48 protein-coding genes and 7 tRNA genes (1 of these 55 running past the window's edge) are annotated in these 56906 nt (G+C 66.7%); 36 read left to right on the top strand and 19 right to left on the bottom strand.

Annotation, left to right across the window (positions count from 1 at the left end; translation table 11 throughout):
• A protein-coding gene (locus NYP07_RS14155; protein ID WP_277583801.1) for a GNAT family N-acetyltransferase crosses the window boundary here: on the bottom strand, positions 1–462 show its start. The gene continues 744 nt to the left of window position 1, outside the view; 462 of the gene's 1206 nt are visible here — the first part of the coding sequence; it begins with the start codon at positions 460–462; its stop codon lies beyond the left edge, outside the window.
• Between NYP07_RS14155 and NYP07_RS14150 the strand changes: the two genes are divergently transcribed.
• A complete protein-coding gene (locus tag NYP07_RS14150; protein WP_268151516.1) occupies positions 461–2125 on the top strand; it encodes an NAD+ synthase in 1665 nt (554 codons plus the stop codon). The genes NYP07_RS14155 and NYP07_RS14150 overlap by 2 nt on opposite strands.
• A 28-nt stretch (positions 2126–2153) precedes the next feature.
• Positions 2154–2492: a P-II family nitrogen regulator gene (locus NYP07_RS14145; protein ID WP_268151514.1), complete on the top strand. Its 339-nt coding sequence runs from the start codon at positions 2154–2156 to the stop codon at positions 2490–2492.
• 151 nt (positions 2493–2643) lie between these two features.
• Here NYP07_RS14145 and NYP07_RS14140 read toward each other — a convergent pair whose 3' ends face one another.
• From NYP07_RS14140 to NYP07_RS14110, 7 genes are all read right to left on the bottom strand, one after another.
• Positions 2644–3255 (bottom strand): LysE family translocator, encoded by a 612-nt coding sequence (locus NYP07_RS14140; protein ID WP_268151512.1) that lies wholly within the window; start codon positions 3253–3255, stop codon positions 2644–2646.
• A gap of 83 nt (positions 3256–3338) precedes the next feature.
• Positions 3339–4124 (bottom strand): AraC family transcriptional regulator, encoded by a 786-nt coding sequence (locus NYP07_RS14135; protein WP_268151510.1) that lies wholly within the window; start codon positions 4122–4124, stop codon positions 3339–3341.
• A 17-nt stretch (positions 4125–4141) separates the two neighbouring features.
• Positions 4142–4531 (bottom strand): diacylglycerol kinase, encoded by a 390-nt coding sequence (locus NYP07_RS14130; protein WP_268151508.1) that lies wholly within the window; start codon positions 4529–4531, stop codon positions 4142–4144.
• The gene (locus NYP07_RS14125) at positions 4528–5040 is read right to left on the bottom strand and encodes an RDD family protein (protein WP_268151506.1); all 513 of its coding nucleotides are present in this window, start codon (positions 5038–5040) and stop codon (positions 4528–4530) included. Before NYP07_RS14125 ends, NYP07_RS14130 begins: the two co-directional genes overlap by 4 nt.
• Positions 5037–5846 carry a DUF3106 domain-containing protein gene (locus tag NYP07_RS14120; RefSeq protein WP_268151504.1) on the bottom strand — a complete coding sequence of 270 codons (810 nt, stop codon included), beginning with the start codon at positions 5844–5846 and terminating at the stop codon, positions 5037–5039. The genes NYP07_RS14125 and NYP07_RS14120 overlap by 4 nt, the downstream gene beginning before the upstream one ends.
• Before the next feature lie 4 nt (positions 5847–5850).
• Positions 5851–6333: a DUF3619 family protein gene (locus NYP07_RS14115; RefSeq protein WP_268151502.1), complete on the bottom strand. Its 483-nt coding sequence runs from the start codon at positions 6331–6333 to the stop codon at positions 5851–5853.
• Positions 6330–6896 carry an RNA polymerase sigma factor gene (locus tag NYP07_RS14110; protein ID WP_268151500.1) on the bottom strand — a complete coding sequence of 189 codons (567 nt, stop codon included), beginning with the start codon at positions 6894–6896 and terminating at the stop codon, positions 6330–6332. Before NYP07_RS14110 ends, NYP07_RS14115 begins: the two co-directional genes overlap by 4 nt.
• 231 nt (positions 6897–7127) lie before the next feature.
• Between NYP07_RS14110 and NYP07_RS14105 the strand changes: the two genes are divergently transcribed.
• From NYP07_RS14105 to pbpG, 7 genes are all read left to right on the top strand, one after another.
• Positions 7128–8912: an acetolactate synthase 3 catalytic subunit gene (locus NYP07_RS14105; protein ID WP_268151498.1), complete on the top strand. Its 1785-nt coding sequence runs from the start codon at positions 7128–7130 to the stop codon at positions 8910–8912.
• 167 nt (positions 8913–9079) lie between these two features.
• Positions 9080–9571 (top strand): acetolactate synthase small subunit, encoded by a 492-nt coding sequence (ilvN, locus tag NYP07_RS14100; protein ID WP_268151496.1) that lies wholly within the window; start codon positions 9080–9082, stop codon positions 9569–9571.
• Positions 9572–9598: 27 nt separating this feature from the next.
• On the top strand, positions 9599–10615 hold the full coding sequence (gene ilvC / locus NYP07_RS14095) for a ketol-acid reductoisomerase (protein ID WP_268151494.1): 1017 nt from the start codon (positions 9599–9601) through the stop codon (positions 10613–10615).
• Between the two features lie 80 nt (positions 10616–10695).
• Positions 10696–11520: a CDP-diacylglycerol--serine O-phosphatidyltransferase gene (gene pssA / locus NYP07_RS14090; RefSeq protein WP_268151492.1), complete on the top strand. Its 825-nt coding sequence runs from the start codon at positions 10696–10698 to the stop codon at positions 11518–11520.
• A gap of 197 nt (positions 11521–11717) precedes the next feature.
• Positions 11718–13406: a 2-isopropylmalate synthase gene (leuA, locus tag NYP07_RS14085; protein ID WP_268151490.1), complete on the top strand. Its 1689-nt coding sequence runs from the start codon at positions 11718–11720 to the stop codon at positions 13404–13406.
• A complete protein-coding gene (locus NYP07_RS14080; protein ID WP_268151488.1) occupies positions 13403–14944 on the top strand; it encodes a 2-isopropylmalate synthase in 1542 nt (513 codons plus the stop codon). Before leuA ends, NYP07_RS14080 begins: the two co-directional genes overlap by 4 nt.
• A gap of 320 nt (positions 14945–15264) precedes the next feature.
• On the top strand, positions 15265–16242 hold the full coding sequence (gene pbpG, locus NYP07_RS14075) for a D-alanyl-D-alanine endopeptidase (protein ID WP_268151486.1): 978 nt from the start codon (positions 15265–15267) through the stop codon (positions 16240–16242).
• Between the two features lie 47 nt (positions 16243–16289).
• Here the strand turns inward: pbpG and NYP07_RS14070 are convergent, their stop codons facing one another.
• Positions 16290–17060, bottom strand: a complete 771-nt coding sequence (locus NYP07_RS14070; protein WP_268151484.1) for an IclR family transcriptional regulator — start codon at positions 17058–17060, stop codon at positions 16290–16292.
• Positions 17061–17094: 34 nt separating this feature from the next.
• On the opposite strand from NYP07_RS14070, the gene NYP07_RS14065 reads away from it, so the two are divergent.
• On the top strand, positions 17095–18207 hold the full coding sequence (locus NYP07_RS14065) for a TIGR03790 family protein (protein WP_268151482.1): 1113 nt from the start codon (positions 17095–17097) through the stop codon (positions 18205–18207).
• Here NYP07_RS14065 and hpnE read toward each other — a convergent pair.
• Genes hpnE through hpnC form a run of 3 tightly spaced genes read right to left on the bottom strand, consistent with a single transcriptional unit; the run spans position 18135 to position 21087 of the window.
• Positions 18135–19421 carry a hydroxysqualene dehydroxylase HpnE gene (hpnE, locus tag NYP07_RS14060; RefSeq protein ID WP_268151480.1) on the bottom strand — a complete coding sequence of 429 codons (1287 nt, stop codon included), beginning with the start codon at positions 19419–19421 and terminating at the stop codon, positions 18135–18137. The genes NYP07_RS14065 and hpnE overlap by 73 nt on opposite strands.
• On the bottom strand, positions 19418–20266 hold the full coding sequence (hpnD, locus tag NYP07_RS14055) for a presqualene diphosphate synthase HpnD (RefSeq protein ID WP_268151478.1): 849 nt from the start codon (positions 20264–20266) through the stop codon (positions 19418–19420). The genes hpnE and hpnD overlap by 4 nt, the downstream gene beginning before the upstream one ends.
• Complete coding sequence (gene hpnC / locus NYP07_RS14050; RefSeq protein ID WP_268151476.1) at positions 20263–21087, bottom strand: squalene synthase HpnC; 825 nt, start codon at positions 21085–21087, stop codon at positions 20263–20265. Before hpnC ends, hpnD begins: the two co-directional genes overlap by 4 nt.
• Before the next feature lie 144 nt (positions 21088–21231).
• Here hpnC and NYP07_RS14045 point away from each other — a divergent pair, with 144 nt between their 5' ends.
• The 17 genes from NYP07_RS14045 (at position 21232) to NYP07_RS13965 (ending at position 38053) form a co-directional block, all read left to right on the top strand.
• Complete coding sequence (locus NYP07_RS14045) at positions 21232–22356, top strand: efflux RND transporter periplasmic adaptor subunit (protein WP_268151474.1); 1125 nt, start codon at positions 21232–21234, stop codon at positions 22354–22356.
• A 13-nt stretch (positions 22357–22369) separates the two neighbouring features.
• On the top strand, positions 22370–25552 hold the full coding sequence (locus NYP07_RS14040) for an efflux RND transporter permease subunit (RefSeq protein ID WP_268151472.1): 3183 nt from the start codon (positions 22370–22372) through the stop codon (positions 25550–25552).
• Positions 25553–25690: 138 nt separating this feature from the next.
• Positions 25691–25777, top strand: a tRNA-Leu gene (locus tag NYP07_RS14035).
• Positions 25778–25808: 31 nt separating this feature from the next.
• Positions 25809–27122, top strand: coding sequence for a trigger factor (tig, locus tag NYP07_RS14030; RefSeq protein ID WP_268151470.1), 1314 nt, complete (start codon positions 25809–25811; stop codon positions 27120–27122).
• 111 nt (positions 27123–27233) lie between these two features.
• Entirely contained in the window at positions 27234–27842 is a 609-nt protein-coding gene (gene clpP / locus NYP07_RS14025; RefSeq protein ID WP_268151468.1) for an ATP-dependent Clp endopeptidase proteolytic subunit ClpP, read from the top strand.
• A gap of 122 nt (positions 27843–27964) precedes the next feature.
• A complete protein-coding gene (gene clpX / locus NYP07_RS14020; protein WP_268151467.1) occupies positions 27965–29236 on the top strand; it encodes an ATP-dependent Clp protease ATP-binding subunit ClpX in 1272 nt (423 codons plus the stop codon).
• A 68-nt stretch (positions 29237–29304) separates the two neighbouring features.
• Positions 29305–31719 (top strand): endopeptidase La, encoded by a 2415-nt coding sequence (lon, locus tag NYP07_RS14015; protein ID WP_268151465.1) that lies wholly within the window; start codon positions 29305–29307, stop codon positions 31717–31719.
• Between the two features lie 122 nt (positions 31720–31841).
• A tRNA-Gly gene (locus tag NYP07_RS14010) sits at positions 31842–31917 on the top strand.
• Positions 31918–32001: 84 nt separating this feature from the next.
• Positions 32002–32075: transfer RNA gene (locus NYP07_RS14005), tRNA-Cys, on the top strand.
• Positions 32076–32088: 13 nt separating this feature from the next.
• Positions 32089–32164 (top strand) — tRNA-Gly (locus NYP07_RS14000).
• Between the two features lie 48 nt (positions 32165–32212).
• A tRNA-Gly gene (locus tag NYP07_RS13995) sits at positions 32213–32288 on the top strand.
• A 75-nt stretch (positions 32289–32363) separates the two neighbouring features.
• Positions 32364–32442, top strand: a tRNA-Leu gene (locus NYP07_RS13990).
• Positions 32443–32521: 79 nt separating this feature from the next.
• Positions 32522–32607, top strand: a tRNA-Leu gene (locus NYP07_RS13985).
• A 32-nt stretch (positions 32608–32639) separates the two neighbouring features.
• Positions 32640–34070 (top strand): site-specific integrase, encoded by a 1431-nt coding sequence (locus tag NYP07_RS13980; RefSeq protein WP_268151464.1) that lies wholly within the window; start codon positions 32640–32642, stop codon positions 34068–34070.
• Positions 34067–35752 carry a hypothetical protein gene (locus tag NYP07_RS13975; protein ID WP_268151463.1) on the top strand — a complete coding sequence of 562 codons (1686 nt, stop codon included), beginning with the start codon at positions 34067–34069 and terminating at the stop codon, positions 35750–35752. The genes NYP07_RS13980 and NYP07_RS13975 overlap by 4 nt, the downstream gene beginning before the upstream one ends.
• Positions 35749–37683, top strand: a complete 1935-nt coding sequence (locus NYP07_RS13970) for a hypothetical protein (protein ID WP_268151462.1) — start codon at positions 35749–35751, stop codon at positions 37681–37683. The genes NYP07_RS13975 and NYP07_RS13970 overlap by 4 nt, the downstream gene beginning before the upstream one ends.
• Entirely contained in the window at positions 37676–38053 is a 378-nt protein-coding gene (locus tag NYP07_RS13965; protein WP_268151461.1) for a hypothetical protein, read from the top strand. Before NYP07_RS13970 ends, NYP07_RS13965 begins: the two co-directional genes overlap by 8 nt.
• Before the next feature lie 274 nt (positions 38054–38327).
• Here the strand turns inward: NYP07_RS13965 and NYP07_RS13960 are convergent, their stop codons facing one another.
• Positions 38328–38543 (bottom strand): putative motility protein, encoded by a 216-nt coding sequence (locus NYP07_RS13960; protein WP_268151459.1) that lies wholly within the window; start codon positions 38541–38543, stop codon positions 38328–38330.
• A 43-nt stretch (positions 38544–38586) separates the two neighbouring features.
• The gene (gene murI / locus NYP07_RS13955; protein ID WP_268151457.1) at positions 38587–39387 is read right to left on the bottom strand and encodes a glutamate racemase; all 801 of its coding nucleotides are present in this window, start codon (positions 39385–39387) and stop codon (positions 38587–38589) included.
• A gap of 173 nt (positions 39388–39560) precedes the next feature.
• Between murI and NYP07_RS13950 the strand changes: the two genes are divergently transcribed.
• The 4 genes from NYP07_RS13950 to NYP07_RS13935 all read left to right on the top strand — a co-directional run bounded on the left by NYP07_RS13950 (position 39561) and on the right by NYP07_RS13935 (position 44163).
• Complete coding sequence (locus NYP07_RS13950) at positions 39561–40325, top strand: electron transfer flavoprotein subunit beta/FixA family protein (RefSeq protein WP_268151455.1); 765 nt, start codon at positions 39561–39563, stop codon at positions 40323–40325.
• 75 nt (positions 40326–40400) lie between these two features.
• On the top strand, positions 40401–41333 hold the full coding sequence (locus NYP07_RS13945) for an electron transfer flavoprotein subunit alpha/FixB family protein (protein ID WP_268151453.1): 933 nt from the start codon (positions 40401–40403) through the stop codon (positions 41331–41333).
• A 78-nt stretch (positions 41334–41411) separates the two neighbouring features.
• Positions 41412–43199: an acyl-CoA dehydrogenase gene (locus tag NYP07_RS13940; RefSeq protein ID WP_268151451.1), complete on the top strand. Its 1788-nt coding sequence runs from the start codon at positions 41412–41414 to the stop codon at positions 43197–43199.
• A 10-nt stretch (positions 43200–43209) separates the two neighbouring features.
• Positions 43210–44163, top strand: a complete 954-nt coding sequence (locus NYP07_RS13935) for an NAD(P)H-dependent flavin oxidoreductase (RefSeq protein WP_268151450.1) — start codon at positions 43210–43212, stop codon at positions 44161–44163.
• A gap of 45 nt (positions 44164–44208) precedes the next feature.
• Here NYP07_RS13935 and NYP07_RS13930 read toward each other — a convergent pair whose 3' ends face one another.
• Positions 44209–46449 carry a heavy metal translocating P-type ATPase gene (locus NYP07_RS13930; protein ID WP_268151449.1) on the bottom strand — a complete coding sequence of 747 codons (2241 nt, stop codon included), beginning with the start codon at positions 46447–46449 and terminating at the stop codon, positions 44209–44211.
• 95 nt (positions 46450–46544) lie between these two features.
• On the opposite strand from NYP07_RS13930, the gene cadR reads away from it, so the two are divergent.
• Positions 46545–47000: a Cd(II)/Pb(II)-responsive transcriptional regulator gene (cadR, locus tag NYP07_RS13925; protein WP_268151447.1), complete on the top strand. Its 456-nt coding sequence runs from the start codon at positions 46545–46547 to the stop codon at positions 46998–47000.
• Positions 47001–47012: 12 nt separating this feature from the next.
• Here the strand turns inward: cadR and NYP07_RS13920 are convergent, their stop codons facing one another.
• The 4 genes from NYP07_RS13920 to NYP07_RS13905 are packed head-to-tail and all read right to left on the bottom strand — an operon-like array spanning position 47013 to position 50442.
• The gene (locus NYP07_RS13920) at positions 47013–47660 is read right to left on the bottom strand and encodes a trimeric intracellular cation channel family protein (RefSeq protein ID WP_268151445.1); all 648 of its coding nucleotides are present in this window, start codon (positions 47658–47660) and stop codon (positions 47013–47015) included.
• 31 nt (positions 47661–47691) lie between these two features.
• Positions 47692–49260, bottom strand: coding sequence for an ABC transporter substrate-binding protein (locus NYP07_RS13915; RefSeq protein WP_268151443.1), 1569 nt, complete (start codon positions 49258–49260; stop codon positions 47692–47694).
• A gap of 58 nt (positions 49261–49318) precedes the next feature.
• Positions 49319–49603, bottom strand: a complete 285-nt coding sequence (locus tag NYP07_RS13910; RefSeq protein ID WP_268151749.1) for a hypothetical protein — start codon at positions 49601–49603, stop codon at positions 49319–49321.
• The gene (locus NYP07_RS13905; protein ID WP_268151441.1) at positions 49600–50442 is read right to left on the bottom strand and encodes a 2OG-Fe(II) oxygenase family protein; all 843 of its coding nucleotides are present in this window, start codon (positions 50440–50442) and stop codon (positions 49600–49602) included. The genes NYP07_RS13910 and NYP07_RS13905 overlap by 4 nt, the downstream gene beginning before the upstream one ends.
• A 347-nt stretch (positions 50443–50789) precedes the next feature.
• On the opposite strand from NYP07_RS13905, the gene NYP07_RS13900 reads away from it, so the two are divergent.
• From NYP07_RS13900 to lpdA, 4 genes are all read left to right on the top strand, one after another.
• The gene (locus NYP07_RS13900) at positions 50790–53645 is read left to right on the top strand and encodes a 2-oxoglutarate dehydrogenase E1 component (protein ID WP_268151440.1); all 2856 of its coding nucleotides are present in this window, start codon (positions 50790–50792) and stop codon (positions 53643–53645) included.
• A gap of 88 nt (positions 53646–53733) precedes the next feature.
• Entirely contained in the window at positions 53734–54975 is a 1242-nt protein-coding gene (gene odhB / locus NYP07_RS13895; protein ID WP_268151438.1) for a 2-oxoglutarate dehydrogenase complex dihydrolipoyllysine-residue succinyltransferase, read from the top strand.
• A gap of 13 nt (positions 54976–54988) precedes the next feature.
• On the top strand, positions 54989–55312 hold the full coding sequence (locus NYP07_RS13890) for a hypothetical protein (RefSeq protein WP_268151436.1): 324 nt from the start codon (positions 54989–54991) through the stop codon (positions 55310–55312).
• A 1-nt stretch (position 55313) separates the two neighbouring features.
• Positions 55314–56744: a dihydrolipoyl dehydrogenase gene (gene lpdA, locus NYP07_RS13885; protein ID WP_268151434.1), complete on the top strand. Its 1431-nt coding sequence runs from the start codon at positions 55314–55316 to the stop codon at positions 56742–56744.
• The last annotated feature ends 162 nt before the right edge of the window (positions 56745–56906 follow it).

Here is a 56906-nt window from a genome sequence, read left to right as displayed (position 1 = left end):
CAGCGACGAGGCCCCGGTCTCGCGGGCCAGCGCGCGCAGAGCCTGCGCCAGCAACAGGCGGGCCGCGTCGTCCACGGCCAGCAGGCGGCTGCCCGGCACCGGCGTGAAGGGCACGGCCACCAGCAGCTTGGGGTAGTAGCTCAGGCCGTGCCGCTGGTAGGCGTCGGCCCAGGCCCAGTCGAACACGTATTCGCCATAGCTGTGGGCCTTCAGCCAGGCCGGGCAGGCCGCCAGCAGTTCGGCGCCGCGCCACAGCGACACGAACTGCGGCTGCCAGCCGGTCCCGGCCACGGCGCTGCCGCTGGCATGCAGCGCGCGAAGATAGGCCAGGCGCATGAAGGGCGTGGGCCGGGCCTGGCGGGAAAGCAGCTCGTCCCAGAGGCCTTGCGGCAGCGCCTCCGGGCTGTCGTCGACCCGAATGACAATGCTGGCCTCGTCCTTTGCTGAATTGCTGTCGCCCATGTCCTCGCCCTTGAAGATTGCCCTGGCCCAGATCAACGTCGTCGTCGGCGATCTGGCGGGCAATGCGGACCGCATCATTGCCCAAGCGCGCGTCGCGCATGCGGCTGGGGTTGATCTGCTGGTCACGCCGGAGCTGGCGCTGTGCGGCTATCCGCCGGAGGACCTGCTGCTGCGCCCGGCCTTCCTGGCCGCCTGCGAGGCGCAGCTGCAGCGCATCGCGGCCGCGCTGGCGGACTGCGACGGCCTGCATGCCGTCGTGGGCCACCCGATGGAGCGGGCCGGCGGCGTGGCGCGCGAGCGCAGCTGGTCGCTGCCGCCCTGCCTGAACGCCGCCTCGGTGCTGGCCGGCGGGCGGGTCGTGGCCAGCTATGCGAAGCGCGAGCTGCCCAACTACCAGGTCTTCGACGAGCGCCGCTACTTCCATTCGGGCCGCGACGCCGGCCTGGGCGCCGTCGTCGTCGACGTGAAGGGCAGGAAGGTCGGCCTGCTGATCTGCGAGGACGCCTGGTTCGACGAGCCCGCCGCCGCCGCCAGGGCGGCCGGGGCCGAGCTGCTCTGCGTCATCAACGCCTCGCCCTTCCACACGGCCAAGGTCGCGGAGCGCGAGCAGCGCATGGCCGAGCGCGCCCGGGCCGTCGGGCTGCCGCTGCTCTATGCCCACCTCGTCGGCGGGCAGGACGAGATGGTCTTCGATGGCGCCTCCTTCGCCGTGCAGGCCGACGGCACGCTGGCGGCGCGGGCGGCGATGTTCGAGGAGGCGCTGGCCATCGTCGAGTTCGACGCCGGCCGGCTCAGCGGCAGCGTCGTGGCCGTTCCCGAGTTCGAGGCCCAGGTCTGGCAGGCGCTGGTGGTGGGCGTGCGCGACTACCTCGGCAAGAACGGCTTCCCCGGCGCGCTGATCGGCCTGTCCGGCGGCATCGACTCGGCCCTGGTGCTGGCCATCGCCGTCGACGCGCTGGGCGCCGACAAGGTGAGGGCGGTGATGATGCCCTCGCCCTACACGGCCGACATCTCCTGGATCGACGCGCGCGACATGGCCGAGCGCCTCGGCGTGCGCTACGACGAGATGAGCATCGTGCCGATGTTCGACGCCTTCAACGCGACGCTGGCGGGCGAGTTCAAGGGCCTGCCGCTGGACGCGACCGAGGAGAACATCCAGGCCCGCATCCGCGGCACGCTGCTGATGGCCCTGTCCAACAAGTTCGGCAGCATCGTGCTGACGACCGGCAACAAGAGCGAGATGGCCACCGGCTACTGCACGCTCTACGGCGACATGGCCGGCGGCTTCGCCGTCATCAAGGACGTGGCCAAGACCCTGGTCTTCCGCCTCGCGCGCTGGCGCAATGCGCAGGGCGCCGAGATCATCCCGGACCGCATCATCACGCGCCCGCCCTCGGCCGAGCTGCGCCCCGACCAGAAGGACGAGGACAGCCTGCCGCCCTATGCGGTGCTGGACGCCATACTCGCCCGCTACATGGAGCAGGACCAGTCCATCGCCGAGATCGTGGCCGCCGGCTTCAGGCCCGAGGACGTCGAGCGCGTCACGCGGCTCATCAAGATCAACGAATACAAGCGCCGCCAGGCACCGGTGGGCATCCGCATCACCCACCGCGGTTTCGGCCGCGACTGGCGCTATCCCATCACCTCGCGCTTCCGTGCGTAAACTTGGGTCAAGCAACCGGAGCCCCGTCATGAAGCAGATCACCGCCATCATCAAACCCTTCAAGCTCGACGAGGTCCGCGAGGCGCTGGCCGAGGTGGGCGCCTCGGGCCTGACGGTCACCGAAGTCAAGGGCTTCGGCCGCCAGAAGGGCCACACCGAGCTCTACCGCGGCGCCGAATACGTCGTCGACTTCCTGCCCAAGGTCAAGGTCGAGGTCGTCGTGAAGGACGACGAGGTCGATCGCTGCATCGACGCCATCCTGAAGGCCGCCAAGACCGGCAAGATCGGCGACGGCAAGATTTTCGTCGTGCCGGTGGAGCAGGTCATCCGCATCCGCACCGGCGAGACGGACGAAGCGGCGGTGTGACGTGCCCCTCGCCCAGCCGCGCGAGCTGAACGCCGCGCGTCTGGTCGGTCCCCCGAGGGGACGGCGATGCTCGCGGCATCGAGCCGCTCGCACATCGCCCAACGGGCCGGCTTGGGGCGGCCCGGCGCTCGGCCCGAAATACTTCCGGTCCTCAGCGTGGCGTCAGCGCCAGCTTCGCACCTAGCGCCACGAACGTGGCTGCAAAGCTGCGCCGCAGCCAGGCCATCGCTGCCGGGCTGCCCAGCACCCGGTCGCGCATCCGCGCCGCGAAGGCGCCGTAGACCGCGAACACGGCGAAGGTCATCGCCATGAAGATGGCTGAGAGTTCCAGCATCGCGAGCGTCGGCGCCGGCTCGTTGCGCGCGACGAACTGTGGCAGGAAGGCCAGGAAGAACACCGACAGCTTGGGGTTGAGCAGGTTCACCAGCACCGCGTGCCGGATGACTTGCCAGTCCGTGCGCTCGGCGCTGTCGGCCTTCACCTCCAGCACGCCCTTCTCGCGCCAGGTCATCCACGCGATGTAGAGCAGATAGGCCACGCCGGCGACCTTGACGGCCTCGAAGGCCAGCGCACTGGCGTGCAGCAGCGTGGCCAGGCCGGTCACGGCCGCTAGCATGTGCGGCACGATGCCCAGCGTGCAGCCGAAGGCCGCCACCAGCGCCGTGCGCGTGCCGCGTGCAAGGCCGGTCGCGATGGTGACCGCGGCGCCCGTGCCGGGCGAGGCGACCACCAGCAGCGAGAGGGTCAGGAATTCGAGGTTCATGCAGGGGCTCCTTGTTTGGAGCGCCATGCTGCGGTGCACCGGCTGCCGGGTCTTGAACGAAATTTCAACTGCCGTTTCTAGGTTCAACCGCGGGCGAAGGCGCCGGGCGTCAGGCCGAAGCTGCGCACGAAGCTGCGCGTCATGTGGCTCTGGTCCGCAAAGCCGCTCGCGGCGGCCGCGTCGGCCAGCGCCATGCCGCTGCCGACCAGCCGGCGCGCGTGCTGGGCGCGCCGCTGCAGCAGATAGGCATGGGGCGGCAGGCCGGTCAGGCGCGTGAAGGCGCGCAGGAACTGGTAGCGGCTCAGGCCCGCCTGCGCGGCGAGTGCGGCCAGCGTGGGTGTGGCGCTAGGGTCGTCGTCCATGCGTTCGCGCGCGGCCATGACGCCCGCCGTGAGGGCAGGGCGCCCGCGCGGCACGGGTTGCAGCAGCCGGGCGATCAAGCCCAGCAGCGCGGCCTCGGATTGCAGCGGCTCGCCGGCCGTCGCGGCATCGAACAGCGCGGCGAAGCGCGCCACCAGCACGCGGTCGCGGATGACCGGTGCCGAGAACTCGAAACCGGTGCCCGGCCTCACGCCGTCGGCCGCATCCAGCAGGCGTGCCGGCTCGACATAGAGCATGCGCCAGCGCCGGCCCGTCGAGTCCAGCGGCTTGCCGTCGTGCACCTCGCCGGGATTCACCGCGATCATGTCGCCCGCGCCGGCCTCCACGACGCCGCGCCCGCTGGCGGACTTCTGCGCGCCGCGTTCGACGAGGCCGATGCCGAACTGGTCGTGGGTGTGCCGGCCGAAGCTGTGGGCCGAGTCGGCCGCGACGAGTTCCACGCCGGCCATGCCGGAGCGCAACAGCTGGAAACCCCGGGCGGATGCCATGGCCCGATGCCGCCCTGTCAGTGCAGGTGCTGCCAGACGGCCGCGCCCCAGACGCCGGCGGCCAGCAGCAGGGCCATCAGCACGGCGGCGCTGGCGATGTCCTTGGCGCGCTTGGACAGATCGTGCCGCTCGAAGGACACGCGGTCGACGACGGCCTCGATGGCTGAGTTCAGCAGTTCGACGATGATGACGACGAACAGCGAGCCCAGCAGCAGCGCCGCCTGCTCCCAGGTGTTGGCCAGCCAGAAGGCCAGCGGCGCCGCGAGAATGCAGAGCCAGGTCTCCTGGCGGAAGGCGCTCTCGCCCGTGTAGGCGGCCTTCAGCCCGGCCCAGGAGTAGCCGGCGGCGTGGATGATGCGGTCCAGGCCGGTGCGGCCTTTGTGGGGGTTGTCTTGCGGGCTGCTCATCGGCGCTGCGGGAGCTGGGTGATGACGCGGGTGCCGCAAATCGTATCGTGCAGCAGCTGGCGCTGCGGATGCAGGCGGGCGATCAGCAGATAGGCCAGCACGCCGGCGGCGAGGCTGCCGAAGATGGCGCCGCCGCCGTGCAGGCCCAGCGCCCAGACGCTGAGCAGCGCGGGCAGGAACCACAGCCAGCTGAGCAGATAGCGCAGCAGCGCGCGCTGCCAGCCCAGCGGGCCGCCCGCGGCATCGACGACCCGCAGATGCCAGGTCTTCATCGCCAGCGTCTGGCCCGAGCGGGTCCAGAAGCCGACGAAATACAGGCCCAGCACGACGAAGATGAAGGCGCCGAGGCCCGCGCGGCCCTGCATCGCATGCTGCTGGCGCGTCAGCACCGAATACAGGAAGCCGGCGAAGAAGGTCACGCCGAACAGCAGCACGCCTTCGTAGAGGAAGGCCGCGAAGCGGCGCGCCAGGCCTGGAGGCGCGGCGCCCAGGCCGGCAGGCGCCGTCATGGGTGGGAGGCGGGCGCGGGCGGCGCCTTCAGTGACTTGGGCAGCAGGGTCTTGGGGTCGACCAGGGCCGGGTCGGCGACGACCTTGGCCTCGCCCGCGGCGTGGTGGCTGGGCATCACGCGGGCCTGGGTGATCAGCACCGTCGTCGCACCCGGCTTGGCCTGGACCAGGCTGCCGGTGACCGGCGTGGGCGTCACCAGCTTGGGCGCGGCCGGCACGATGTTGGACTTGGGCGCCGCGGCCAGCGGCTTGGCCGTGTGGCCGGGCGCGATGGCCTGGGCCTTGCGGCGTGCGGCGGCCTTTTCGGCCAGCTCCTGCCGCTTCTCGGGCGGCAGGGCCTGGTAGGCCTCCCACTTGGCCTGACGCTCCTCGGCATCGATCTGCTTGGCGACCTGGAAGCCGACCCGCGCATCCCGGCGTTCGGCCGGCGTCAGGTGAGCCCAGTCGCGCATGCGCTCGTGCAGGCGGGCCAGCTCGGGCGCGGGCAGCGAGGCCAGCATCGGCGTCGCATTCAGCCACTTGCTGCGCTGGATGGCGCCGAGCCTGGCCCAGTCATGCTCCAGCGGCGCCAGCAGGGCCTGCTGGGCGGGTGTCAGCGATTGCCAGGTCGGCGCGGGCGCGAGGGCGGACACGGCGGGGCGCGCGACCGGCGCCGGTGCCGCGGGCAGCACGGCGCTCGCCGCTTCGGGGGCGGAGGCGGCCTCGGGCGGCTGCGCAAAAGCAGAAAGCCCCGCTGCGCCGAGCAGCAGGGCCATCAGCAGGCGCAGGGGCTGGGGCGGCGTCGTCGCGGCTCGGGTCATGCGCATCCGGTCATTCTTGACCATCTCTCAGGAATTCGGCGAAGCCTGGGTCGCTGAAGGCGGAAGGCGGCAGGTTGTCGCTGAGCAACGCGGTATCGACCTCGGCCGCGGCGACGATCTGTTCGTGGACCTGGCCGCGCTGCATCAGCAGCAGGCCGGCCACCAGCGCCAGCAGCGGCAGAGCCGAAACGAGCTTGGGCCACAGGCCGTTGTCTTTGCCTGCACCGCGCGGGCCGCCGCCCAGCGCCAGCGTGGCGCCCATCTGCACCGTGGCGGGGCGGGCCGTGCTCACGCTCGTGCGGGCCGCACGCGCCCGGGCGGCGCGGGCCAGGGCCTGCTCGCGAGCGAAGCGCAGCCGCTCCGACACGTCGTGCGGCAGCTCGGCATTGCGCTCGGTCAGGCCGGCGGCAACGCGCTGCCCGAAGCGCTTCATGGCGGCATCCAGGCGGGCGTCCAGGTCGGCAGGGCGGGCGGAAAGATTTGGCGACTTCATAGCGTGATCCCCTTGGCTTTGAGGGACTTGGCCAGCGCGTGGACGGCGCGTGAGCAGTGCGTCTTGACACTGCCTTCCGAGCAACCCATCACAGAGGCGGTCTCTGCAACATCCAGTTCCTCCCAGTAACGCAGTAGGAAGGCTTCGCGTTGACGCGCCGGCAGCTGTTCCACTTCCGCCTCGATGGATTGCAAGATTTGCGCCCGGCTGACCTCGTCCGCCGCGCTCCGGGCGCCCATCGCGCCGTCCTGGGTTTCGAGGATCTCCAGCAGGTCGAAGTCGCCGTCGCCATCGCCGCCTTCGAAGTCGGACATATTCGTCAGAACCGCGTTGCGCACCTTCTGGCGACGGAAGTGGTCCATCGTCGCGTTCGACAGGATGCGCTGGAACAGCAGCGGCAGTTCGGCCGCGGGGCGGTCGAAATAGTTTTCCGCCAGCTTGATCATGGCGTCCTGCACGATGTCCAGTGCGGCATCGTCGTCGCGGACGAGGTAGGCCGTGCGCTTGAACGCGCGGCGGTCCACGGTGCGCAGGAATTCGTTGAGTTCTTTGTCTGTGGCCAAGGCTTGGGCGGCTCCGAGCAGCAGCGCGGATTATGGCATTCGTCTGATACGAAGGCTCAGCGGTTTTTGCTCGGCATAATGCTGCTTCGCACAAAGAGTTATGGTCTCTCAGTGGCCGCCCGACTGGGGCACCATCTGTTGTTGACGCGCAGGTTCCGAATCCGTCTCACGAGGACGAGAAGAGGAGCACCAATGGTTTTTCGTTAGAGAAATTCACAGAGGTTCTAAAAAATGGACATGTCTGCCGCGGATATCAAGCGCGCCGCCCTGGCGCAGCCGCATTCCTCCCCCAATTCCTCCACCGCTGAGCTCAACGGCTCCGAGATCCTCGTTCGCTGCCTGCAGGCCGAAGGGGTGCGCCATCTCTGGGGTTACCCCGGCGGCGCGGTGCTCTACATCTACGACGCCCTCTACAAGCAGGACAGCATCCAGCACGTGCTGGTGCGCCACGAGCAGGCCGCCGTCCATGCCGCCGACGGTTTCGCCCGCGCGACCGGCGAGGTCGGCGTGGCCCTGGTGACCTCGGGTCCGGGCGTGACGAATGCCGTCACCGGCATCGCCACGGCCTATATGGACTCGATCCCGATGGTCATCATCACGGGCCAGGTGCCGACGCCGGCGATCGGCCTGGATGCCTTCCAGGAGTGCGACACGGTCGGCATCACGCGCCCCATCGTCAAGCACAACTTCCTCGTGAAGGACGTGCGCGACCTGGCGCTGACGCTGAAGAAGGCCTTCCACATCGCCCGCACCGGCCGGCCCGGCCCGGTGGTGGTGGACATCCCCAAGGATGTGTCGCTGGCCAAGACCAGCTTCCACTACCCGGAGCGCATCGAGATGCGCTCCTACAACCCGGTCAAGAAGGGCCACAGCGGCCAGATCCGCAAGGCGGTGCAGCTGCTGCTGCAGGCCAAGCGGCCCTATATCTACACGGGTGGCGGCGTCATCCTCGGCGAGGCAACGGCCGAACTGCGCCAGCTGGTCGACATGCTGGGCTTCCCCTGCACGAACACGCTGATGGGCCTGGGCGCGATGCCCGGCACCGACCCGCGCTTCCTGGGCATGCTGGGCATGCACGGCACCTACGAAGCCAACATGACCATGCAGCACTGCGACGTGCTGCTGGCCGTGGGCGCGCGCTTCGACGACCGCGTCATCGGCAACCCCAAGCACTTCGGCTCGGTCGAGCGCAAGATCATCCATGTGGACATCGACCCTTCGTCGATCTCCAAGCGCGTGCGCGTCGACATCCCCATCGTGGGCGACGTGAAGGACGTGCTGCAGGAGCTGATCGCGCAGCTGAAGGAGGCGCAGGCCAAGCCGGACGCCAACGCCGTCAATGCCTGGTGGAACCAGATCAACGACTGGCGCCGCCGCGACTGCCTGGCTTACAAGGGCTCGGACGAGGTCATCAAGCCGCAGATGGTCGTCGACACGCTGTGGCAGCTGACCCGCGACCGCGACACCTACATCACGAGCGACGTCGGCCAGCACCAGATGTGGGCCGCGCAGTTCTACAAGTTCGACGCGCCGCGCCGCTGGATCAATTCCGGTGGCCTGGGCACGATGGGCGTGGGCCTGCCCTATGCGATGGGCATCAAGCTCGCCAGGCCCGAGTCGGATGTGTTCTGCATCACCGGCGAGGGCAGCATCCAGATGTGCATCCAGGAGCTGTCGACCTGCCTGCAGTACCAGACGCCGGTCAAGATCGTGTCGCTGAACAACCGCTACCTCGGCATGGTGCGCCAGTGGCAGCAGCTCGACTACGAGGGCCGCTACTCGCACAGCTATATGGATGCGCTGCCCGACTTCGTGAAGCTGGCCGAGGCCTATGGCCACGTCGGTATCCTGGTCGAGAAGCCGAGCGACGTGGAAGGCGCGCTGAAGGAAGCCATGCGGCTCAAGGACCGCACCGTCTTCCTCGACATCCGCACCGATCCGACCGAGAACGTCTGGCCCATGGTCAAGGCGGGCAAGGGCATTTCGGAAATGCTGCTGGGCTCGGAAGACCTGTGACCGGCTGAAGCCGCGGGTCTTGGCGAGGGTTACCGCCCTCACCGAGGCCGGCGGCGGATGGCGAGAACAGCCGACAAAGGCAGTCCCTTTCTATAACGATTCGAACCCGCGGCCAAGGTCCGGCGGTTACCGCCGCCGGCACCGAAGAGCGCGAAGGACGACATCCCATGAAACACATCATTGCTTTGCTCATCGAGAACGAGCCGGGCGCGCTGTCGCGCGTCGTGGCGCTGTTCTCGGCCCGCGGCTACAACATCGAGAGCCTCACGGTCGCGCCGACGGAAGACGCGTCGCTGTCGCGCATGACCATCGTGACCACCGGCAGCGACGAGATCATCGAGCAGATCACCAAGCACCTGAATCGCCTCATCGAGGTCGTCAAGGTCGTCGACCTGACCGAGGGCAACTACACCGAGCGCGAGCTGATGCTCATCAAGGTGCGCGCCGTCGGCAAGGAGCGCGAGGAGATCAAGCGCACCGCCGACATCTTCCGCGGCCGCATCATCGACGTGACCGAGAAGACCTACACCATCGAGCTGACCGGCGACGCGAGCAAGCTCGACGCCTTCATCGACGCGATCGACCGCGCGTCCATCCTCGAAACGGTCCGCACCGGTGCCTCGGGCATCGGCCGCGGCGAACGCATTCTTCGGGTCTGACCGGACCTTCTTCCCCTGGAGCGAACCATGAACGTTTACTACGACAAAGACGCCGATCTGAGCCTCATCAAGGGCAAGAACGTCACCATCATCGGCTACGGCTCACAAGGCCATGCGCACGCGCAGAACCTGAACGACAGCGGCTGCAAGGTCACCGTCGCGCTGCGCCGCGGTGGCGCGTCCTGGGCCAAGGCCGAGGGCGCCGGGCTCAAGGTCGCCGAGATCGCCGAGGCCGTGAAGTCGGCCGACGTCGTCATGATCCTGCTGCCCGACGAGCAGATCGCCGACGTCTACAAGAAGGAAGTCGAGCCCAACATCAAGCAGGGCGCGTCCCTCGCCTTCGCCCACGGCTTCAACGTGCACTACGGCCAGGTGCAGCCGCGCGAAGACCTCGACGTCTGGATGGTCGCCCCCAAGGCCCCCGGCCACACGGTGCGCAACACCTACCGCCAAGGCGGCGGCGTGCCCCACCTGATCGCCGTCTACGCCGACAAGACCGGCAAGGCGCGTGACCTGGCGCTGAGCTATGCCGCGGCCAATGGTGGCGGCAAGGCCGGCATCATCCAGACCTCCTTCCGCGAAGAGACCGAGACCGACCTGTTCGGCGAGCAGGCCGTGCTGTGCGGCGGCGCCGTCGAGCTGATCAAGGCCGGCTTCGAGACGCTGACGGAAGCGGGCTATGCCCCTGAGATGGCCTACTTCGAGTGCCTGCACGAGCTCAAGCTCATCGTGGACCTGATCTACGAAGGCGGCATCGCCAACATGAACTACTCGATCTCGAACAACGCCGAGTACGGCGAGTACGTGACCGGCCCGCGCGTCGTCACCGAGGCCACCAAGAACGCGATGCGCCAGTGCCTGAAGGACATCCAGACCGGCGAGTACGCCAAGTCCTTCATCCTCGAGAACAAGGCCGGCGCCCCGACGCTGATCAGCCGCCGCCGCCTAACCGCCGAGCACCCGATCGAGCAGGTCGGCGAGAAGCTGCGCGAGATGATGCCCTGGATCAAGGCCAACAAGCTGGTCGACAAGGCCAAGAACTGAATCGTCGCTCCGCACGATGAAAGGCCGGTGCCGCGGGGCGCCGGCCTTTTGCTTTGTAAGCGCTGCGCTATCCTGCTGCCATGACCCCTGATCCCATCGAGGACGACGAGCCCGGCGCCGCCGTCCGCCCCCGCCGCAAGGGCATCTATGCCCTGCCCAACGCGATCACGCTCGGCGCGCTGTTCAGCGCCTTCTACGCCATCGTCATGGCCATGAACGGCCGCTTCGAGGTGGCCTGCGTGGCGATCTTCGCCGCCGCCATCCTCGACAGCCTGGACGGCCGCGTCGCGCGCATGACCAACACCCAGTCCGCCTTCGGCGAGCAGATGGACAGCCTGTCCGACATGGTCGCCTTCGGTGCCGCGCCGGCGCTGATCGTCTACATGTGGGCGCTGAAGGACATGGGCAAGCCGGGCTGGATCCCGGCCTTCGTCTACATCGCCGGCGCGGCTCTGCGCTTGGCACGCTTCAACGTGAACATCGGCGTCGTCGACAAACGCTACTTCCAGGGCCTGCCCAGCCCGGCCGCGGCCGCCATCGTCATCGGCCTGATCTGGGCCGTGGTGGACAGCTCCGACTACACCGGCGTGCAACGCGGCAGCTGGGTGCCCTGGGCGGCCTATGGCCTGACGCTGTTCGCCGGGCTTTCGATGGTGACGAATGCGCCCTTCTACAGCTTCAAAGTCTTTGATCGCCGGCGCTCCGTGCCCTTCATCGTGCTGGTCATCATCATGCTCGGCATCGGCTTTGCGGCTCTCGACCCGGCGCGCGTTCTCTTCGGTGCCTTCTGCGTTTACGGCCTGTCGGGCTACGTCATCTACGGCTGGCGCAAGGCCAAGGGCCGGCCCGTCAGCGTCATCTCGACGAGCACCGACGAGCCCGATGAGCGCGGCTTGCACGAGTAGGCTTTCGTGCTAGATTCCCGACCCATGAGCCGCGCCACGCGAATTAGCCTGCTACCAGTCCTCAAGGAACCACGGGTTCGCTAGTCAGTCACGCCTATTCGCTCACGCTGACCCCAACGGCCCGTATGCAACCGCAGCGGGCCGTTCGTGTTTTCAAAGGCTGCCGGTTGCACCACCCAATCCCCCGGATGGAAACCATGTTGAAGCACCCGCAGCAAAAGTACCGCCCCTTCGCCCCCGTCGCATTGCCGGACCGCACCTGGCCCGACGCCGTGCTGACCCGCGCCCCGATCTGGCTGAGCACCGACCTGCGCGACGGCAACCAGGCGCTGATCGAGCCGATGGACATCGCGCGCAAGCTGCGCATGTTCCAGCAGCTGGTGAAGATCGGCTTCAAGGAGATCGAGGTCGGCTTCCCGTCGGCATCGCAGACCGAATTCGATTTCGTGCGCCTGCTGATCGAGGGCGGCCACATCCCCGACGACGTCAGCATCCAGGTGCTGACCCAGGCGCGTTCCCATCTGATCGAGCGCACCTTCGAGTCGCTCGGCGGCGCCAAGCGCGTCATCGTCCACGCCTACAACGCGGTGGCGCCCATCATGCGCCGCGTCGTGCTGGGCCAGGACGAGGATGGCATCGTCGAACTCGCCAGCTCGCATGCCCGCCAGATCAAGGCACTGGCCGCCGCGCGGCCGGGCACGGACTGGCGCTTCGAGTATTCGCCCGAGATGTTCTCGGGCACCGAGCTGGCGTTCAGCAAGCGCGTCGTCGACGCGGTGACCGCGGTGTGGGAGCCGACGCCCGAGCGCAAGTGCATCGTCAACCTGCCGTCCACCGTCGAGCACAGCACGCCCAACATCTTCGCGGACATGATCGAGTGGATGCACCGCCACCTCGAACGCCGCGACAGCATCGTGCTGTCGGTCCACCCGCACAACGACCGCGGCACCGGCACGGCGGCCGGCGAGTTCGCGCTGATGGCCGGCGCCGACCGCGTCGAGGGCTGCCTGTTCGGCAACGGCGAGCGCACCGGCAATGTCGACCTCGTCAACATCGCGCTCAACCTCTACACCCAGGGCGTCGACCCGCAGCTCGATTTCTCCGACATCGACGAGGTGCGCCGCTGCGTCGAGCACTGCACGCAGATCCCGGTGCATCCGCGCCACCCCTATGTCGGCGACCTCGTCTACACCTCCTTCTCGGGCTCGCACCAGGACGCGATCAGGAAGGCCTTCGCGGCCCGCCAGGAGGGGGAGATTTGGGACATGCCCTACCTCCCCATCGACCCCAAGGATCTGGGCCGCAGCTATGACGCCGTCATCCGCGTGAACAGCCAGTCCGGCAAGGGCGGCATCGCCTACCTGCTCGAGAACGAGTACGGCCTGGAACTGCCGCGCCGGCTGCAGATCGAGTTCAGCCAGGTCGTGCAGCGGGTGATGGACGACATGGGCAAGGAGCTCAGCGCGGCCGACATCCATGCCATCTTCGAGCGCGAGTACGCGATCGGCGATGCCGGCACCTCGGTGCTGCAGCCGCAGATGAACGAGGTGGGCGGCGGCGCGATGCGCATTTCCGCCGAAGTCGTGCTGGGCGGCTGGATGGGCCGCGTGCAGGGCGAGGGCAATGGCCCCATCGACGCCTTCGTCAACGCGCTGGGCGCCCGTGCAGGCCTGCCCATCCGCGTGCTGGACTACCACGAGCACGCCATCGGCAGCGGCGCGGATGCGCGCGCGGTGGCCTATCTGGAATTGCGTGTCGGCGACGAGACGCGGCATGGCGTGGGCATCGATGGCAGCATCGTGCGCGCGTCCATGCAGGCCATCCTGTCGGGCCTGCGCCGCACGCCCGCCTTTGCGATGCCGACATCCCAGGAGCAAGCGACATGACCGACCGACTCATCATCTTCGACACGACGCTGCGCGACGGCGAGCAGTCGCCCGGCGCCTCGATGACCCGCGAGGAAAAGCTGCGCATCGCGCGCCAGCTGGAGCGCATGAAGGTCGACGTCATCGAGGCCGGTTTCGCAGCGTCGAGCAACGGCGACTTCGAGGCCGTGAAGGCCATCGCCGCGGTGGTGAAGGACAGCACGGTCTGCTCGCTGGCCCGCGCCAACGACCGCGACATCTCCCGCGCCGCCGAGGCGCTGGCCGGCGCCGGCCGGGCGCGCATCCATACCTTCATCGCGACCAGCGAACTCCACATGGAGAAGAAGCTGCGCATGACGCGCGAGCAGGTGCTGGAGCAGGCGCTGCTCTCCGTGCGCTTCGCGCGCAATCTGTGCGGCGACATCGAGTTCTCGCCCGAGGATGGCTACCGCTCCGACATCGACTTCCTGGCCCGCGTCTGCGAGGCCGTCATCAGGGAAGGCGCCGGCACCATCAACATCCCCGACACGGTCGGCTATGCCATCCCCGAGCTCTACGGCGACTTCATCCGCCGGCTGCGCGAGAAGGTGCCCAATTCTGACAATGCCATCTGGAGCGTGCACTGCCACAACGACCTCGGCATGGCGGTCGCCAACTCGCTGGCGGGTGTGAAGATCGGCGGCGCGCGCCAGATCGAGTGCACCATCAACGGCCTGGGCGAGCGCGCCGGCAACTGCTCGCTCGAAGAAGTCGTCATGGCCGTCAGGACGCGGCGCGACTATTTCGGGCTGGACGTGGGCATCGAGACCTCGCAGATCGTGCCGGCCTCCAAGCTCGTGTCGCAGACGACCGGCTTCGTCGTGCAGCCCAACAAGGCCGTCGTCGGCGCCAACGCGTTCGCGCACGCCAGCGGCATTCACCAGGACGGCGTGCTGAAGGCGCGCGACACCTACGAGATCATGCGCGCCGAGGACGTGGGCTGGGCCGCCAACAAGATCGTGCTGGGCAAGCTGTCGGGCCGCAACGCCTTCAAGCAGCGCCTGCAGGAACTGGGCATCGAGCTGGAGAGCGAGGCCGAGATCAACGCGGCCTTCGTGCGCTTCAAGGACCTGGCCGACCGCAAGAACGAGATCTTCGACGAGGACATCGTCGCCCTCGTCATGGACGAGTCCGTCGTCAACGACGCCGAGCACTACCGCCTGCTGTCGCTGGCCCAGCGCAGCGAGACCGGCGAGCGCCCGCATGCGGCCATCGTGTTCGCCGTCGGCCACCAGGAGCATCGCGCCGAGAGCGACGGCAACGGGCCGGTGGACGCCACGCTGCAGGCCATCGAATCGGTCGTGCAGTCCGGCGCCGAGATGCTGCTGTACTCGGTCAACGCGATCACCGGCGGCAGCACCGAGTCGCAGGGCGAGGTGACGGTGCGGCTGCAGCATGCTGGCCGCGTCGTCAACGGCGTGGGCGCCGACCCCGACATCATCGTCGCGTCGGCCAAGGCCTACCTGAGCGCGCTGAACAAGCTGCAGAGCAAGGCTGAGCGGGTGGCGGCCCAGGGCTGACGCGGAGGCGGGCCGCAGCCTTTGCCGCCGGCCGTGCAATCTGGCGCGGAAAGCACGGGCTGCTCCGGTTTCGGAGCGGAACCCGCGCGCCGGCAATCCTTGGCATTCGGGGCAGATCCCGATGGCGGAACCCTGTCAGCCCTGGCTTACTTGCCGGCGTTTGAAGCCGGCGGCACCGCAAAGGAGCCAGCAGTGGTTGGTCTGTGGTGCCTGTTGCCCGGAAGTGGGGCGAGAGTTCACTTGAGGTATTTCGCTTAAGTTCTTATCTTGTCAATGTTTTTGCCGTCACTTACACTGCCGTCCAGCTGTTGGGGATCCTGTTGAAGACTTTTGCCGCCGCCTTTTTGAGCTTCAGCCTGCTGACCGCGCTGCCCGGCGTGGCCACGGCTGGCACCGCCGACGTCAAGTCAAAGGCCAGGACCTCGTCGACCCGCCAGGTCAAGTCCGTCGTGCTGCGCAAGCAGGCCGTCGTCGTGCCCGCGGTGCCGACCTTCGGGCAGACCGCCGGCCTGCACGAGGTGGACGACCCCCTGGCGCTGAAGTCCAGCGTGGCCTATGTGATGGACCAGAACACCAACGAGGTGCTGTTCTCCAAGAATCCCCAGGCCGTGCTGCCCATCGCGTCCATCACCAAGCTGATGACGGCCCTGGTCGTCGTCGAGGTCGGCCAGTCGCTGGATGAGAAGCTGACGGTGACGGCCGACGACATCGACACCGAGAAGAACACCCGCTCGCGCCTGGCCGTCGGCACGACGCTGACGCGCGGCGACATGCTGCACCTGGCGCTGATGTCCAGCGAGAATCGCGCCGCGCATGCGCTGGGCCGCAACTATCCCGGTGGCCTGGATGCCTTCGTCGCGGCGATGAACGCCAAGGCGCAGAGCCTGGGCATGGCCGACACGCACTACGTCGAGCCCACCGGCCTGTCCAGCCACAACCAGAGCAGCGCGTCCGACCTGGCCAAGCTCGTCAACGTGACCAGCCAGGTGCCGCTGCTGCGCGACCTGTCCACATCGCGCGAGGCCCGTGTGGCCCTGGGCAAGCGCCTGGTGCAGTTCCGCTCCACCAACGGCCTGCTGTCCAACCCGCTGTGGGACATCGGCCTGCAGAAGACCGGCTTCATCAACGAGGCCGGCAAATGCCTGGTCATGCAGGCCCGCATGGCCGGCCGCCAGCTCATCATGGTGTTCCTGGACTCCAGCGGCAAGGCCTCGCGGATTGCCGACGCCGAGCGCATGCGCAAATGGCTGGCCTCGACGCTGCCCGGCGAGGCAGACACGCCGTCGGCCAAGCTCTGAACGGCTGAACCTCGCAGAACGCGGCGCCTCGGCGCCGCGTTTGCGTTTCAGGTGCGATGCCCCAGCGAGGCCGAGATCTGCGCGGCCGTTTCCTTCAGGCGCACGACCCAGCTTTCCTCCAGCCGGTCCGACGGCGCCGAGATGGACAGGCCGGCCACCAGCTTGGCCTGGTCGTCGTAGATGCCGGCGGCCATGCAGCGCACGCCCAGTTCCAGCTCCTCGTCGTCGCGGGCGATGCCGCGCTGGCGCACCATGGCCAGCTCGCGCTCCAGTGCACCCACGTCGGTGAGGCTGTTGCGGGTGTGGCCGGACAGGCCGGTGCGCGTCGCATAGGCGCGCACGCGCGAGCTGTCGTCGCAGGCCAGGAAGAGCTTGCCGACCGAGGTCAGGTGCAGCGGCGCGCGGCCGCCGACGGCGCGGACGACCTGCATGCCCGAGCGCTCGGAGTAGGTGCGTTCGATGTAGACGATCTCGTCGCCCTGGCGCACCGACAGGTTGACCGGCTGGTGGGTGAACTTGTGCAGCTCGCGCATGGCGGGCAGGGCCGCGTCGCGCACATCCAGCCGCGCCTTCACGAGATTGCCCAGCTCCAGCATGCGCATGCCGAGCCGATAACTGCCAGCCTCGGGGCGGTCGACGAAGCGGCCCAGCGTCAGGTCATTGAGAATGCGGTGGGCCGTGGAGGGGTGCAGGCCGGTCGCCTCGGACAGGGCCTTCAGCGACACCGGATCCTGATGGCTGGCGAGCACATCCAGCAGCGCGAACATGCGCTCCAGCACCTGGATGGCCGGGGTCTGCTGCGCCTCTTTGGATTTCATGCCGTCATTGTGGGGGAGATTGCGGGTGTTTTGTATGGCGAAAGCGGGCTTCATTAAGTGGCAGGCTCTAGCCGCCCTCTGCCTGGCCTGGGCCGCGGCCTGCCAGGCCGCCGAGCCGGCGTCCGAGGCGCGCTGGGGCCGCATGCCGCGCCTGTACGGCCGCATCACGGCCCATGAACTGGGCCTCGTCATCAACACGGCCGATCCCTATTCGGTCGCCGTGGGCGAGCACTACGCCAGGCGCCGCGGCATCCCGCCGGCCCAGGTTGTGCGCGTGCAACTGCCGCAGCGCGCCAGCCTCTCGCGCGAGGAGTTCGTGGCGCTGGACCAGGCCATCCGCAGCCAGATGCCCGAGAACGTCAACGGCCTGGCGCTGGCCTGGGTCCAGCCCTATGCCGTGGAGTGCAATTCGCTGACCAGCGCGCTGGGCATGGGCCTGCAGCCCGAGGTCTGCGCCCAGAGCTGTGCGCCGACCCGGGCCAGCCCCTACGCCAGCTATTTCGGCGCGCGGCCCTGGATCGTGCTCGGGCTGCGGCCCGCGATGCAGCTGGCGGCGCGCTCGGTGCCGGCGGCCCTGGCGATGATCGAGCGCGGCATCGCGTCGGACCACATGCTGGCGGCCGGCGCGGCCGAGCCGGCCATGGCCTGGCTGGCCGCGACGCCGGATGCCAACCGCAATGTGCGCGAGCGCCTCTTCCCGCCGGCGGGCGCCGTGCCGGGCGTGGCCGGCTTCGAGGTGGGCCGCGTGAAGAGCGATGCGCTGCCGCAGCTGCGCCGCACCCTCGTCTACGAGACCGGCCTGGCGCGCGTGCCGGCGCCGCCGGGCCAGGAGTGGCTGCCCGGCGCGCTGGCCGACCATCTGACCTCCTTCGGCGGCCATCTGGAGCGGCCGGTGGGCGACGGGCAGATGAGCGTCCTCGACTGGATCGACGCCGGCGCGACAGCCAGCTATGGCACGGTCAGCGAACCCTGCAACCACCTGCAGAAGTTCCCGCACCCGCAGGTGCTGATCCAGGCCTATGCCCAGGGCGTCAGCGCGCTGGAGGCCTATTGGCACAGCGTGGCCTGGCCGGCTCAGGGCGTCTTCGTCGGCGAGCCGCTGGCGGCGCCGTTTGCGGCCGTGCCGGCCTCCGCGGCCACGCCCTGAGCGGCGGCGAGGCCGGCCCGCACGGCGCCTTCCAGCGTGGCCGGGTAGGGGCCGGCGATGTAGTCGCCCGCGGCAAACAGGCCGGGCGCGATGCGCGCGGGCGGCCGGGCCAGGCCGGGCGTGCAGGCGAAGGTGGCGCGCTTCTCGGTCAGCAGCCGGTCGACGACGGGCGGCGTGGCCCAGCGCAGCTCGCGCGTCGCCTGCGCCAGCACGGCCTCGGCGCAGCCGCCGCGTTCGACCCAGGGCGCCGCGCCGCTGACGACGAAGGCAAAGCGGCCCGGTGCGCCGCCGAGCTGGCCATGGTCGAAGGCGAACTGGGCCGGCGCGTCCGCGCCTTCGCGCAGCGCCAGCATCGGTGCGGGCAACGTGCTGCCGGGGCTGTGCAGATAGACGGTGACGATGGGCTCGAAGCGCAGGCCCTGGGCCTCGGCTGCCCAGCCGGCATTCAGCGGCGCGGCGAGGCGGGCCGCCTCGACGCTGGTGCAGGCCAGCACGACGGCATCGAAAGCCTCGCCGTCGACGCGCCAGCCGGGCTCGATGGACTGCACGCGCCGGCCCAGCCGCAGCCGCCCGCCCAGCCACGCAGTGGCCGGCCCGGCAAGCAGTTCGGACAGCGGCCGGCGCGGCAGCAGCAGGTCGGCGCTGCCGGCACCGCTGAACAGCGCGTCCTTCAGCACGCGCAGGAAGACCTGGGCGCTGGCCTGGCGCGCGGGCGTGTTCAGCGCGGCGACGCACAGGGGCTCGACGAGGTCGCGCTTCACTGTGGCGGGCAGGCCGGCGCAGAGTTCGGCGACGCTCAGACCGGCCGCGCAGCGGAAGTCGTGGGCCAGCCAGCCGCCGGCCGCGGCGAGCAGGCCCAGCCGCGCGCTCAGCGGCCAGCCGCCGTGGGCCAGCACGCCGCGCGTGAAGGCGATCAGCGGTGAGCCGGGCGGCAGGCGCAGCCCCGGCTCACCAGGGTAGGGCAGGGCCAGCGGCAGGCGCTTCAGCACCAGCTCGGGGTCGACGCCCAGGCGCCGCATCAGCGCGAGGCTGTCGCGGTAGGCGCCGATGAGGATGTGCTGGCCGTTGTCGTAGTCGGGCTGGCCCGCGACGCTGCGCGCCCGGCCGCCGAGCTGTGGCGCCATCTCGAAGACGGCGATGTCATGGCCGGCGTCCGCCAGCGCGACGGCAGCCGCGATGCCGGCCCAGCCGCCGCCGACGATGGCAACCCTCACCGGCCTCGCCAGTTCGTGCGCATCGCGATCCACAGCTTGCGCAGCGGCGTCAGCGCGATGCGCTGGTGCAGCACCTGGAAGCCCTCGCGCTCGATCTCGACCAGCAGCGCGCGGTAGATGTTGGCCATCATCAGCCCGGGCTTCTGCGCGGCGCGGTCGGCCTCCGGCAGCAGGGCCAGTGCCTCGTCGTAGAGGCGGTGGGCGCGCTCGGCCTGGAACTGCATCAGCGCCGTGAAGCGTTCGCCGTAGCCCCAGGGCTGGCTGCGCAGCAGGATCTCGTTGGCTTTCACGCCGAACTGCTGCAGCTCGTTCACCGGCAGGTAGATGCGGCCGCGCCGCGCGTCGTCGCCGACGTCGCGGATGATGTTGGTCAGCTGCATGGCCTGGCCGAGCTTGTGCGCGTAGTCGATGGTCTGCGGCTGGGTGCGGCCGAAGATGCCGCTGGCGACCTCGCCGACGACGCCGGCCACCAGGTGGCAATAGCGCTGCAGGCCGGCGAAATCGAGGTAGCGCGTCTGCTGCAGGTCCATCTCGCAGCCCTCGATGACGGCGTTCAACTGCTCCAGCCGGATGTCGTAGGCGGCCGTGTGCGGCATCAGCGCCCTCATGACCGGGTGGGTGGGCTGGTCGGCATAGGCGCTGGCGGCCTCCTTGCGCCACCAGGCCAGCTTGGTCGCGGCGACACCGGCGTCGTGGGTCTCGTCGACCACGTCGTCCACCTCGCGGCAGAAGGCGTAGAAGGCCGTGATGGCCGCGCGCCGCGGCGGCGGCAGGAAGAGGAAGGCGTAGTAGAAGCTCGAACCGCTCGCGGCGGCTTTTTCCTGGACGTATTGCTCGGGGCTCATGATCTGCGCTGCATTGTCAGGGCTCGCCACAGCAGGCGCGGAAAGTCCCGGGCCGACAGCGCCGGGCGGTGCAGCAGGCTGTCGTGGCCGCGCGCCTCGATCTTGTCGAGGATGGCCAGGCCGCCCTGCACGACGAGGCGCAGCTCCCAGCCGGCGCGGCCGCGCAGCGTGAGGGCCAGCGGCGCGCCTGCCAGCATCAGCCCCCGCGCCCAGGCGCAGAGGTCGGCGATCAACGCCCGCGCGGCCGGGCCGTCCTGGCAGGCCAGCACCGCTTCGCCGGCAACGCCGTGGCGGTCGAGGTCGGCCTGCGGCACATAGAGCCGGCCGTTGGGGCCGTCGCGGCTGAAGTCCTGCCAGAAGTTGACGAGTTGCAGCGCCGAGCAGATCGCATCCGAGCGCCGCAGCGAGGCCGCGTCGCTGATGCCGTAGAGGCCGAGCAGCAGGCGGCCGACCGGGTTGGCCGAGCGGCGGCAGTAGTCCAGCAGGTGGGCGCGGTCGCGGTAGCGCGGCGGGCTCAGGTCCTGCTCGAACGCGTCCAGCAGGTCGTGCAGCAGGGCAGGCTGCAGGCGGCGGATCTCGCGCGCCAGCGGTGTGAACACCTGCGGCCAGCGCGGGGAGGGCGGCTGGCCGGCGACGGTGGCGGCCAGGTCGGCGCGGTAGTCGCGCAAGGCCTGGACCCGCTCGGCGGTGCTGGCGTCACCCTCGTCGGCCAAGTCATCAGCCGTGCGGGCGAAGTGGTAGATGGCCACCACCGCCGGCCGCAGCGCGGGCGAGCACAGCAGCGACGCAACGGGAAAGTTTTCGTAGTGGTCGACGCTCAAGCTTTTTCTCAAGTTCCGCTTGCAAAGCCGCGATATTCAAGCGAAATTCTGCGAGGTTTGACAGTTGTCACCGGGTCTGCATACATTACTGACCCGCCGGTCATTAAAAAGACGGCTGGTCGTTTCATTCCTGCCGAGGTCTGCATGCCCCAACTTTTGCGTCTCGCATCGCCGCTGCTGCTCGCGGCCTTGCTTTCAGCCTGTGGCAAGCAGCCTGCGGCCCCGGAGCCGGAACGCGCGGTGCGCACCCAGCTCGTCACGGCCGGCACGGCCAGCGCCAGCCATGAGTATGCGGCCGAGGTGAAGCCTCGCATCGAGTCGCGCCTGTCCTTCCGCGTCGGCGGCAAGCTGCTGAGCCGCGCGGTGAACCTGGGCGACGCCGTCAAGGCCGGCCAGCTGCTGGCCCGCATCGACGGCCAGGACCTGAGGCTGGCCGAGGCCGCCGCCAGTGCCGCCGTGGCCGCCGCGCGCACCAACCGCGACCAGGCCGGGCAGGACTACAAGCGCTTCGTCGACCTGCAGCGCCAGGGCTTCATCAGCACGGCCGAGCTGGAGCGGCGCGACTCGGCCTTCAAGGCCGCCCAGGCCCAGCTCGAACAGGCCAAGGCCCAGGCCGACGTGCAAGGCAACCAGGCCGGCTATGCCCAGCTGCTGGCCGACGGCGCCGGCGTCGTCACCGGCATCGATGCCGAGCCCGGCCAGGTGCTGGCCGCCGGTACGCCGGTCGTGCGCGTCGCGCTGGACGGGCCGCGCGACATCGTCTTCGCGGTGCCCGAGGACCAGATCGCCCGCGTGCGGGCCGCGGCCGGCCGGCCGGCCGCGCTGAAGGTGCGCCTGTGGGGCAGCGACAAGACCGCGCCGCTGACGCTGCGCGAGGTCGCCGCGGCGGCCGATCCGGCCACGCGCACCTTCCTCATCAAGGCCGACGCCGGCAGGCTGGACGTGCGCCTGGGCCAGTCGGCCACCGCCGTGCTGGACCTGCCGCAGGTGGCCGGCATCATCAAGCTGCCGCTGGCGGCCGTGATGCAGCAGGCCGGCAAGACCTCGGTCTGGGTGCTGGACGGTGCATCGATGACGGTGAGGCCGGTGGCCGTGCAGGTGGGCGGGGCCGAGGGCAACGAGGTCGTCATCGCCGGCGGCCTGAACCCCGGCCAGGAGGTCGTCGTGGCCGGCGCGCATGTGCTGAACCCGGGCCAGAAGGTCAAGCGCTACGTGCCGCCGCGGACGACCGCCGCCGCGGCGCCTGCGGCTCCTGCAGCCTCTCGCTGAGCCGGGGCCGCGCATGAACATCCCGCCGAACAAGGCCGCGCTGGCCGAAGGCTTCAACGTCTCGCGCTGGGCGCTGGAACACCCGGCGCTGACGCGCTATCTGATGGTGGTGCTGATGCTGATGGGCTTCGCGGCCTATTTCCAGCTCGGCCAGGACGAGGATCCGCCGTTCACCTTCCGCATCATGGTCGTCCAGGCCTTCTGGCCGGGGGCGACGGCCCAGCAGATGGCCGACCAGGTCACCGACAAGATCGAGAAGACGCTGCAGGAGGTGAACCATGCGGACAAGATCCGTTCCTACACCAAGCCCGGCGAGTCGCTGACCCTCTTCCAGCTCAAGGACAACACGCCGCCCAAGGACGTGCCTGACGCCTTCTACCAGGTGCGCAAGAAGATCAACGATATGCGCTCGACGTTGCCGCAGGGCGTGCTCGGGCCGGTTTTCAACGATGACTTCGGCGACGTCTACGGCTCGATCTATGCGCTGTCGGCCGACGGCTTCAGCCGCGAGGAGCTGCGCGAGCACGCCGACCGCGTGCGCCAGGCGCTGCTGCAGGTCAAGGACGTGGCCAAGGTCGAGATCTTCGGCATCCAGCCCGAGAAGCTGTTCATCGAGATCTCGCAGAAGCGGCTGGCCCAGCTGGGCCTGGACTTCAGCCAGGTTATCGGCCAGATCGGCGCGCAGAACGCCGTCGAAGGCGCGGGCGTGCTGAATGCCGGCAGCGCCAACTTCCAGATCCGCGTGCAGGGCCAGTTCACAACGCCGCAGGCGCTGGCCGACGTGCCGATCCGTGCGGTCAACCCGCAGACCGGCGCGGCCAGCCAGATGCGCCTGGGAGACATCGCCGACATCAGGCGCGAGTACGTCGACCCGCCGACGACGATGGTGCGCCACAACGGCAAGGAAGTGCTCGCGCTCGGCGTGTCGATGGCCAAGGGCGGCGACATCATCGCGATGGGCAAGGCCCTGGGCGTGGCGATGAAGGGCGTCGAGCGCGACCTGCCGGCCGGCATCCACATCGAGCAGGTGCAGGACCAGCCCAAGGCGGTTTCGACCTCGGTCGGCGAGTTCGTGCATGTGCTGATCGAGGCCGTCGTCATCGTGCTGGCGGTCAGCTTCATCTCGCTGGGCCTGCACACCAAGCCGCTGCGCATCGACATCTGGCCCGGCCTGGTCGTCGCGATCACCATCCCGCTGGTGTTGGCCATCACCTTCGTCGCGATGTTCTATTGGGGCGTGGGCCTGCACAAGATCTCGCTGGGCTCGCTGATCATCGCGCTGGGCCTGCTGGTGGACGACGCCATCATTGCCGTCGAGATGATGGTGCGCAAGCTCGAAGAGGGCTACGACAAGATGCACGCCGCCACCTTCGCCTACGACGTGACGGCCATGCCCATGCTGACCGGCACGCTGATCACCGCGGTGGGCTTTCTGCCCATCGGCCTGGCCAAGTCGACGGTCGGCGAATACACCTTCGCGATCTTTGCCGTGACGGCGGCATCCCTGCTGATCTCCTGGGGCGTCTCGGTCTACTTCGTGCCCTACCTCGGCGCGCTGCTGCTCAAGGGCAAGCATGCGGCGGCAGGCGAGGTGCATGAGCTCTTCGATACGCCCTTCTACAACCGCTTTCGCGGCCTGGTGCGCTGGTGCGTGGAGAACCGCTGGAAGACCATCGGCATCACCTTGCTGGTGTTCGTGCTGGGGCTGTTCGGCATGACGCGGGTGCAGCAGCAGTTCTTCCCCGACTCCAGCCGCCCCGAGGTGCTGGTGGACCTGTGGCTGCCCGAGGGCTCGACCATCCAGGAAACCGAGGCACTGGCCAAGCGCTTCGAGGCCCGCCTGCTGAAGGAGCAGGGCATCGCCACCGTGACGACCTGGATGGGTGCGGGCGTGCCACGCTTCTACCTGCCGCTGGACCAGATCTTCCCGCAGTCCAACGTCATGCAGTCCATCCTGCTGTCCAAGGGCCTGGTCGAGCGCGAGGAGTTGCGCAAGCGGCTGCCGGCGCTGCTGGCCGAGGAATTCCCCGAGGCCCGCGGTCGCGTGAAGCTGCTTCCCAACGGCCCGCCGGTCCCCTACCCGGTGCAGTTCCGCGTGATGGGCGCCGACCCCAAGGTCGTGCGCAACTGGGCCGACAAGGCCAAGGACATCCTGCGCGCCAGCCCCAATATGCGCGGCGTCAACGACAACTGGAACGAGAACGTCAAGGTGCTGCGGCTGAACGTCGACCAGGACAAGGCCCGGGCGCTCGGCGTGAGCAGCCAGAGCCTGGCGCAGTCGGCGCGCACGCTGCTGTCGGGCAGCGTCGTCGGCCAGTACCGCGAGGCCGACAAGCTCATCGACATCGTGCTGCGCCAGCCGCTGGACGAGCGGGCCGTCATCACGGACATCGCCAGCGCCTATGTGCCGACGAGCAGCGGCCGGGCCATTCCGTTGACGCAGATCGCCAAGGTGGACTTCGACTGGGAGCCCGGCGTCATGTGGCGCGAGGGCCGCAACTACGCGGTCACCGTGCAGGGCGACGTCGTCGAGGGCCTTCAGGGGGCGACGGTCACGCAGGAAGTCTGGCCCAGGCTCGATGAGCTGCAGAAGCAGATGCCGACCGGCTACAGCATCCAGATCGCCGGCGCCGTGGAGGAGAGCAGCAAGGGCCAGGGCTCCATCGCGGCCGGCATGCCGGTCATGCTCTTCATCACCTTCACTTTGCTGATGCTGCAGCTGCAGAGCTTCAGCCGCGCGATGCTGGTCTTCCTGACCGGGCCGTTGGGCATTGCCGGCGTCGCGATGGCCTTGCTGGCGCTGAACCGGCCGTTCGGCTTCGTCGCGCTGCTGGGCGTCATTGCGCTGATGGGCATGATCATGCGCAACTCCGTCATCCTGATCGACCAGATCGAGCAGGACCGCGCCCGCGGCGTGCCGGACTGGTCGGCCATCGTCGAGTCCGCCGTGCGGCGCTTCCGCCCCATCGTGCTGACGGCGGCGGCGGCGGTGCTGGCCATGATCCCGCTGTCGCGCAGCGTGTTCTGGGGGCCGATGGCCGTGGCCATCATGGGCGGCCTCATCGTCGCGACGGTGCTGACGCTGCTGGCCCTGCCGGCCATGTACGCGGCCTGGTTCCGCGTCGTGCGGCCCGAGGAGGAGGAGCACAGCCGGCTGCACAGCGAGCTGCCGACGGAAATCGGCGATCCGAGCTGAGTCCTTCAGGTTTTTGCCGCCCAGCCCTTGGGGCGGCGGGCAGGTCGCGCGGGGTCGCTACAATCGCCGGTTTGCCGAATCGCCAGAATCGTCTCTCAGGGCTTGCCTGCAAGGCGGCCCGACCAGAACCAACCCGTTGCGCGGGTGGCGAAATTGGTAGACGCACCAGGTTTAGGTCCTGACGCCTTCACGGGCGTGCCGGTTCGAGTCCGGCCCCGCGCACCACCCCTGTCCTTCAACTGTTCCCGAGTCCATCATGGCCGTCACCGTCGAAACCCTCGAAAAGCTGGAACGCCGCATCACGCTGCACGTCGCCGCCGCTGACATCAACAGCGAAGTCGAAGCCCGTCTGAAGAAGCTGGCCCGCACCGTCAAGGCCGACGGCTTCCGCCCCGGCAAGGTGCCGATGAACGTCGTCGCCCAGCGCTATGGCTATTCGGTGCAGTACGAGGTCGTCAACGACAAGCTCGGCGCCGCCTTCAACAACGCCGCCAACGAAGCCCAGCTGCGCGTGGCCGGCATGCCGCGCATCGAGCAGAAGAATGAAGCTCCCGAAGGCCAGATGGCCTTCGACGCGACCTTCGAGGTCTACCCCGAGGTCAAGATCGGCGACCTCGCCGCCGCCGAAGTCGAGCGCGTCACCAGCGACGTGACCGAGGAAGCCATCGACAAGACCGTCGAGATCCTGCGCAAGCAGCGCCGCAGCTTCGCCCAGCGCGCCGCCGCCGACGTGGCCCAGGCCGGCGACCGCGTCACCATCGACTTCGAAGGCAAGATCGATGGCGAGCCCTTCTCCGGCGGCAAGGCCGAAGGCTTCCAGTTCCTGATCGGCGAAGGCCAGATGCTGGAGCAGTTCGACGCCGCCGTGCGCGGCATGAAGGCCGGCGAGAGCAAGACCTTCCCGCTGCAGTTCCCCGAGGACTATCACGGCAAGGACGTGGCCGGCAAGGAAGCCGACTTCCTCGTCACGGTCAAGAAGATCGAGGCCCAGCACCTGCCCGAAGTGAACGAGGCATTCGCCAAGTCGCTCGGCATCAAGGACGCCACTGTCGAAGCCCTGCGCGCCGACATCAAGAAGAACCTCGAGCGCGAAGTGAAGTTCCGCGTGCTGGCCCGCAACAAGGGCGCCGTGATGGACGCGCTGGTCGCCGTCTCCGAGCTGGACGTGCCGAATGCGCTGGTGCAGGGCGAGGCCGAGCGCATGGTCGCCGGTGCCCGCGAGGACCTGAAGAAGCGCGGCGTCAAGGATGCCGACAAGGCCGAGATCCCGGCCGACATCTTCAAGCCCCAGGCCGAGCGCCGCGTGCGCCTGGGCCTGGTCGTCGCCGAGCTGGTGCGCGCCAACAGCCTGCAGGCCAAGCCGGCCCAGCTGCAGGCCCACATCGAGGAGCTGTCGCAGAGCTACGAGAAGCCCGCCGAAGTCATGCGCTGGTACCTGAGCGACCGCGAGCGCATGGCCGAGGTGGAAGCAGTCGTCGTCGAGAACAACGTCACGGACTTCGTGCTGGCCTCGGCCAAGGTGACCGACAAGGCCCTGCCGTTCGACGAGCTGATGGCTGCCGGCAACTGAGAGGCCCCCGCCTGACGAAGGCGCCGCGCCGCGAGGCCCGGCGCCTTTTTACTTGCGTGGCCATAATCCGCCCCCATAACGGTGGTTACTGATTTGTCTTCAAGGATCTGAATGAGCGCTCTGGACACCAGCAATCTCGGCCTCGTGCCCATGGTCATCGAAACGTCGGGCCGTGGCGAGCGCGCCTACGACATCTACTCGCGCCTGCTGCGCGAGCGCATCGTCTTCCTGGTCGGCCCGGTCAATGACGCGGTCGCCAATCTCGTCGTCGCGCAATTGCTGTTCCTGGAGAGCGAGAACCCCGACAAGGAGATCTCGCTCTACATCAACAGCCCCGGCGGCAGCGTGTCGGCCGGCATGTCCATCTACGACACGATGAACTTCATCAAGCCCGACGTGACCACGCTGTGCATGGGCATGGCGGCCAGCATGGGCGCCTTCCTGCTGGCGGCGGGCGCCAAGGGCAAGCGCTTCTCGCTGCCCAATGCCAAGGTCATGATCCACCAGCCGCTGGGCGGCGCCCAGGGCCAGGCGACCGACATCGAGATCCATGCGCGTGAAATCCTGAAGACTCGCGACGCCCTCAATCGCATCCTGGCCGAGCGCACCGGCCAGAGCCTGGAGAAAATCCAGGTCGACACCGAGCGCGACTATTTCATGTCGGCCGCGGAAGCCCAGGGCTACGGCCTGATCGACCAGGTGCTGGAACACCGGCCCTGAGCCGAGCGGGGCTGTAACGGTCCCGGATTCGCGAAGCGATCGGGGCCCTTATCCCCACGGGGGCCCCGTGATCGTTTGAACTATCATCATTCGAGGCATCCCGCCTCTCATCGAGCAGTTTCATGGCCGAGAAAAAAGGCACCTCCAGCGAGAAAGTTCTGTACTGCTCCTTCTGCGGCAAGAGCCAGCACGAGGTCAAGAAGCTGATCGCCGGCCCGTCCGTCTTCATCTGCGACGAGTGCATCGAGCTGTGCAACGACATCGTCCGCGACGAGATCCCGGCGCCCGCGCCGGCCGCGCGCGCCGGCAAGTCCGACCTGCCCGTGCCCAGCGAGATCAAGGCCAGCCTGGACCAATACGTCATCGGCCAGGACGTCGCCAAGCGCACGCTGGCCGTCGCGGTCTACAACCACTACAAGCGCCTGCGCCACATGGCGACGGCCAAGGACTCGGTCGAGCTGTCCAAGAGCAACATCCTCTTGATCGGCCCCACCGGTTCCGGCAAGACGCTGCTGGCGCAGACGCTGGCCCGCCTGCTGAACGTGCCGTTCGTGATTGCCGACGCGACGACGCTGACCGAGGCCGGCTACGTCGGCGAGGACGTCGAGAACATCATCCAGAAGCTGTTGCAGAACTGCAATTACGACGTCGAGCGGGCGCAGCGCGGCATCGTCTACATCGACGAGATCGACAAGATCTCGCGCAAGGCCGACAACCCTTCCATCACGCGCGACGTGTCGGGCGAAGGCGTGCAGCAGGCCCTGCTCAAGCTGGTCGAGGGCACGATGGCCTCGGTGCCGCCGCAGGGCGGCCGCAAGCACCCGAACCAGGACTTCCTGCAGATCGACACGACCAACATCCTGTTCATCTGCGGCGGCGCCTTCGACGGCCTCGAGAAGGTCATCCAGAACCGCAGCGAGAAGTCCGGCATCGGCTTCGGCGCGACGGTGAGGAGCAAGAGCGAGAAGCGCGTCTCCGAGGTCTTCCGCGAGTGCGAGCCCGAGGACATCATCAAGTTCGGCCTGATCCCCGAACTGGTCGGCCGCCTGCCCGTCGTCGCGACGCTGGGCGAACTGACCGAGGACGCGCTGGTGCAGATCCTGACCGAACCCAAGAACGCGCTGGTCAAGCAATACCAGCAGCTGTTCGAGATGGACGGCGTCGAACTCGAGATCCGCAAGCCGGCCCTGGCCGCCATCGCCCGCAAGGCGCTGGCCCGCAAGACCGGCGCGCGCGGCCTGCGCTCCATCATGGAGCAGGCCCTCATCGACACCATGTTCGACCTGCCGGCCCTTGATGGCGTCGAGAAGGTCGTGCTGGACGAGCACAACATCGAGGACGCAGCGGCACGTCCCTTGCTGGTCTATCGCGAGCAAGCCAAGGCCAGCGCCTGAGCCCTTCAAGCCCTCAACTTGCAATTGCCCCCTCAGGCCGCACATCGGCCTGAGAAAGAGAGGTCTTCATGTCCGGACATCCCATCCTCCCCGCCGACCCGATCACGCTGCCGCTGCTGCCGCTGCGTGACGTCGTCGTGTTCCCGCACATGGTCATCCCGCTGTTCGTCGGGCGCCCCAAGTCCATCAAGGCGCTGGAAGCCGCGATGGAAGCCGGCCGCCAGATCATGCTGGTCGCCCAGAAGGCCGCCGGCAAGGACGAGCCTAAGCCCGAAGACATGTTCGAGGTCGGCTGCGTCTCCAGCATCCTGCAGATGCTGAAGCTGCCTGACGGCACCGTGAAGGTGCTCGTCGAAGGCCTGCAGCGCGCGACGACCAGTTCCATCACCGAGCCCGGCGAGCACTTCGTCGCCGAAGTCACGCCCATCCCGCCCGAGACCGAGCATGCGCCCGAGGTCGAGGCCCTGCGCCGTGCGGTCACGCAGCAGTTCGACCAGTACGTCAAGCTCAACAAGAAGATCCCGCCCGAGATCCTCACGTCCATCGGCGGCATCGACGATCCCGGTCGCCTGGCCGACACCATCGCCGCCCACCTGCCGCTCAAGCTCGACGCCAAGCAGGCTGTGCTCGACCTGTCCGACGTGGCCAAGCGCCTCGAGAAGCTGCTCGACCTGCTTGAGCACGAGGTCGACATCCTGCAGGTCGAGAAGCGCATCCGCGGCCGCGTGAAGCGCCAGATGGAGAAGAGCCAGCGCGAGTACTACCTGAACGAGCAGGTCAAGGCCATCCAGAAGGAGCTCGGCGACGGCGAAGAGGGCGCCGACATGGAGGAGCTCGAGAAGAAGATCCTCGCCGCCAAGATGCCCAAGGAGGCCCGCAAGAAGGCCGATGCCGAGCTGAAGAAGCTCAAGCTGATGTCGCCCATGTCCGCCGAGGCCACGGTGGTGCGCAACTATATCGATACCCTGGTCAACCTGCCCTGGAGCAAGAAGACCAAGATCAAGCACGACCTGAAGAACGCCGAGGACGTGCTGAACGAAGACCACTTCGGCCTCGAGAAGGTCAAGGACCGCATCCTCGAATACCTCGCGGTGCAGCAGCGCGTCGACAAGGTCAAGGCGCCCATCCTGTGCCTGGTCGGCCCCCCGGGCGTCGGCAAGACCTCGCTGGGCCAGAGCGTGGCGCGCGCTACCGGCCGCAAGTTCGTCCGCATGGCCCTGGGCGGCGTGCGCGACGAGGCCGAGATCCGCGGCCACCGCCGCACCTACATCGGCTCGATGCCGGGCAAGGTGCTGCAGTCGCTGTCCAAGATCGGCACGCGCAACCCGCTGTTCCTGCTCGACGAGATCGACAAGCTGGGCATGGACTTCCGCGGTGACCCGTCGTCGGCGCTGCTCGAAGTGCTGGACCCCGAGCAGAACCACACCTTCGGCGACCACTACGTCGAGGTCGACTTCGACCTGTCCGACGTGATGTTCGTCGCCACGTCCAACTCGATGAACATCCCGCCGGCCCTGCTGGACCGCATGGAGGTCATCCGCCTGTCGGGCTACACCGAGGACGAGAAGGTCAGCATCGCGCAGCGCTACCTGGTGCCCAAGCAGCGCAAGAACAACGGCGTGCTGGACGAGGAGCTCGACGTCACCGAGTCTGCGATCCGCGGCGTGATCCGCTACTACACGCGGGAGGCCGGCGTGCGCTCGCTCGAACGCGAGATGTCCAAAATCTGCCGCAAGGTGGTCAAGGGCCTGCAGCTCAAGACCTACGAAGGCAAGGTCGTCGTCACCGAGGACAACCTCAACGACTTCCTCGGCGTGCGCAAGTACGACTTCGGCCGTGCCGAGAAGAAGAACCAGGTCGGCCAGGTCGTCGGCCTTGCGTGGACCGAGGTCGGCGGCGACCTGCTGACCATCGAAGCGACCGCGATGCCGGGCAAGGGCAACATCATCCGCACCGGCTCGCTGGGCGACGTGATGAAGGAGTCCGTCGAGGCCGCACGCACCGTCGTGCGCTCGCGCGCCCGACGCCTGGGCATCAAGGACGAGGTCTTCGAGAAGCGCGACGTGCATGTCCACGTGCCGGACGGCGCGACGCCCAAGGACGGCCCGAGCGCTGGTGCCGCAATGACGACGGCCTTCGTGTCGGCACTGACCGGCATCCCGGTGCGCGCCGATGTCGCGATGACCGGCGAGATCACGCTGCGCGGCGAAGTCACCGCCATCGGTGGCCTGAAGGAGAAACTGCTCGCGGCCCACCGCGGCGGCATCAAGACCGTGATGATCCCGGAAGAGAACGTCAAGGATCTGCAGGACATTCCGGAAAACGTGAAGAACCAGCTCGAGATCGTGCCGGTGCGCTGGATCGACCGCGTGCTCGAAGTCGCGCTGGAGGCGGTGCCGACGCCGCTGCCCGACGAGGAAGTCCCGGTGAGCGCGGCCAAGCCGGAGGAGGGCGCGGCCAAGAGCACGGCGGTGCCTCACTGAAAGAAGTGCGGCCGGCTTGTCTTTCGACCAAAAATTGGATTACAATGCCAGCTTCGCTAGATCGCAAAAACGATCTGGTGGCAATTGCAGACAAGATTGCGCAAGCGATTGCGTCAGGCAATGCGGGTGTAGCTCAGTTGGTAGAGCGCAACCTTGCCAAGGTTGAGGTCACGAGTTCGAGCCTCGTTACCCGCTCCAGTTCTTCAAAAGGGAAGCCCCGGCTTCCCTTTTTCATCAGCAAGCGTCAGGGTCGCACCAACGGCTTTGATTTGGGTTTACGGCGGCGCGATAGCAAAGCGGTTATGCCCCGGATTGCAAATCCGGTTAGTCCGGTTCGACTCCGGATCGCGCCTCCAAAATAAACACCATGCGGGTGTAGCTCAGTTGGTAGAGCGCAACCTTGCCAAGGTTGAGGTCACGAGTTCGAGCCTCGTTACCCGCTCCAGTGAAAATCGGTCGCACCGATGTTTGGCCACCATGCCAAGCGAAATGCGCGGGTGTAGCTCAGTTGGTAGAGCGCAACCTTGCCAAGGTTGAGGTCACGAGTTCGAGCCTCGTTACCCGCTCCAGATTCACGGGAGATTCGAGCAATCGAGTCTCCCGTTTTCTTTTGTGCGGCCCGGATAATCTCCGGCCAGCGCGCGGGTGGCGAAATCGGTAAACGCAGCGGACTTAAAATCCGCCGTCTCGAAAGGGACGTACGGGTTCAAGTCCCGTCTACGAGCATCTTCTGGCTCAGGATGCAGTACAAGCATCTTCCGGTAAAGTGGACAGCGACAGATGTTGTCGATGCCCATCCAAGGCTGGGGTGGCGAAAGCGGTATACGCAGCGGACTTAAAATCCGCCGAGGGTAAATCCTCGTACGGGTTCGAGTCCCGTCCCCAGCACACAAGGTAGGCATTGTCGCCAAGGAGCAATGATGTCTAACCTGCCAAGTACTGAGCGATTGCCAGTGCTGCAAATCACTAGAGTTTCTGAGACGCCCGAGCCAAACGCGACAAGCGTCCACCTTTCTGCGGGAAGCAGAGAGCGACTCTACTACCGCGCGCCAGTCGCTTCCAAGACTGCACGCGGAACCAAATTCTTTAAATTCCCAGTCGTTAAGAACGGCGATGGCAGCCCATGGGCAGTGGCCTGCCTTTATCTACTGGATCGAGCGAAGCTTCGTCCGTTGGCAATGGAGACACTCGGGTCCGTCGCCGGCGACTTAGCTCACTACAAGTCATTTCTTGAAGAGTTCGAATACGAATGGGATGAGTTTCATTCGGCCGAGCCATATGCATTGCCTACGTATCAATATCGCGCGCATCTGTTGCACTTATTGAAAGTCGGCAGTACCAGCCACGGCGTCGCCAGTCGGCGAATGGCGGCAGTTATTGCCTTTTATCGTCATCTCCAAAAGCAAGAGAGATACGGTTTCCGCCCCGCCTTTTCCCCATGGCAAGACAGATCGGTGAGTATCACGTACAAGGATGCTCAAGGCTTTGAACAAAGCATGGGAGTCAAGACGACGGATATAAGCATCCCTGTGCCGAACTCGTCGGACCCATGGGATGCCTCTATCGATGACGGTGCAAAGCTGCGACCGCTTCCTCAAACGGAGCAACAAGCGTTGATTTCGGCACTCCGAGAGCTCGGCAACACCGAAATGTCTCTAATGCATGAGACAGCACTGTTAACCGGTGCGAGAGCGCAAACCATTCTGACGTTTCGTTTGAAGCACTTTAGTAGGCCGCCGGCTCAAGTTGCCAGTGACTATAAATTGCGATGCGGACCGGGCACGGGCATAGATACCAAGCGAAGCAAGAGCGGGGTCTACCTGACGATTCCGAAGTTGTTCTATGAACGCCTGTATACATACGCGCAAAGTGAAAGAGCACGACGTCGCCGAGAGAAATCTGTGCTTGGAGACGCCGAAGAAAACTACCTTTTCCTGACGCAGCACGGCAAGCCCTACTACGAAGGTGTCGACGAGAGAAACAGCCAGCGCGAAAATGATGAGCTGCTTAAATCAGCCAAAATCGCCCAAGGACTTCGGAATTATATTCTGGAGCGTGTGATTCCTCTTGTTCGGAAGAAGCTGTCAAATCCAGACTTCTCGTATAGATTTCATGATCTGCGAGCGACATTCGGGATGAACTTCGTTGATTTCTTTGAGAAAGAAGTGGAAGGCAATCCGGAGAAGCGAAAGTGGGTAATGCATCAACTTCGAGAGTTGATGTGGCATAAAAATGTACAAACCACGATGAAATACATTGACTATCGCAGAAATCTTCACATGCTCAAAAGCGCGGAAGAGGGCTGGGGAACTCACCTTATCAAGCTGCTTTCAGCAAGAGAAGAGAAATGACCTTCGCAGCCCAGCAGCTACAAGGACTGGTCAAGGTCAGCTTTCCATTCGACGACCTGCCGGATTTGATCTCACCGTCTAGGCTTGTGCTCGAGTTGCAGGGGACAAGGCGCACTCATATTTGGGCGTGGTGCTATCGGAACAGGGATACCTCAAACAAGCATCCCAGAAATTGGATTATTGATCCTGCTTCTCGCTGTGAGAAGCGGATCGCAGCACTTGCCAAACTGCTTCCGCCATTGAGCAGCCAAGCCAAGACAATTGGGTGGCGAGCTCGGACCGTCGAGACTAACCTTGGAGACTTCGGATCGTTTCTAGCTTGGGTGGACCGCGAAGAGCACAGGCTCCAATACGATGACATCTTCCATGACGCATCATGTGCAGTGAATGCGCTGGGCGCATTCAACGAATATAGCAAGGCCTTAATTCTCAGTGGCGCTAGAAAAATCAATTCAGCAGCGCAGCCGGTCCAGATGTCTCATAAGATTCTGCAATTGGCCCATGGGCGAGATTTTGCAGAAAGTCTCTCGCTTCTTACGAAGCGGCGAGGGAATGGTTCAACGACTGTGCCTTTACAGAGCGACAGCGATAGATATCTGCAAGACATTGCGCAATTCTTCGACCAATCTGTAGAGGCCATCTTATCTCGAGCGCGTGTTGCCTCGACAGGAGATACGGCGCAGATTTACGACGGGCAGGCTGCAAGTGACTGGGATACAGCTGTTAATGCTTCGCTCTGTATGGCGGCGCTGGCACTTGCTGACTCCGGAGCCAACTTGGCGCAGTTCCTTGGCCTGCAGTTCGATGACGAAATAGTGCAGCAATTGCAGAGTCCCGAGGTGTCCACTGCTAGGCAAAGAGTAATGAAGTTTAGAGCCGGTGGCAAATCTGTCCCTCTTACCTTTACCCTGGCGACGGTGCAACGAATGAGGAGATATTTGCTCCTTAGGAGTTGGATGCTTAAAGACCATCATTGTGGCGCGTTGTTTATTGCGCAAAATCGTCAACGTCAACCCGTGGGCATCTCAAAAGAATTCCTGCCGATGCTCCGTAGGCGGCTGAATAGGCAGGGGCTCGAACTTGCCAACATATCTGCCAGGGGCTGGCGCTCGCACAAGCAGGACTACGTCGTTCGACACGAGCCGTTGCCGATCGCAGCGGCGATCATGGGTCACTCGATCGAGACGGCTTTAAAGGCCTATAGCAACGGCCGCAAGGGCGACCAGGCGGATGAACTGGGGACTTACCTTGAATCGCTGGCTAGACGGGCTACAGAGGGAGCCAAGACCGCGGACCAGGTGCCCACTCCCGTCGGCGGGTGCTTGGGACCCGGCACGCCGGAGCCAGCGACCTCCACAGTTCCTATCCAACCAGATTGCAGGCGTCAAGAAGGCTGTTTGTTCTGCAGCAAGTACCGCGTCTATGCCGATGAGATAGACATGAGGAAACTGTTGAGCTTCAGGTATTCCCTGCGCAAGATTCGTTGGATGCAAGGTGCAAATGACTTCGTTGACAATGTCTACAGCCATGTATCTGGCATTTTAGATGAACTGCTAGCGGAACAAAGAACGAAGAATGAGCAGCTATTCGCTAGCATCGAAGTAGAAGTTGACAGGGACCACAAATTGACCGCGTATTGGGCTGCGAAGATGCAGCAGCTCGCTTTTCTGGGCTTTGTATGAACTTGGCGCTTTCCCGGCAAAATAGTGCGACCGACACGGCAGCCTGCCCGATCTATTTCGATCCAGAAATGGTGACTACTCGAGACAGACAGGGTAATCCACTCTCGCGTTATCGCGACGACGTTTGGGACTATTCGGCTTCCACTAGACAAAAGAGTAAGCGCCTATATCACCTCACCGAGTTCACCGAAACGTCGAAAGGCAACATATCGTCGCGAGACGGCGCGCTGGCGTCTCTCGTTATGGCGCAAGCAAAAGCGCTTTTGTGGACGTATATTTGTTTGAAAAACAAAGCCCCGTCGTTTGGGATGATATACAGTGTCAACGTGACGCTGAAGAAATGGGCGGTTCGGGCAGTTGCCGAAGGTCTTTCGCTATTCCAACTGCTCGAAAATGCGGAATTAGTTCTGGCCAAGATCGACGCCGAGAACGCCGGGGAACTCTCCACGACAAGCGTTCTATTGAAGGCGCTGTACAAGAATCGCGTGGTGTACGGTATTTCTTTTGACCTGGACAAAATACAAAAGGACCTTTACCGTTTGCGCATCGATTCTCCGGGCTCTCAGCAAACCCCATTAATTCCTGCCCACATCTACTCGTCAATCCTTGCATCCCTCATTTCAAACCTGGAAGAAATTGAGTCCAGTCTAGAGCGTCTCTTGGCTGCTTTCGCCCAGAGCAGAAACGCAACGAGCGAAATCCCTGAAGAGTTGGCTGGTAGCGCCCGAGGGCGATACCGCAAGGGGTTGCTGGAATCTGTCTTCGATTATGCGCACGAGCTAGGTAAAGAGCCAGGGAGTGGCACGGTCCACAATTTTCTTTGCTCCCGGATCCTTGACTGCCAAACGACTCTTATAGCTCTATGCGTGGCCTTTACAGGAATGCGCCTTGGCGAAGCGCTCAACCTACCGAGAGACAGCCTCGTCTCTTTTGAGCATGGCGGAAAGCGTCATTGGCTAGTCCGAGGCTTCACCTACAAGCTCGAAAATGGCGAAATGCGCGAGACGAGTTGGGTAACTAACGAAATCGGGCGCCGCGCCTTATCTGCTGCACAGAAGATCTCGGCGGCAATCGGTGCGAAGGCTGCAGTTGAGTCCCGCGAGGCTGAGTATCCGCTATTGTTCTGTGGGACTCCATCCGAATACTCTCGGCTATCCAACAGATGGAAGGACAAATGGACTGAACTCGTTGAGAACGTATGCCCAGTGGTCTCAGAAGCGGACATGTCCGAACTCGAGCGAATGCAATTGGGGCGGGATTGGGAGCTGACCGGGATACAGGTGGGCTTGCGGTGGCCTATGAGGGCACATCAGTTCCGTCGAGCATTGGCTGTTTACGCTCATAGAAGCGGCATGGTCACCTTGCCTTCACTCAAAGCACAGCTGCAGCACATCACGGAAGAGATGTCCATGTACTACTCGGCAGGCTTTCAAAAGGCAGCATCGCTGGTATTTGATACTGACCATTTCTCACATGAATGGAGCGCGGCAAAGGCTGAGTCAAGCTACTTTGGCTACGTCCTCGGATTGCTACTAAATGATGATGAATTGTTTGGCGGAGCTGCGACCTGGGCGCGAAGCGATAAGGTCAAAGAGTCATCTGTCTCGGTTCATTCACGGGAACATGGCCTGGAACTTTTCAGGCGAGGGGAAATGGCCTATTCCGAAACCCCTCTGGGTGGTTGTACTTCCACCGAAGAGTGCAAGACTAGTCCCCTGTCCGCCATTCCTTATGAATGCCTGAAGACAAACTGTAAGAACCTAGCGGTATTCGGCAAGCGTCTCGCGCGGGTTATCGAGTCTCAAGAAGCTGTCATCGCAGCGCTAGCAGCATCGGATCAAGGCTCTGTTGAGCACCGGCTCGAAGTCGAGAACCTGCAAACGCTTCTTAGTGCCCGAACGAAGCTCAAGGAGGCCCCGGCCAATGTCTGAAGCACTTGAGGCCTATTACGCAGCGCTAGAGCGGCTTAAAAAGCGCGGTTCGAAGATCAATAACGACACCGTAGCGATTGAAGCCGGCAACAAGAAGGGCTCGATAAAGCGCTCACGAGCGGTCTTTGAAGACCTCATCAAGGCAATAGATGCCGCGGCTGAAGAGATTGCGGAAAAGCGGGCTGAGCCAAAGGCTAAGATCAAACAATTGACCGACGACAAAAAGAGTTTGCGACAGCTTCTTGATGAATCTATCGAGCGCGAAATCAACCTGCTTGACGAGATATATACCTTGAAGGCGCAGCTTGAGGCGTACACAGCTGGCAAAATCGTACAGCTCAAGGGCGGTAGGGATACCTCAAGACAATAACCGTTGAGTGCTATGCCGGTGCAGAGGAGCATCGGTCGCCTGCCCCTGCGAAGCAGGGGGCGCGCGGTCGGCCCGCGCGACGACATGCGACGAACGCCTCCTCATGGAATGGACAAAACCGGCCTGTCGTGTCCATTTTTGTCAAGAATTGATGGACATGGCTGGCCTCGCTAAGTTGTTGATTCTCTAGGCTGCGGGGCTGTCCATTTTTTCAAAACCTGCTAGTACGTGCGCCGCGCACCAGGATCAGTGCCGGCTGGCTCCGGGAGGGGCCTCAGGCAAAGGTGTTGATGTTGCGACCCACACTGCCCTCGGTCGCCAGGGCCGGCTGCTGCGGCAGCGCATTGAGCAGCGCGATGGCTCCCTGAGCTTGCACGTCCAGTGCTTTTTTCAGCATCAGCGTGCTCGCCACGCCTTGAACGGTGTCCGGGTCGCTGTTGGAGGCGCTGTTGACAGCCGCGCCGATGCTGGCGGAACTGGTGATGTTCATCTGCGGTCTATCGGCCATTGCTGCGCCGACTTGAGGGCGGAAATCACGGGGCCGCAGACCAGTGCCGGACATCCGACTCGCACCAACCCAGCACGCGCTCGACCCAGCAGCGCAGTTGGACAGGGTCGCCGCTGGTCTCGATGTGCAGCGCAGGGGACTCCGGGCCAGGTGCCCACAGGTCCGTGGCCCGGCGGGCGACGGCGGTCTCGATGTGCAGCAGCTTCACGTCCGGGCCGAGGGCCGCCCGCCACAGCGGCTCGATCAGCGGGTAGTGCGTGCAGCCGAGCAAGGCGGTGTCGACGCCGGCGGCCCGCAGCGGTTCGCAGTGGCGGGCGACCAGGGCGCGCAGTTCGGTGCTGTCGAGGTCGCCGGCCTCGATGCGGTCGACGACTCCGGGGCAGCCTTGCACGACCACTTCGCTCGTTCCGGCATGCCGCTCGATCAATGCCCGCAGCCGTGCGCTCGCGGCGGTCGCGGGCGTGGCCAGCAGGCCGATGTGGCCATTGCGCGTTGCGGCGACGGCGGGCTTGATGCCGGGTTCGGTACCGACGAAGGGCAGGGCGGGCCAGCGGGCGCGCAGGGCCTCGATGGCATGGGCCGTGGCCGTGTTGCAGGCGACGACGATGAGCTCGGCGCCCTGCTCGATCAGGTGCTCGGTGATCGCGATGCTGCGCGCGCGGATGTCCTCGGGGCTGCGGTTGCCGTAGGGCGCATGGGCCGTGTCGGCCAGATAGCGCAGCCGGGCGGTGGGCAGCAGCGCGCGCAGTTCGCGCAGCACCGTGAAGCCGCCGACGCCGGAGTCGAAGACGCCGATCTCTCGGCGCGGGGAGGGGGCAGTCTGCATGGGCGCGTGCAGTCTAGCTTCACGATTTCGAGAGGGCTCTCCAAAAAAGCTTCGCCCGCGGCCGGCAAGGGTCTGGCTAGAATCGAACGATCGTGCTTTTTTATGCGTGGCCCCACCCGGAGCGCCCCGTAGAATCCAATTAACGTTTACGTCAATTCGAGCTGGAGTTTTCGATGAAGGTCTTGGTCCCTGTCAAACGCGTCGTGGACTACAACGTCAAGGTGCGCGTGAAGAGCGACGGCACGGGCGTTGACATCGCCAACGTGAAGATGTCGATGAACCCCTTCGACGAGATCGCCGTCGAAGAGGCTGTGCGCCTGAAGGAGAAGGGCGCCCTGGGCGAGGGGGGCGAGGTGATCGCCGTGTCCTGCGGCGTCACGCAGTGCCAGGAGACCCTGCGCACGGCCATGGCCATCGGCGCGGACCGCGCCATCCTGGTGGAAACGCCCGCCGACGTCGAACTGCAGCCGCTGGCCGTGGCCAAGCTGCTGAAGGCGCTGGTCGACAAGGAAGGTCCGTCCCTGGTCATCCTCGGCAAGCAGGCCATCGACGACGACTGCAACCAGACCGGTCAGATGCTGGCTGCGCTGACCGGCATGCCGCAGGGCACCTTCGCCTCCAAGGTGGAAGTGGCCGGCGACAAGGTCAACGTGACCCGCGAAGTGGACGGCGGCCTCGAGACCGTGTCCCTGAGCCTGCCGGCCGTCGTGACGACCGACCTGCGCCTGAACGAGCCGCGCTACGTCACGCTGCCCAACATCATGAAGGCCAAGAAGAAGCCGCTCGACATCGTCAAGCCCGCCGACCTGGGCGTGGACGTGGCGCCGCGCATCAAGACGCTGAAGGTCAGCGAGCCGCCCAAGCGCGGCGCCGGTGTGAAGGTGCCTGATGTCGCCACGCTGGTGACCAAGCTCAAGACCGAAGCCAAGGTCATCTGATGACCTTGTGGGACAGACCGCACGAGCGAAGCGAGTAGCTCTGTCCCCAACTGATCAAGGAATCTGGAGATTTTGATGACCGCACTTGTCATTGCCGAACACGACCACGGCACCCTGAAGTCCGCCACGCTGAACACCGTCACCGCCGCCGCCGCCCTGGGGGGCGATGTGCATGTGCTGGTGGCCGGCCACAACGCCGCCGCCGCTGCCGCGGCCGCCGCGCAGATCGCCGGCGTCGCCAAGGTGCTGCACGCCGACTCGGCCGCGCTGGCCGAAGGCCTGGCCGAGAACGTCGCCGCGCAAGTCATCGCGCTGGCTTCGGGCTACAGCCACATCCTGTTCCCCGCCACCGCCGCCGGCAAGAACGTCGCGCCGCGCGTGGCTGCCCTGCTGGACGTGGCCCAGCTGAGCGACATCACCAAGGTCATCAGCGCCGACACCTTCGAGCGCCCGATCTACGCCGGCAACGCCATCGCGACGGTGCAGAGCGGCGACGCGACCAAGGTCGTCACCGTGCGCACGACCGGCTTCGACCCGGCCGCCGCCACCGGTGGCTCGGCCGCCGTCGAGACCGTGGCCGCTTCCGCCGACTCCGGCAGGAGCAGCTTCGTCGGCCGTGAGGTGACGAAGAGCGACCGCCCCGAGCTGACCGCCGCCAAGATCATCGTCTCCGGTGGCCGCGCGCTGGGCTCGAACGAGAAGTTCATGGAAGTGCTGACGCCGCTGGCCGACAAGCTCGGCGCCGCCCTCGGTGCCAGCCGCGCCGCCGTCGACGCGGGCTACGCGCCCAACGACTGGCAGGTCGGCCAGACCGGCAAGATCGTCGCGCCGCAGCTCTATGTGGCCTGCGGCATCTCGGGTGCGATCCAGCACCTGGCCGGCATGAAGGACTCCAAGGTCATCGTCGCGATCAACAAGGACGCCGAGGCGCCCATCTTCTCGGTGGCCGACTACGGCCTGGAAGCCGACCTGTTCACGGCCGTGCCGGAACTCGTCAACGCGCTGTAAGCCGGCCCACGCAATCGCACTCGGGCGCCCCGACCACAGTCGTCGCGGCGCCCTTTTTGTCTCCGTCTGGAGGAACAAATGAGTTACCAAGCTCCCGTCAAGGACATGCTCTTCAACATCCAGCACCTCGCTGGCCTGGAGACGCTGACCCAACAGATTCCCGCCTTTGCCGACTTCGGCCTGGACACCGCCGCCGCCGTGCTGGACGAGTGCGCCAAGCTGACCCAGGACGTCATCGCGCCGCTGAACTTCGAGGGCGACAAGAACCCCTCGTCGTGGAAGGACGGCGTCGTCACGACGACGCCCGGCTTCAAGCAGGCCTTCCGTGCCTACGCCGAGGGTGGCTGGCAGGGCCTGGTGCACCCGGCCGAATTCGGCGGCCAGGGTGCGCCCAAGACCATCGCCGCGGCCTGTGCCGAGATGCTGCAGTCGGCCAATATGAGTTTCGCGCTGTGCCCGCTGCTGACCGACGGCGCCGTCGAGGCGCTGCTGACCGCCGGCAGCGACGCGCAGAAGGCCATCTTCATCCCCAAGCTGCTGGACGGCTCCTGGACCGGCACGATGAACCTGACCGAGCCGCAGGCCGGCTCCGACCTGGCCCTGGTGCGCACGCGCGCCGAGCCGCAGGCCGACGGCACTTACAAGATCTTCGGCACCAAGATCTTCATCACCTACGGCGAGCACGACATGGCCGAGAACATCGTCCACCTCGTGCTGGCCCGCGTGGCCGGCGCGCCGGAGGGCGTGAAGGGCATCAGCCTGTTCCTGGTGCCCAAGTTCATGGTGAATGCCGACGGCAGCCTGGGCGCCCGCAACGACGCCCACTGCGTGTCCATCGAACACAAGATGGGCATCAAGGCCAGCCCCACGGCCGTGCTGCAGTTCGGCGACCACGGCGGCGCCATCGGCACGCTGATCGGCCAGGAGAACCGCGGCCTCGAGTACATGTTCATCATGATGAACGCGGCCCGCTACGGCGTCGGCCTGCAGGGCGTCGCGATTGCGGACCGTGCCTACCAGAAGGCCGTGGCCTATGCGAAGGACCGCGTGCAGTCCCGCCCGGTGGACGGCTCGGTGGCCGGCAGCGCGGCCATCATCCACCACCCCGACGTGCGCCGCATGCTGATGACGATGCGTTCGCTGACCGAGGGCTGCCGCGCGATGGCGAGCACCGCCGCCGCGGCCTTCGACGCGGCCCACCACCACCCCGATGCGGAAGCCCGCAAGCAGAACCAGGCCTTCTACGACTTCATGGTGCCGCTGGTGAAGGGCTACAGCACCGAGATGAGCCTGGAGGTCACCGACCTCGGCGTGCAGGTGCACGGCGGCATGGGCTTCATCGAGGAGACCGGCGCGGCCCAGCACTACCGTGACGCGAAGATCCTGACCATCTACGAGGGCACGACGGCCATCCAGGCGAACGACCTCGTCGGCCGCAAGACGGCGCGCGACGGCGGCCAGCTGGCGCGTGCCGTGGCGGGCCAGATCGAGGCGACCGAGGCCGCACTGGCCAGGCGCGACAGCGCGGCGGCCCGGGCCATGCTGAAGGCGCTGCGCGCGTCGCGCGCGGACTACCTCGCCGTCGTCGACTTCATCGCGGCCCAGGCCAAGGGCAATCCCAACGTCGCCTATGCCGGCTCCGTGCCCTATCTGATGCTGGCCGGCAACCTCGTCGCCGGCTGGCAGCTCGCCCGCGCGCTGCTGGTGGCGGAAGACATGCTGGCGACCGACCCCGCCTTCATGGGCGCCAAGATCGCCACGGCGCGCTTCTACGCCGAGCACATCCTGCCGCGCACCGGCGCGCTGCGCGCCGCCATCGTCGACGGCGCCGACAGCGTGACCGAGCTGCCGCTCGAAGCCTTCTGAGGAGACCGAATTGGCTTTGCCACCGATCCTGAAGAACCTGCCGCTGCCGGTCATCGGCTCGCCGCTGTTCATCATCAGCAACCCCAGGCTCGTCATCGAGCAGTGCAAGGCCGGCGTCGTCGGCTCCATGCCGGCGCTGAACGCCCGGCCTGCCGAACTGCTCGACGAATGGCTGAACGAGATCACGACGGAGCTGGCCGCCTACGACCGCGCCAACCCGGACCAGCCCGCCGCGCCGTTCGCCATCAACCAGATCGTGCACAAGAGCAATGAGCGCCTGGAGCACGACATGCAGGTCTGCGCCAAGTACAAGGTGCCCATCGTCATCACCAGCCTCGGCGCGCGCGAGGACGTGAACCAGGCCGTGCACGCCTGGGGCGGCATCGTGCTGCACGACGTCATCAACAACAAGTTCGCGAAGAAGGCCATCGAGAAGGGCGCCGACGGCCTCATCGCCGTGGCGGCCGGCGCGGGCGGCCATGCGGGCGTGAAGAGCCCGTTCGCGCTGATCCACGAGATCCGCGAATGGTTCGACGGCCCGCTGGCGCTGTCGGGCTCGATGGCGACGGGCGATGCCATCCTGGCCGCCCAGGCCATGGGCGCGGACCTGGCCTACATCGGCTCGGCCTTCATCGCGACGGAAGAGGCGCGCGCCAGCGAGGCCTACAAGCAGATGATCGTCGCCAGCAACAGCGACGACATCGTCTACAGCAACCTCTTCACCGGCGTGCACGGCAACTACTTGCGCGGCTCGGTCGTCGCAGCCGGCCTGGACCCGGAGAACCTGCCCGAGAGCGACCCGAGCAAGATGAACTTCGGCGGCGGCGCGGCCAAGGCCTGGAAGGACATCTGGGGCAGCGGTCAGGGCATCGGTGCGGTGCGCGAGGTGCTGCCCGCGGCGCAGCTGGTGGCCCGCCTCAAGCGTGAGTACGCCGCGGCGCGCGCACGCCTGGCATTGAACTGAAGGCCCGGCCCTGTCGCCGCGACGGCCGCCCTCGGGCGGCCGTTTTCATGGGCGGCTGCGCAGCAGCCTCAGCCCGTTGAACACCACCAGCAGGCTGGCGCCCATGTCGGCGAACACGGCCATCCACATCGTCGCGCTGCCGAACACGGCCAGCACGAAGAACGCGGCCTTGATGCCCAGGGCCAGCACGATGTTCTGCCACAGCACGGCATAGGTGCGCTTCGAGAGCCGGATCGTCTCCGGCAGCTTGCGCAGGTCGTCGTTCATGATGAGCACGTCGGCCGCGTCCTTGGCGGTGTCGGTGCCGGCCGCGCCCATCGAGAAGCCGATGGCGGCGGCGGCCAGGCTGGGCGCGTCGTTCACGCCGTCGCCCACCATGCCGACCGCGCCGTGGCGTCCCAGCGCGATGACGGCCTGCTGCTTGTCCTGCGGCAGCAGATTGGCCTGCACGTCGGCGATGCCGACCTGGGCGCCGATGGCCTGGGCCGTGGACGGGTTGTCGCCCGTCAGCATGACGGGCCGCACGCCCAGCGCCAGCAGCTCGGCGACGGCCTCGCGGCTGGTCGGCTTGGTGGTGTCGGCGACGGCGAACAGCGCCAGTACGCGGCTGCCGTCCGCCAGCAGCGACACGGTGCGGCCCTGGGCCTCGTGGGCCTGCATCAGGGCTTCCAGCTCGGGCGAGCATTGGCCGCGGTCGTGGATCCAGCGGTGGTTGCCCAGCACGACGTCCAGCCCGTCGACGCGGCCATGCACGCCGTGGCCCAGCTCGGCGCCGAAGCCGTCCACCGGCAGCGCCTCGCCGTCCAGCCCGGCCGCCACGGCCTTGGAGACCGGGTGGTCGGAGCGGGCCGCGAGGCTGTGCGCGATGCGCAGCACGCGCGCCTCGGCCAGGTCGGCGGCGAGCACGCGCTGCGCGACGAGGCGCGGGCGGCCCTCGGTGAGTGTGCCGGTCTTGTCCAGGGCCAGCACCTTGAGCTTGCGCGCCTGCTCCAGGTGCACGCCGCCCTTGATGAGGATGCCGCGCCGCGCGGCCGCGGCCAGGCCGCTGACCACCGTGACCGGCGTGGAGATGACGAGCGCGCAGGGGCAGGCGATGACGAGCAGCACCAGCGCCTTGTAGATGCCGGTGAGCCAGGGCCAGCCCAGCAGCGCCGGCGTGCCGACGGCCACGGCCAGCGCCAGCACGAAGACGGCCGGCGTGTAGACGGCGGCGAAGCGGTCGACGAAGCGCTGCGTCGGCGCGCGCTGGCCCTGGGCCGCCTCGACGGCGTGGATGATGCCGGCCAGCACCGTGTCGCCGGCCGGCCTGGTGACTTCGAACTCCAGCGCGCCGCCCTGGTTGATGGTGCCGGCGAAGACCGCGTCGCCCGTCGCCTTGTCCACCGGGATGCTTTCACCGGTGACGGGCGACTGGTCCACCGCGCTGCGGCCGGCCGTAACCCGGCCGTCGAGCGCAAAGCGCTCGCCCGGCTTGACGCGCGCGGTTGCACCCACGGCCACGGCCTTGGCGTCCACGCGGGCCCAGCTGCCGTCGGGCTGGCGAACCTCGGCCTGCTCAGGCGACAGGGCCAGCAGGCCCGTGATGGCATGGCGCGCGCGCTCCACCGAGCGGGCTTCGATGAACTCGGCCAGCGAGTACAGCGCCATCACCATCGCGGCCTCGGGCCATTGGCCGATGGCGAAGGCGCCCGCGACGGCGACCGACATCAGCGCATTGATGTTGAGCTGGCCGCGCAGCAGGGCCGCCAGCCCCTTGCGGAAGACCGCGAGGCCGGACAGCGCGACGGCGAGCGCGGCGACCGCCATGCCGGCGGCCTGCCAGGCCATGCCGTCGGGCGCGAGGAAGTGCAACAGCTCGGCGCCCACGGCCACGGTCAGCGCGGCCAGCAGGCGCAGGAGTTCGGCGCGCTGGGCCTTGGCCGTGTCCGCGGCGGCCGGCGGGGCGGACAGCGTCTCGGTCTGGAAGCCGGCGCCGGCGATGGCGGCCGTGATGGCGGCCCACGACGCCGCCGGCGCATCCACGCTCAGCGCGCGCGCAGGCAGGTCGAAATGCAGGCGGCGCACGTCGGCGAAACCCTCCAGCGCGCGGCGGATCTGGCCTTCCTCGGTCGGGCAGTCCATCGCCGGGATGCGCAGCAGCAGCCCACCTCGGGCGGCCGGCATGCTCGGCGGCGTGGGTTCGGCGCCGTGGCAGCAGCCTGGGTCGTGCGAGTGCTCAGGCGAGTGACCATGTCCGTGGTGGTGATCGTGCCGGTGCCCGGCATGCGTGTGTTCGTGGGCGCTCATGGGGTCTCGTTGCTCGGTTGCGGGTATTGGAATCCCTGGAGCAACTCCAGAGTCAAGTGACTAGACTGTTGCCTCGACATCTGCCGGGAGCCGCCTTGAAGATCGGAGACCTCGCCGCCGCCTCGTCGACCGCCGTCGACACCATCCGCTACTACGAGCGCGAGGGCCTGCTGCCCGCGCCGGGGCGCACGCAGGGGGGCTTCCGTGTCTACGAGGCCGCGCACCTGGAGAGGCTGCAGTTCATCCGCTACTGCCGCGGGCTGGACATGTCGCTGGACGAGGTGCGCGTGCTGCTGCGCGCGAAGGACGCGCCCGGTGCCGATTGCGGCGATGTCAATGCGCTGCTGGACGAGCACATCGGCCATGTGTCGCGCCGCATCAGGGAGCTGCGCGTGCTGGAGAAGCAGCTCAAGGACCTGCGCCAGCGCTGCGCGGCGGCCCAGAGCGCCGAGCAATGCGGCATCCTGAGCGGGCTGTCGGCCGCGGCCCAGGAGGGCAGCGCGCCGGCGGCCGCGCCGGGCGCCCATCTGCGCTCGGTGCATTCGCACTGAGCGGCGACCGCGTCAGCGCTTCGCGATGCGCCAGGCCGGCAGCGTGTAGCCCCTCCACAGCGCCAGGCCGCGCAGCAGCACGGCCGTCGCGGCGGCCGTGCTGATGGTGGCCCACTGCGGCGCGCCGAGCGCCACGGCGGCCACCACGACCCAGCCGCCGACGAAGCTGCACAGCGCATAGGGCCGGTGGTCGTGGAAGGCGGCCGGGATCTCGTTGCAGACGATGTCGCGCAGCACGCCGCCGAAGGTGGCCGTGATGACGCCCATCAGCACCGCGACGATGGCCGGCATGCCGGCATCCAGCGCCACCAGCGTGCCGTTGGCCGTGAACAGGCCCAGGCCCAGTGCGTCGGGCCACTGGATGGCGCGCTCGGTCAGCGCGAGGTGGCGCCGGCGCATGAACAGCATCGCGCTGAACGACAGTGCCATCAGCGCCCACAGCCAGTCCGCATGCTCGACCCAGAAGAACGGCCGGCGGTCCAGCAGCACGTCGCGCAGCGTGCCGCCGCCAAAGGCCGACAGGCCGGCGACGACGCACAGGCCCACGACGTCGAGCTGCTTGCGCGCCCCGGCCAGCAGGCCGGACAGCGCGAAGGCGAGGGTGGCGGCGATTTCGACGGCGGACTGCAGCGTGGAGAAGTTGATGACGGGAGGTTTCACCCGCGCATCATTCCATCGTTCCTGCCTCTGGCTACTTCACCGTCGTGAATCGAGCCTCGAAGGTGTCGTTGGAGCGGTGCAGCGTGTTCACGCCCGGCTTCATCGCCCAGGGCCGGACCTGGTGGTGGATGGGGATGAACAGGGATTCGTCGCGGATGCGCAGCAGCCCCTCGCGGATCTGCGCATTGCGCCTGGCCACGTCGGGCTCGAACTTGATCTGCTGGATCAGCGCGTCCAGCTTCGCATCGCTGACCTTGCCGAAGTTGAAGTTGCCGTCCGGTCCGCCCGTGCGCGTGTGGCCCCAGGCCTGCATCGCGTACTGGGCGTCGTAGGTGGAGACGCCCCAGCCCAGCATGTAGAGTGGCGACTCGCCGCGCTGGAAGGTCTGGCTGTGCGTGACGAAGGGCGTCGCGATCAGCCGGGCCTTGACGCCGATCTTGGCCCACATCGACACCGCGGCCTGGCAGATTTGCTCGTCGTTGACGTAGCGGTTGTTCGGACAGTGCAGCGGCACCTCGAAGCCCTGCGGGTAGCCGGCCTCGGCCAGCAGCTTGCGGGCCTTGTCGACGTCGGGCTTCAGCGGCGTGTCCAGCGCGGCGTCCCAGCCGTTGACGCCGGGCGGCACCATCAGCGCGGCCGGCACCGACAGGCCGCGCATGATGCTGCGCTTGATGGCCTCGCGGTCCAGCGCCAGGTTCATGGCCTCGCGCACCCGCCTGTCCTTGAACGGGTTCCTGCCCTTCACGCTGGAGTCGCGCAGTTCGTCGCTGCCCTCGTCCATGACGAAGAAGATGGTGCGCACCTCGGCGCCCTCCAGCAGCTTGAACTTGCCGTCTTCCTTGATCTTGAAGAAGTCGGCCGGCGGCAGGTCGGTGACGATGTCGACGTCGCCCGACAGCAGCGCGGCCACGCGCGTGGGCGAGGACTTGATGGGCAGATAGGTCAGTTCCGTCACATTGCCCTTGTTCGCGCCCCACCAGTCCTTGTTCTGCACCAGCTTCAGGGCCTGGTCGGGCTGCCAGGACACGAAGCGGTAGGGGCCGGTGCCCACGGCGTTGCGGCTGGCGAAGTTCTCGTCCTTGGCCTTGTAGTCGGCGATGCTGCCGGCGTTGTTCTTCAGGCACCACGACTTGCTCATGATGTTGAAGTTGACGATGTTCTGCAGCAGCATCGGCGTCGGCGCTTCCAGCAACAGGTCGACGGTGTGGTCGTCGATCTTCCTCACCTCCTTGATGCCCGACACATAGGTCTGCTTGGTGCCCAGCGGCTGGCGGATGCGCTCGAAGCTGTAGACGACGTCGTCGGCCGTGAACGGCGAGCCGTCGTGGAACTTCACGCCGCGCCGCAGCTCGAAGCGGACCTGCGTGGGCGACAGATAGGTCCATTGGGTCGCCAGTGCGGGCTCGGGCTGGTAGACCTCGCTGCGGCGCGTCAGGCCCTCGTAGATGTGGGCCGAGATGGTGTTGGAGGTGTTGTGGTCCTGCGAGTGCGGGTCCAGCGTCAGGATGTCGTTCTGCGCGGCCCAGCGCAGCGGGGCGGCGCAGGCGGCGCCCAGGGCCAGGGTGGCGAGCAGGGGCAGGAGGCGGAACCAGGTTTTCATGCGGCTTCCTCGGGGCGACAGAAGCCAAAAATGCTAGCGGCGGCTCAGGTGGTGTCCGCTAGGGCTTGCCCGCAGCCTCCAGCGAGCAGTCGCAGCCGGCACCGGCCGCGATCCAGCGCCTGACCAGCCAGCCGCGCAGGCCGCCCGGTTGCGCCGTCAGCGCGCCGCACACATAGCGCGCGCCGTCCCAGCGCAACGCGGCGCAGGCACCCTTGAAGCGCCGGCTCAGCAGCACGCCCAGCGGGCAGGGCTCGGCCAGGCAGCAGACGCCGCAGCCGTTGCAGGGCTGGCCGAGGGCCGGCTTGTGCGGCGCCTCGGGGTGGATCTGGATGATCCGGTTCAGGTCTTCACGCCCAGCTCGCGCAGGCGCTCGCTCAGATAGCTGTCGGCCGTGTAGCGGTCGCTCAGCACGACGTTGTCGCGCGGGTGCAGGAACAGCGGCAGCGACACGCGGCTCTTCCGCGCACCTGCGCCGCTCGGGTTGACGACGCGGTGCTGGGTCGACGGGTAATAGCCCTCGGAGGCTTCCTGCAGCATGTCGCCGATGTTGATGGTCAGCGTACCGAAGTCGCAGGGCACGTCGTGCCAGGCGCCGTCCTTGCCGAGCACCTGCAGGCCGGGCTCGTTGGCCGCCGGCAGGATGGTCAGCAGGTTGATGTCGCCATGCGGCGCGGCGCGCAGCGAGCCCTCCGGCTCCTGGCCCGTCAGCGGCGGGTAGCGCAGCACGCGCAGCAGCGTCTTCGTGCTGCCCTGGATCATGCGGGACAGCGGCTCGCGGTATTTCGCGGCGATCTCGGGCGGCGTGTAGCGCTCCACCCAGCCCAGCAGTTCCTCGGCCAGTGCATTGGCCTCGCGGTAGTAGGCGAGGGCGTCTTCCTTCAGCTGGGGCGGGATGCGGCCCCAGGGGTAGATGTGGAAATACTCCTTGATGTCCTTCTGCTTGAAGCCCTTGGCCGTCTCGGAGACCTCGGTGGAGAACCAGCCGTCCTGGGTCTCCTTGGCGAAGGCATAGGCCTGCTTGCCGCTGCCGTCGAAGAAGGCCAGCCAGTCGGCGTAGATCTTCTCGACCAGGGCCTGGCGGATCGGGTGGTGGGTCAGCACGCCGAAGCCGGTCTCGTGCAGGGAGCGGGTGAACTTCTCGGCGGCGTCTGCCGCACGGTAGTCGACGACCTGGACTTGCATGGGATCTCCTGAATGTCCGGGACTGTTCACGCCACGGCAATGGGCCGTTGCCGTGGCGTGAACAGTCCCCCGGCGCAGCCATTCAATCGCGGGGCCGTCGCCGGCGGCAAGTTTACGGGTCAGTCAACTTTTTCCGATCCCGATCGGTGAACTTTGTCGCAGCCCGTGCCTGTTGTCGGGCAAACCCGAGGTGCTAGAGTTCGATCCCTTGAGACTTATGGTCCTTCCCGTCCCTTTTTCTGACTACAGAGAAGGTGGGTCGCAATCCGCCAATCGGTCGAGCCGTGTCGCGGAAGGTTCTTCAACCAGCCAACTCCCTGGAAGCCGGGGCATGAGGTGAGCGAAAGATGATGCAGCAATACAGGTCGAACTCCTACCTGTTCGGCGGAAACGCGCCGTATGTGGAGGAGATGTACGAGGCCTACCTCGACAACCCGGGCTCCGTTCCGGACAACTGGCGCGATTACTTCGACGCCCTCCAGCACGTTCCCGCCGTCGATGGCACCGAGGCCCGCGACGTGGCCCACGCGCCGGTCATCGAGTCCTTCGCCCAGCGCGCCAAGGCCAATGCCTTCGCCGCCAAGGCCAGCAGCGCCGACCTCGCCGTCGCCCGCAAGCAGGTCCACGTGCAGTCGCTGATCGCGGCCTACCGCATCCTCGGCAACCGCTGGGCGGAGCTGGACCCGCTCAAGCGCGCCGAGCGCCCCAAGATTCCCGAGCTCGATCCCGCGTTCTACGACCTGACCGAGTCCGACATGGACATTTCGTTCAGCGCCGTGAACAGCTATTTCGGCGGCGAGACGATGACGCTGCGCCAGATCGTGCAGGCCCTGCGCGAGACCTACTGCGGCAGCATCGGCTCCGAGTTCATGCACGGCTCCGACCCCGGCGAAAAGCGCTGGTGGCAGGAGCGCCTGGAAAAGGCGCGCGGCAAGCCCAGCTTCACGGCCGACGAGAAGAAGCACATCCTCGACCGCCTGACCGCCGCCGAGGGCCTGGAGCGCTATCTGCACACCAAGTACGTCGGTCAGAAGCGCTTCTCGCTGGAAGGCGGCGAGAGCTTCATCGCGGCGATGGACGAGCTGATCCAGCGCGCCGGCGAGCGCGGCGTGCAGGAGATCGTCATCGGCATGGCCCACCGCGGCCGCCTGAACGTGCTGGTCAACACGCTGGGCAAGATGCCCGCCGACCTGTTCGCCGAGTTCGAGCACAAGGCCGCCGAGGACCTGCCGGCCGGCGACGTGAAGTACCACCAGGGCTTCAGCTCCGACGTGTCCACGTCCGGCGGCCCGGTGCACCTGAGCCTGGCCTTCAACCCCTCCCACCTCGAGATCGTCAACCCGGTCGTCGAGGGCAGCGTGCGCGCGCGCCAGGACCGCCGTGGCGACACCGCCGGCGCCCAGGTGCTGCCGGTGCTGGTGCACGGCGACGCGGCCTTCGGCGGCCAGGGCGTCGTGCAGGAGACGCTGGCGATGGCCCAGACCCGCGGCTACCGCACCGGCGGCACGGTCCACATCGTCATCAACAACCAGATCGGCTTCACGACTAGCGACCCGCGCGACCTGCGCTCGACCTGGTATTGCTCCGACGTCGTCAAGATGATCGAGGCGCCGGTGCTGCACGTGAACGGCGACGACCCCGAGGCCGTCGTCTGGGCCACGCAGCTGTGCATGGACTACCGCGCCGAGTTCAAGAAGGACGTGGTGCTGGACATCGTCTGCTTCCGCAAGCTGGGCCACAACGAGCAGGACACGCCGGCCCTGACCCAGCCGCTGATGTACAAGAAGATCGCCGCCCACCCCGGCACGCGCAAGGTCTATGGCGACAAGCTGGTCGCGCAGACCGTGCTGAAGGCCGAAGGCCCGGACGAGATGGTCAAGGCCTACCGCGCCGCGATGGACGAAGGCCGCCACACCGTCGACCCGGTGCTGACCAACTTCAAGAGCAAGTTCGCGACCGATTGGTCGCCCTTCCTCGGCAAGAAGTGGACGGACAGCTGCGACACCGCCATCCCGGTCGCCGAATGGAAGCGCCTGGCCGAAAGGCTGACGACGCTGCCCAAGGATTTCGCCGCCCACAACCTGGTGCAGAAGCTCTACGGCGACCGGGCCGCGATGGGCCGCGGCGAGGTCAACGTCGACTGGGGCATGGGCGAGAGCATGGCCTTCGCGTCGCTGGTGGCCAGCGGCTACCCGGTGCGCCTGTCCGGCGAGGACAGCGGCCGCGGCACGTTCACGCACCGCCACGCGGTCATGCACGACCAGAACCGCGCCAACTGGGACGCCGGCACCTACATCCCGCTGCAGAACGTCGCCGACGGCCAGGCGCCGTTCACCGTCATTGACTCCATCCTGTCCGAAGAGGCGGTGCTGGGCTTCGAGTACGGCTATGCCGCCGCCGAGCCCAACACGCTGACCATCTGGGAAGCGCAGTTCGGCGACTTCGTCAACGGCGCCCAGGTCGTCATCGACCAGTTCATCGCCTCCGGCGAAGTGAAGTGGGGCCGCTCCAACGGCCTGACGATGATGCTGCCGCACGGCTACGAAGGCCAGGGCCCCGAGCACAGCTCGGCGCGCCTGGAGCGCTTCATGCAGCTGGCCGCGGACAACAACATGCAGATCGTGCAGCCGACGAACGCCGCGCAGATCTTCCACGTGCTGCGCCGCCAGATGCTGCGCATGTTCCGCAAGCCCCTGGTCATCATGACGCCCAAGAGCCTGCTGCGCGCGAAGGACGCGACCTCGCCGCTGGCCGAGTTCACGAAGGGCGAGTTCAAGACCGTCATCGGCGAGCAGGACGCGGAGGTCGCGGCCGACAAGGTCAAGCGCGTCATCGTCTGCTCGGGCAAGGTCTACTACGACCTGGTGCGCAAGCGCGAAGAGAAGAAGTCGCAGGACGTGGCCATCGTGCGCGTCGAGCAGCTCTACCCCTTCCCGCACAAGGCCTTCGCGGCCGAGCTCAAGAAGTACCCCAACGCCAGCGACATCGTCTGGTGCCAGGACGAGCCGCAGAACCAGGGCGCCTGGTTCTTCGTGCAGCACTATGTGCACGAGAACATGGCCGACGGCCAGAAGCTCGGCTACGCCGGCCGCCCGGCCAGCGCCAGCCCCGCCTGCGGCTACGCCCATCTGCACCAGGAGCAGCAGAAGGCCTTGCTGGATCAGGCCTTCGCCAAGCTCAAGGGCTTCATCCTCACCAAATAAGACCGCCACGCGCAGCGCCCTTTGACAGGCGCTGCGCGCGTTCGCGCCTGCACCTCACACCCAAATAGAAGACACGGAGCCTCCCACCATGGCCATCGTTGACGTCCAAGTTCCCCAGTTCTCCGAATCCGTTTCCGAAGGCACGCTGCTGACCTGGAAGAAGAAGCCCGGCGAAGCCGTCGCCATCGACGAGACCCTCGTCGAGATCGAGACCGACAAGGTCGTGCTCGAAGTGCCCGCGCCCGCCGCCGGCGTGCTGGCCGAAATCATCAAGGCCGACGGCAGCACCGTCACCAGCCAGGAACTGCTGGCCAGGATCGACACCGAAGGCAAGGCCGGCGCCGCCGCGCCTGCCGCGAGCGCCGCCGCACCGGCTGCCGCGCCCGTGGCCGCCCAGGCCGCCGCCGGCAAGGGCGATGTGGCCATGCCCGCCGCCGCCAAGATCCTGGCCGAGAAGGGCCTGCAGGCCACCGATGTTGCCGGCACCGGCAAGGACGGCCGCGTGACCAAGGGCGACGCGCTGGCCGCCGGCGCCAAGCCGGTTGCCGCGCCGGTCGCCGTGGCCGCCAACCCGGCCGTCGCCAAGCCGCTGCCGGCCGTCGCCGCGCCGGTGCAGCCCAACCTGGGCGAGCGCCCCGAGCAGCGCGTGCCCATGACCCGCCTGCGCGCCCGCATCGCCGAGCGCCTGGTGCAGTCGCAGTCCACCAACGCCATCCTGACCACCTTCAACGAGGTCAACATGGCCCCGGTCATGGAGATGCGCAAGAAGTTCCAGGAGAAGTTCGAGAAGGAGCACGGCGTCAAGCTCGGCTTCATGAGCTTCTTCGTGAAGGCGGCCGTCGCGGCGCTGAAGAAGTACCCGATCATCAACGCCTCGGTCGACGGCAACGACATCGTCTACCACGGCTACTTCGACATCGGCATCGCCGTCGGCTCGCCGCGCGGCCTCGTCGTGCCGGTGCTGCGCAACGTCGACCAGATGAGCTTCGCCGACATCGAGAAGAAGATCGCCGAGTTCGGCGCCAAGGCCAAGGAAGGCAAGCTGTCCATCGACGAGCTGACCGGCGGCACTTTCTCCATCTCCAACGGCGGCACCTTCGGCTCCATGCTGTCCACGCCCATCATCAACCCGCCGCAGTCGGCCATCCTGGGCGTGCACGCCACCAAGGACCGTGCCGTCGTCGAGAACGGCCAGGTCGTGGTGCGCCCCATCAACTACCTCGCCATGTCCTATGACCACCGCATCATCGACGGCCGCGAAGCCGTGCTGGGCCTGGTCACCATGAAGGAAGCGCTGGAAGACCCGGCGCGACTGCTGTTCGACATCTGAGTTCGGGTTGACCATGTGGCTGTCCACTTCAGCGCAGCGTTATCTGGAAGGCCCGGTGACCGATCGCAAGTGGGCCGCCGCGGTGGCCGAGGTGTCGCAGTACTGGCACCTTTGCCCATGGCAGCAAGAACTGCTGGAAGCATGTGCCGATGAAGGCATTGCCAAAGCAGCTTGGTGCGTGTTTCGGGAGAAAGCGCTTGTGTGGGCAAGCAATCCGATCTCCGAACTGGACGGCAAAACGATTCGAGAACTTCAACGTGATGCAGTGATTGGCAAGGCAGTGAAGGGTTTCCTGGCCGAGCAGCGTCCTCTCAAACTCATCATCATCAAGAGCTGATATGTCCAAATCATTCGACGTCGTCGTCATCGGCGGCGGCCCCGGCGGCTATGTGGCCGCCATCCGCGCGGCCCAGCTGGGCTTCAACACGGCCTGCATCGACGAGTGGAAGAACGACAAGGGCGGCCCCGCACCGGGCGGCACCTGCACCAATGTCGGCTGCATCCCGTCCAAGGCCCTGCTGCAGTCCAGCGAGCACTTCGAGCACGCCAGGCTGCACTTCGCCGATCACGGCATCAGCACCGGCGACGTCGGCATCGACGTCGCCAAGATGCTGGGCCGCAAGGACGGCGTCGTGAAGCAGAACAACGACGGCATCCTCTACCTGTTCAAGAAGAACAAGGTCACGTTCTTCCACGGTCGCGGCAGCTTCGTCGCCGCCAAGGATGGCGGCTACGAGCTGAAGGCCGGTGATGAAGCCATCACGACCAAGCACGTTGTCATCGCCACGGGCTCCAATGCCAGGGCTCTTCCCGGGCTCGCATTTGACGAAGAGCTCGTGCTGTCCAACGACGGCGCGCTGCGCATCCCGGCCACGCCGAAGAAGCTGGGCGTCATCGGCTCGGGCGTCATCGGCCTGGAGCTGGGCTCGGTCTGGCGCCGCCTGGGCGCCGAGGTTGTCGTGCTGGAGGCCATGCCGGCCTTCCTGCCCGCCGTCGACGAAGGCGTGGCCAAGGAGGCCGCCAAGCTGTTCAAGAAGCAGGGTCTGGCCATCGAGCTGGGCGTGAAGATCGGCGAGGTCAAGACGAGCAAGAAGGGCCAAACGTCACAAGTTAGCGTCGCCTACACCGACGCCAAGGGCGTCGAGCAGAAGCTCGACGTCGACAAGCTCATCGTCTCCATCGGCCGCGTGCCCAACACGATCGGCCTGAATGCCGAGGCCGTTGGGCTCAAGCTGGACGGCCGCGGCGCCATCGAGGTGGACGGCGACTGCAAGACCAACCTGCCCAATGTCTGGGCGGTCGGTGACGTCGTGCGCGGACCCATGCTGGCGCACAAGGCCGAGGAAGAGGGTGTGGCGGTGGCCGAGCGCATCGCCGGCCAGCACGGCCATGTGGACTTCGACATCATCCCGTCGGTCATCTACACCAGCCCCGAGATCGCTCAGGTCGGCAAGACCGAGCAGCAGCTCAAGGCCGAAGGCCGCGGCTACAAGGCGGGCCAGTTCCCCTTCCTGGCCAACGGCCGTGCCCGTGCGCTGGGCGACACCTCGGGCTTCGTCAAGATCCTGGCCGACGCCGCCACCGACGAGATCCTGGGCGTGCACATCATCGGCCCGATGGCTTCCGAGCTGATCGCCGAGGCCACGATGGCGATGGCCTTCAAGGCCTCGGCCGAGGACATCGCGCGCATCTGCCACGCCCACCCGTCGCTGTCCGAGTCGACGAAGGAAGCAGCCCTGGCCGTCGACAAGCGCACGCTGAACTTCTGATCGCGCAGCGCAAACAGCAAGGGGCGGCCATCCAGTCGCCCCTTTTTTTGGTGCGCCCGGCAGGGTGCACCTACTCGGAGGTGAGAGTCCTCTATCAGCCCGGCAAGGGGAATGGTTAGCCAATGGCAAGGGTTCCGCGGGTGACTGTGGGTCTGAAGGAAG

It is taken from the genome of Pelomonas aquatica, from assembly GCF_026712205.1.
Taxonomy (GTDB): domain Bacteria; phylum Pseudomonadota; class Gammaproteobacteria; order Burkholderiales; family Burkholderiaceae_C; genus Pelomonas; species Pelomonas aquatica.
The sequence above is the reverse complement of the archived record's forward strand: the minus strand, read 5'-3'. Positions and strand labels throughout refer to the sequence as shown.

Excerpts from the sequence above, each read along its gene's own strand:
- NYP07_RS14150 (WP_268151516.1), top strand. The coding sequence starts at position 461 with ATGTCCTCGCCCTTGAAGATTGCCCTGGCCCAGATCAACGTCGTCGTC.
- NYP07_RS14145 (WP_268151514.1), top strand. The coding sequence starts at position 2,154 with ATGAAGCAGATCACCGCCATCATCAAACCCTTCAAGCTCGACGAGGTC.
- NYP07_RS14140 (WP_268151512.1), bottom strand. The coding sequence starts at position 3,255 with ATGAACCTCGAATTCCTGACCCTCTCGCTGCTGGTGGTCGCCTCGCCC.
- NYP07_RS14135 (WP_268151510.1), bottom strand. The coding sequence starts at position 4,124 with ATGGCATCCGCCCGGGGTTTCCAGCTGTTGCGCTCCGGCATGGCCGGC.
- NYP07_RS14130 (WP_268151508.1), bottom strand. The coding sequence starts at position 4,531 with ATGAGCAGCCCGCAAGACAACCCCCACAAAGGCCGCACCGGCCTGGAC.
- NYP07_RS14125 (WP_268151506.1), bottom strand. The coding sequence starts at position 5,040 with ATGACGGCGCCTGCCGGCCTGGGCGCCGCGCCTCCAGGCCTGGCGCGC.
- NYP07_RS14120 (WP_268151504.1), bottom strand. The coding sequence starts at position 5,846 with ATGCGCATGACCCGAGCCGCGACGACGCCGCCCCAGCCCCTGCGCCTG.
- NYP07_RS14115 (WP_268151502.1), bottom strand. The coding sequence starts at position 6,333 with ATGAAGTCGCCAAATCTTTCCGCCCGCCCTGCCGACCTGGACGCCCGC.
- NYP07_RS14105 (WP_268151498.1), top strand. The coding sequence starts at position 7,128 with ATGGACATGTCTGCCGCGGATATCAAGCGCGCCGCCCTGGCGCAGCCG.
- ilvN (WP_268151496.1), top strand. The coding sequence starts at position 9,080 with ATGAAACACATCATTGCTTTGCTCATCGAGAACGAGCCGGGCGCGCTG.
- ilvC (WP_268151494.1), top strand. The coding sequence starts at position 9,599 with ATGAACGTTTACTACGACAAAGACGCCGATCTGAGCCTCATCAAGGGC.
- pssA (WP_268151492.1), top strand. The coding sequence starts at position 10,696 with ATGACCCCTGATCCCATCGAGGACGACGAGCCCGGCGCCGCCGTCCGC.
- leuA (WP_268151490.1), top strand. The coding sequence starts at position 11,718 with ATGTTGAAGCACCCGCAGCAAAAGTACCGCCCCTTCGCCCCCGTCGCA.
- NYP07_RS14080 (WP_268151488.1), top strand. The coding sequence starts at position 13,403 with ATGACCGACCGACTCATCATCTTCGACACGACGCTGCGCGACGGCGAG.
- NYP07_RS14070 (WP_268151484.1), bottom strand. The coding sequence starts at position 17,060 with ATGAAATCCAAAGAGGCGCAGCAGACCCCGGCCATCCAGGTGCTGGAG.
- NYP07_RS14065 (WP_268151482.1), top strand. The coding sequence starts at position 17,095 with ATGGCGAAAGCGGGCTTCATTAAGTGGCAGGCTCTAGCCGCCCTCTGC.
- hpnD (WP_268151478.1), bottom strand. The coding sequence starts at position 20,266 with ATGAGCCCCGAGCAATACGTCCAGGAAAAAGCCGCCGCGAGCGGTTCG.
- NYP07_RS14045 (WP_268151474.1), top strand. The coding sequence starts at position 21,232 with ATGCCCCAACTTTTGCGTCTCGCATCGCCGCTGCTGCTCGCGGCCTTG.
- NYP07_RS14040 (WP_268151472.1), top strand. The coding sequence starts at position 22,370 with ATGAACATCCCGCCGAACAAGGCCGCGCTGGCCGAAGGCTTCAACGTC.
- tig (WP_268151470.1), top strand. The coding sequence starts at position 25,809 with ATGGCCGTCACCGTCGAAACCCTCGAAAAGCTGGAACGCCGCATCACG.
- clpP (WP_268151468.1), top strand. The coding sequence starts at position 27,234 with ATGAGCGCTCTGGACACCAGCAATCTCGGCCTCGTGCCCATGGTCATC.
- clpX (WP_268151467.1), top strand. The coding sequence starts at position 27,965 with ATGGCCGAGAAAAAAGGCACCTCCAGCGAGAAAGTTCTGTACTGCTCC.
- lon (WP_268151465.1), top strand. The coding sequence starts at position 29,305 with ATGTCCGGACATCCCATCCTCCCCGCCGACCCGATCACGCTGCCGCTG.
- NYP07_RS13980 (WP_268151464.1), top strand. The coding sequence starts at position 32,640 with ATGTCTAACCTGCCAAGTACTGAGCGATTGCCAGTGCTGCAAATCACT.
- NYP07_RS13975 (WP_268151463.1), top strand. The coding sequence starts at position 34,067 with ATGACCTTCGCAGCCCAGCAGCTACAAGGACTGGTCAAGGTCAGCTTT.
- NYP07_RS13970 (WP_268151462.1), top strand. The coding sequence starts at position 35,749 with ATGAACTTGGCGCTTTCCCGGCAAAATAGTGCGACCGACACGGCAGCC.
- NYP07_RS13965 (WP_268151461.1), top strand. The coding sequence starts at position 37,676 with ATGTCTGAAGCACTTGAGGCCTATTACGCAGCGCTAGAGCGGCTTAAA.
- NYP07_RS13960 (WP_268151459.1), bottom strand. The coding sequence starts at position 38,543 with ATGAACATCACCAGTTCCGCCAGCATCGGCGCGGCTGTCAACAGCGCC.
- murI (WP_268151457.1), bottom strand. The coding sequence starts at position 39,387 with ATGCAGACTGCCCCCTCCCCGCGCCGAGAGATCGGCGTCTTCGACTCC.
- NYP07_RS13950 (WP_268151455.1), top strand. The coding sequence starts at position 39,561 with ATGAAGGTCTTGGTCCCTGTCAAACGCGTCGTGGACTACAACGTCAAG.
- NYP07_RS13945 (WP_268151453.1), top strand. The coding sequence starts at position 40,401 with ATGACCGCACTTGTCATTGCCGAACACGACCACGGCACCCTGAAGTCC.
- NYP07_RS13940 (WP_268151451.1), top strand. The coding sequence starts at position 41,412 with ATGAGTTACCAAGCTCCCGTCAAGGACATGCTCTTCAACATCCAGCAC.
- NYP07_RS13930 (WP_268151449.1), bottom strand. The coding sequence starts at position 46,449 with ATGAGCGCCCACGAACACACGCATGCCGGGCACCGGCACGATCACCAC.
- NYP07_RS13915 (WP_268151443.1), bottom strand. The coding sequence starts at position 49,260 with ATGAAAACCTGGTTCCGCCTCCTGCCCCTGCTCGCCACCCTGGCCCTG.
- NYP07_RS13905 (WP_268151441.1), bottom strand. The coding sequence starts at position 50,442 with ATGCAAGTCCAGGTCGTCGACTACCGTGCGGCAGACGCCGCCGAGAAG.
- NYP07_RS13900 (WP_268151440.1), top strand. The coding sequence starts at position 50,790 with ATGATGCAGCAATACAGGTCGAACTCCTACCTGTTCGGCGGAAACGCG.
- odhB (WP_268151438.1), top strand. The coding sequence starts at position 53,734 with ATGGCCATCGTTGACGTCCAAGTTCCCCAGTTCTCCGAATCCGTTTCC.
- NYP07_RS13890 (WP_268151436.1), top strand. The coding sequence starts at position 54,989 with ATGTGGCTGTCCACTTCAGCGCAGCGTTATCTGGAAGGCCCGGTGACC.
- lpdA (WP_268151434.1), top strand. The coding sequence starts at position 55,314 with ATGTCCAAATCATTCGACGTCGTCGTCATCGGCGGCGGCCCCGGCGGC.